The sequence below is a fragment of the Stappia sp. MMSF_3263 genome (assembly GCF_030733745.1).
Taxonomy (GTDB): Bacteria; Pseudomonadota; Alphaproteobacteria; order Rhizobiales; family Stappiaceae; genus Stappia.
On record NZ_JASHIK010000012.1, the window covers coordinates 1 to 57,671 of the forward strand.

Consider the following 57,671-nt stretch of genomic DNA (forward strand, 5'->3'; position numbering starts at 1 on the left):
GCGCGGAGGCGGTGCTGCCGCTGGCGCGCGATGCGGGCGGCCGGCTCGGGGTTGCCGCCGGCGGGGCCTCTGGTGCGCCGCAGATCGTCTTCAACGTGGAAACGCGCGACGCGGAGAGCTTTGCAAGATCGGAGGGGCAGATCGCGACAATGGTAGCCCGCGCCGTCGGACGGGGACGGCGCGGGCTTTGACGTCGGGCCCGAAGAGGAGGGGCTCGGGCACCGGCGTTTCAGGCAGCGGCGAGCATCGCCGCAATCTCATCCTTCAGATGAAGGCGCTTCTTCTTCAGCTCCTCCAGCGCCTCGTCGGAGGCCGGGGCAACCTGCGTCTCGACCCGGTGAATCTCGCGGTTGACCGCGTGATAGTCATCGGCGAGCCGCGTGAAATGGGTGTTTGTCGTCTTCAGCGCATGCAGCGCGTCGGCGGCGTCCGGGAATTCCTCGTGCAACTCGTGGGGAACATGACTCATGTCCGCTAGACCTCCTTTGTTGAGCCGACATTGCGCGGCCCGTGACCAGGCCGCCTTGAGCGAGATCAAACGGCATGCGTTTTACCCGGCGGGTGCTGATCGATGACGCCGGGCTTCATCGAGGAGCGGTTTCCGCTGTCGGTCGCCTTCGGCGCGAGCGGCGGGCCGCAATGGCGCACGGAGGTGGTGACGCTTGCCTCCGGCGCGGAGATGCGCAACGCGCGAAGGGCCGGGTCCTGGCGGCGCTACGATGCCGGCACCGGGGTCGCCTCGCTCGCCGACCTGCAGACGGTGACCGCCTTTTTCGAGCGTGTGCGCGGCCGCCTGACGGGCTTTCGTTTTCGCGATCCCTTCGATCATGCCTCGCCCGCGAGCGGGAACGCGGTCGCGGCCGGCGACTGCCTGCTGGGCGAGGGCGACGGGACGCGGACGCAATTTCTTCTCGCCAAGACCTACGGCACGGGCGCGCTCGTCCATGTGCGGCGCATCGCCAAGCCGGTGGCCGGCACGGTGCGCGTCGCGGTCGATGGCGCGGAACTCACTGAGGGGGACGACTTCACCTGCGACATGGCGAGCGGAACGGTGGTGTTGTCGGTCGCACCCGTGCCGGGCGCGGCGGTGACGTCGGGTTTCCGCTTCGACGTTCCGGTGCGCTTCGACACCGACGCGCTCGACCTCAGCCTCACCCATTTCGAAGCGGGGCGGGCGCCGACGATCCCGCTGGTGGAGATCGACCCCTTGCCGGAGGGCGGCGCATGAAGGAGATCCCGGCAGCTCTTGCCGAGGCGCTTGCCGGCCCCGCGACGACACTTGCCACCTGCTGGCGGCTGACGCGGCGCGAGGGAACGGTGCTCGGTTTCACCGACCATGACCGGGTGCTTGCCTTTGACGGGACGACGTTTCGTCCCGAACTCGGCTTCGAGGCAGGCGCGACGACGCTGGAGCCCGATTTCGCGACGGGCAGTTCCGAGGCGACCGGCATTCTCGCCTCCAAGCGCATCTCGGAGGCCGATCTTTCAGCCGGCCTCTGGGATGGGGCGCGAGTCGAGATTTTCCTGGTCGACTGGACCAACACCGGGGCGCGCATGCTGCTCAGGCGCGCGGTCATCGGCGAGGTGAGCCGCGCCGGCAATGCCTTTCGCGCCGAACTGCGCGGCCTTGCCCATCTCCTCGACCAGCCGCAGGGGCGGGTGTTCTCGCATCTGTGCGACGCCGATCTCGGCGACACGCGCTGCGCGCTCGATCTTGCGGCCGGCGGCTTTCGCCTCAGCGGAACGGTGGCGTTGGCCGACAGCGGCGACCGGCTGCGCGTTGCGGGTGTTGCCGGTCCGGCGGCCGACTGGTTCGCCGGCGGCATACTCGAGATGCTCGACGGGCCGCTTGCCGGCCTGCGCGGGGAGATTGTCTCGGACAGGGTCGAGGACGGCGTCCGCCGCATCGGCCTGATCGCTCCGCTTCCCGGCGTCCCGCAAGCGGGGGCCGGCGTCCGCCTGTCCGCTGGCTGCGACAAGCGCTTCGTCACCTGCCGCGCCAAATTCGCCAATGGCGTGAATTTTCAAGGATTCCCCCACATGCCCGGCACCGACCGGGCGCTCGCCTATCCCGAGCGCGGGGCGGCGGAAAACGACGGCGGCACGCTGGTGCGCTGAGGCGTGGTGCCGGCAGGGAGGCAGCCACATGATCACACGCGACGACATCCTGCGCGAAGCGCGGGAATGGATCGGCACGCCCTATCGCCACCAGGCGAGCTGCAAGGGCGCGGGCGCCGATTGCCTCGGCCTGGTACGCGGCACCTGGCGCGCGCTCTACGGGCGCGAGCCGGAGACCCCGCCGCCCTACAGCCGCGACTGGGCCGAGGCCGATCCACGCGAGAGTTTCCTTTCTGCCGCCCGCCGCCACATGCGCGAATGCGATCCGGCCCGGGCGGGGCCGGGGGACGTGCTTTTGTTCCGCTGGCGCGACGGCGCGCCGGTCAAGCATGCGGGCATCCTCTCTTGCGCATCGCTGACGGGCGATGCCTGCATCATCCATGCCTATGAGGGCGTCGCGGTCAGCGAGAGCCCGCTGGTGCCCGCCTGGCGCGGGCGCATCGCCGCCGCCTTCTCCTTTCCCGGAGTGGACCCATGGCAACCTTGATCCTCGCGGCCGCCGGCAAGGCCATCGGCGCGGCGCTTCTGGGCAGCACCGGCGCGTTGCTCGGTCAGGCGGCCGGCGCCGTTGCCGGTCATGCGCTCGACCAGCAGCTGTTCGGGTCGAGCCGCACCATCGAGGGGCGCAGGCTCGACGAGCTTGCCGTGCAGTCCTCCACCGAAGGCGCGCCGCTGCCGATGGTCCATGGGCGGGTGCGGCTTGCCGGGCAGGTGATCTGGGCAACGCGCTTCGAGGAGGAGGTGCGCGAGGAGAGAAGCGGCGGCAAGGGCGGGGGCGGCAGCGGCACGACGGTGCGCAGCTACCGCTATTTCGCCAGTTTCGCCGTGGCGTTGTGTGCCGGGCCGGTGTCGCATGTCGGCGCGGTCTGGGCCGACGGCAAGCCGATGGACATGACCGGCATCACCTGGCGCGTCCACAGGGGCGGTGCCGACCAGCCGCCCGATCCGTTGATCTCGGCGTTGCAGGGGGAGACGCCGGCCTATCGCCACACGGCCTATGTCGTCTTCGAGCGGCTGCCGCTGGAAGCTTTCGGCGACCGGTTGCCGCAACTGACTTTCGAGGTGATCCGCGCCGCCGGGGAGCTTGAGGATCTGGTGCGCGCGGTGACGATCATCCCCGGCGCGGGCGAGTTCGTCTATGAGCCCGCGCCCGTCACCTGGACGGTGCGGCCGGGCGTTTCGGAAAGCGCCAACCGGCAGGTGATGCATGCGCCGAGCAATTGGGCCGCCTCGATTGACGAGTTGCAGGCGCTGTGCCCGGGGCTCGAACGTGTCGCGCTGGTGGTCGCCTGGTTCGCAGACGACCTGCGCGCCGGCCATTGCACCATTCGTCCGAAAGTCGAGACGCGCGGCCGCCAGACGCAAGGGGCGATCTGGGGCGTTTCCGGGCTGATCGGATCGACAGCGCAGGAGGTGAGCCGTCACGAAGGGGTGCCGGCCTATGGCGGCACGCCTTCGGACGCCAGCGTCATCGCGGCGATCGCCGACCTCAAGGCGCGCGGCCTTGAAGTGGCGCTCTATCCGTTCCTGCTGATGGACGTGCCGCCGGCAAACGGATTGTCCGACCCCTATGGCGGGGCGGAGCAGGCCGCCCACCCCTGGCGCGGGCGGATCACCGGCGAGGTGGCCCCCGGCCTGCCCGGGACGAGTGAGGGAACGGTCGCGGCGGCAACAGAGATCGCCGCCTTCGCCGGCAGCGCCGAGCCCGCGCATTTCCTGCCGCAGTCCTCGGGCGTGCTCTACCTGGGACCGACGGAATGGTCCTACCGGCGTTTTGTCCTGCATCACGCCAACCTTGCGGCGGCGGCCGGCGGCGTCGACGCGTTCCTGGTCGGCTCGGAAATGCGCGGGCTGACGCGCCTGTCGGATGCATCCGGCCACTTTCCCTTCGTCGAGGTGCTGCGCGAACTGGCGGGTGAGGTACGGGCGATCCTGCCGGGCGCGAAGATCACCTATGCGGCCGACTGGAGCGAATACGGCGCCCATCAACCCGCGCCGGGCGAGTTGCGCTTTCCCCTCGACCCTCTCTGGGCCGATCCGGCGATCGACGCGGTCGGGATCGACGCCTATTTCCCGCTCGCCGACCGGCGCGAGGAGAACGACCCGGACGGAGAAGTCGACCCGCATGCGCTGGGTCCGCTCGCGGTGGCGGTTGCCGGCGGCGAGGATTTCGACTGGTATTATGCAAGCGAGGCCGACCGGCGGGCGGGAACGCGCACGCCGATCACCGACGGGGCGTATGGCAAGCCCTGGGTCTACCGCGCCAAGGACATTGCCGGCTGGTGGGAGAACGCCCATGTGGAGCGGATCGGCGGTGTCGAGGCAGGCGTTTCGACGGAGTGGATTCCGCGCTCCAAACCGGTCTGGCTGACCGAGCTTGGCGTGCCGGCGATCGCCTTTGGCGCCAACCAGCCGAACGTTTTCTTCGATGCCAAGTCGTCGGAATCCGCCTGGCCGCGCTTTTCCGATGGCGGTCGCGACGACCTCGTCCAGCGCCGCGCGCTGGAGGCCGTCATCGGTCACTGGTCGGGCATGCATCCGGATGTCGCGCCCGGTCACAACCCGGTGTCGCCGCTCTATGGCGGGCCGATGGTGGATCCGGGCCACATCTGTCTGTGGGCCTGGGATGCCCGCCCCTATCCCGCCTTTCCCGCGCAGACCGATCTTTGGGCCGATGGCGGCAACTGGCGCGCCGGCCACTGGCTGAACGGCCGCCTTGGCGGCCTGTCGCTGGCCGGACTTGTCCGCCGGCTTGCCGCCGATTTCGGCCTGCCCGGCGACCTGCTCGACTGCGCCGGCTTGCCGGGCACGCTCGACGGGATCGCCGTGTCTGGGCCGGTGCGGCTACGCGACGTGCTGGCCCCGCTCGTCGAGGCGCATGGCGCGGTCGCCGTCGACAGGGGGACGGACCTGGCGCTTGTGCCGGCCTGGAGCCCCTCGCTTGCGGATCTGGGGGCAGGGGAGATTGTCGCGGGCGCGGACGGGCGGGCGGCGACCGGGCTGCGCCGCGCGCAGGAGGCGGAGGTGCCGGCCGAGGTCAGGATCGCGGCGCGCGATCCGGTGCGCGAGCACCGGCGCTTCGTCGTTTCCTCGCGCCGCATCACCAGCCAGATCACGGGCCAGATCACGGGCCAGATCGCCGGCAATGGCAGGCGGGTGGAGGAAATCGACCTCGCCGCAAGCCTCGATCCGGCGCTGGCGTCGAGCCTTGCCGAACGACTGCTGGTCCGGCGCTGGGCCGAGCGCGAGGAGGTGCGCTTCGCTCTGCCGCCGGGCAGCATCGCGCTGGAGCCGGGCGACGTGGCGCGGCTGGTGGCGGACCCTTTGACGGGGCAGGCGGAAACGCTGGAGCTGCGCATCGAGGCGGTGGAAGAGGGCGAGACACGCCGCATCGTGGCGCGGTCCGTGCGCCGTCCACCGCCCTTGCGGGCACGGGCCGTTGGCGGCGAGGCGCGGCCGCGCAGCATCACTGCGGTTGCCGGCCGGGCCGATGCGCTGATCCTCGACCTGCCGCCGATGCCGGGCGACGAGGCGCCGCAGCAACCGCGGATCGCAGCCTTCGTCACCCCCTGGCCGGGCGCGATCCATGTCTACCGGGCAAGCGATGGCGTGCCGCAGACGCTGCTAGCACGGGTAGAGAAACCGGCCCTGACCGGCACGCTTGTCGAGGATCTCGCGCCGGGGCCGGTCGCCGTCTGGGACCGGGCGGGGCGGATCGAGATCGAGGTGACCGGCGGCACGCTGTCCTCCGTCACCGAGGATGCGGTCCTGGCGGGCGCCAATCCCCTGGCTGTCCTGGCGCCGGATGGCGGCCTCGAGATCGTCCAGTTCGCGCAGGCGCAGCTTGTCGGCCCGCGCCGCTACGCGCTGACCATGCTGTTGCGCGGCCAGCAGGGGACGGAGACGGCCGCCCTGACACCGACGCCGGCCGGCAGCCGCGCGGTGCTGGTCGACGAGGCGCTGACGCCGCTGTCGCTGACGCTCGACGAGATCGGCCTTGCCTTCACCCACGCGCTGGTGCCGGCGGGCCAGCCGCTCGACAGCCCGGCGCGGACCGACATCGACCACACTGCCGGCGCGCGCGGCCTGATGCCCTTCGCGCCGGTCCATGCGAGGGCGGAACGACTTTCCGGCGGCGAGGCGCGGTTCACCTGGATCCGCCGCACGCGGATCGGCGGCGACGGCTGGCGTGAGGGCGAGGTGCCGCTTGGCGAGGAGCGCGAGGCCTATCTCGCCGAATTGCTCGACGGCGGCGACCTGCCGCTCCTGACCCGCGAGACGGAGGCGTCGGAGCTGGTGGTGACGGCGGGCGAGGAACTTGCCGCCTTCGGCGCGCCGCAGGCCGCGTTCCGGCTGCGCGTGAGGCAGGTCTCCGCCGTCATCGGCCCGGGAACGCCCGGGACCTTCGATCTCACCGTTTGATCCGCAATTTCCAGCCACGAGGAGACGCCCATGCGCATCAGCGACAGGGGACTTGCCCTCATCGCCCGGCACGAGGGTTTCGTCGCCAGGGCCTATCGCGATCCGGTCGGGGTGCTGACCATCGGCTACGGCTTCACCATGGGCAGCCGCGTTTTCGCAGCCTACTGGCGTGACCGGCACGGACGGGCCCTGGCGCCCGGCGACCGGCTGGAACGGGCGGAGGCGGATGCGCTGCTGCGCCGGCTCGTCGACGGGGAATATGGCGCGGCCGTCACGCGGGAGCTTGGAGAACTCCCGCAGCACCAGCACGATGCCGCCTGTTCCGTCGCCTTCAATCTCGGGCCGCGGGCGCTGCGCTGGCGCTGGGCGCGGGCGCTGAAGGCGGGCGACAGGCGCGGCGCGGCGGAGATCCTTGGCGCAAACTACAACACGGCCGGCGGCCGGCGGCTGGCGGGCCTCGTTCGCCGCCGCCGCGAGGAAGCGGCATTGCTGCTTGCAGGCGACTACGGCGATGGCGGCGCTGGAGAGGGCAACCCTGTTGCAGCGCCGGAGGCGGGGAACCGGTCGGCCCGGGCGCGGCGCGGACTGTGGGCCTCGCTTGTCTCCGCGTTCGGTCTTGGCGCGGCGGGAATGGTGGAGAGCGAGGGGCTTTCCCCCTGGTGGATCGCCGGGGCGGCTGTCGCGGCGATCATCGGCGCGGGTGTGCTTCTGCTCGTCCGGCGGCATTGGCGCCGCCGCCGCCCGAGCCGGGCCGGCTGAGCGGCTCCCCTCACATCATTGCAAGGACGTGGAAGGAGTATCTCGCATGCGCGGATGGAGAACACTTGTCGTCAACGGCCTGACGGCCGCCGGGATCGTGTCGCTGGAGGCGCTCAGGTTTCTGGGCGAGGTCGACTGGGCGAGCGCCCTCGGCCCGCACCGGGCGCTGTGGATCGTTGTTCTCGTCAACCTCGCCAACATCGTTCTGCGCCATGTCACCGGCGAACCGGCCGGCTGGCGGCGAGAGGCGCGTCCGGGGCGGCCGCGATGAGCGGGTTGCTGGGGTTCCTCACCGGACCGCTGCTCAGCGCGCTGGTCAGGGCCTTCGAGAACCGCGTCGCGGCCCGTTCCGAGGCGGCGCGGATATCGGCCGATCTCGCGGGTGAGGCAATTCGCGGCGAGATCGAGGCGCGCGCCCATGCCCGCGCCGTGCTGATCGCCGAACAGGGGCATTTTTTCTCCGCCGCCCGGCTTGGGCGGCTGCTCTTCGTCCTGCCGCTTGGCCTGTGGTGGAGCGCGGTGATCGCCGATTCGGTGTTTTCCTTCGACTGGGATGTCGCCGCCCTGCCGCCGCCGCTCGATGAATGGGCCGGCGGCATCCTCCTGTCGCTGTTCCTGGTCGACGGGGTGCAGGGCGCGGTGCGCGCGGCGCGCGCGGGATTGTCCGGCAAGGGGTGAGCCGGCGCGAAACCCCTCAGGTTCCTGCGCGATGTGTTCATGTGCTATTCAGGCGCATCGCGATATGGATCGGGCATGGTCAGGCACACACCCATATTCACCGGCACGGCGTCCGGTTTTCGACGCGCCGCGCGGGTCCTCGCGCTGGCGCTGGCGCTTGTCGTTCCGGCGACTGCGGCCTCGGCCCAGTGCCTGAGCCAGCAGCAGGCGCGGTCTGCGGTGCAAAGCGGCGAGGCCCGCCCGCTCGGCAGCGTCGCGGGCGCCGTCAGTGGCGAGATCGTGCGCGCCGAACTGTGCCGCGAGAGCGGGCGCCTCGTCTATGTCCTGTCCGTGCTCTCGGGCGGACGCGTCGCAAACCATGTCATCGATGCCCGCTCAGGCCAGGTGCTCCGCTGAGGCCCGCCCGGCCTTCCCGCCAATTCCTGCCATCAAAGGACGACCGAACGCATGCGACTGCTCGTGGTGGAAGACGACAAGGACCTCAACCGGCAGCTCTGCGAGGCCCTTGGCGAGGCCGGCTATGTGGTCGACACCGCCCATGACGGCGAGGAAGGCCACTTTCTGGGCGATACCGAACCCTATGACGCGGTGGTGCTCGATCTCGGCCTGCCGGTGCTGGACGGGCTGTCGGTGCTGGAACGCTGGCGCCGCGACGGCCGCGTGATGCCGGTGCTGATCCTCACCGCCCGCGACCGCTGGTCGGACAAGGTCGCCGGCATCGACGCCGGCGCCGACGACTATGTCGCCAAGCCCTTCCACATGGAGGAGGTGGTGGCGCGGCTGCGGGCCCTGCTGCGCCGCGCGGCAGGCCATGCCAGCAACGAGATCGCCGTCGGCCCGTTCCGTCTCGACATTCGCGCCGGCAAGGTGACCAAGGACGGATCGACGATCAAGCTGACCTCGCACGAGTTCCGCCTAATCTCCTACCTGATGCACCACAAGGGCCGGGTGGTCTCGCGCACCGAACTGATCGAGCATCTGTACGATCAGGATTTCGACCGCGATTCCAATACGATCGAGGTTTTTGTCGGGCGCTTGCGGAAGAAGCTCGACAGCGACCTGATCGAGACCGTGCGCGGCCTGGGCTACCGCATCGGCGAGCCCGATGCCTGAAACGGCGGGGCCCGAGACCGAGGCGGTGCAGGAAGCGCCGCCCGCGCCCGCTCCGCGTGGCAGCCAGCGTTCGATCGCGACCCGGCTCATCATGGTCGCGGCGCTGTGGTCGCTGGTGGCGCTCCTCGTCACCGGTTTTGTCCTGGTGACGCTCTACCGGGAGGCGAGCGAGCGCGAGTTCGACGCCCGGCTCGACGTCTATCTCAAGGCGATCATCGGCGAGATGGCTGCCGGCACGCCGAGTTCGCCCGCCGTGCCCGGCAACCTGGGCGACCCGCGCTTCGACCTGCCGGCCTCCGGCTGGTACTGGATGGTGATGCAGGCGGAGACCGGCGAGGTGCTGTTCTCCTCCGAATCGCTGCTTGGCGACCGCCTCGAACTGCCGGAGCCCGAACCCGGCCAGGTGCTGAAATCGGTGATCGGCGGCCCGCGCTCGGCCGAACTGCGCGCCCTGCAGCGGACGATCATCTTCGGCGAGGCGGCGGCCTACCGGATCGCGGTTGCCGGCGACACGGCCGAACTGCGCGAGCGCGAGAGCGATTTCGCCGGCCAGGTGGCGCTGACGCTGCTGGTTCTGGGCCTGGGACTCGTCGGGGCCATTTTCCTGCAGGTGCGGGTCGGCCTCAGGCCGCTGGCGACCTTGAGCGCCTCGCTGGCCGCCGTCCGGCGCGGCGACGCGCAGACCGTCGACGAGAACCTGCCGCCGGAGCTCAGGCCGCTGGCGGTCGAACTCAACGCGCTGGTGCGCTCCAACCGCGAGGTGGTGGAACGCGCCCGCACGCATGTCGGCAACCTGGCGCATGCGCTGAAGACGCCGCTCAGCGTGATCGTCAACGAGGTGCGCGGACAGGACGCTCCCTTCGCCGGCAAGGTCGGCGAGCAGGCCGAACTGATGCGCAGCCAGGTCAATCATCACCTTGAACGCGCCCGCATGGCGGCGCAGCGCCGCGTCATCGGCGTTTCCTGCGAGGTCGAGCCGGTGCTGACCCGCCTGATCCGGGCGATGAGCCGTATCCACCGCGATCGCGGTCTCGACATCTCGCTCGAGATCAGCGCGCCCGTCCGGTTTCGCGGCGAGGAGCAGGACCTTGAGGAAATGGCCGGAAACCTGATCGACAACGCCTGCAAGTGGGCGTCCTCCCGGGTGCGCGTCAGTGTCGCGCCGCAAGGGGAGGGAGCGACGGCGGAGCGGGTCGTGGTGATCATCGAGGACGATGGCCCGGGGCTCGGCGCACAGGAACGGGCGGAGGCGCTGAAGCGCGGCCGGCGGCTCGACGAGACGGTGCCTGGCACCGGCCTTGGCCTGTCGATCGTGGTCGACCTAGCGGGTCTCTATGGAGGCGACCTGTCGCTCTCCAGAGCCCGTGCGGGAGGGCTTGCCGCGCGGCTTGTCCTGCCGGCCCTGTGAGGGGCGCCCGGCTGCAGGTTGCAGTGCGGCGAAAATGCCCTGAACGGCAGGGTTGCGGGACGCAGTTCGGCCACAAAGGCATGTGTAACCTTGTTTCACATTCACTCGGGCCGACCCTTCCTCCCGGTTGGCGTTTCCTGCCCGATTGGCTAGATTCGGTTCCGGCGATCCGTGCGCCGGCAAGGGTGGATTGCGGGTTTCCGGCGATGTGGAGCCGGGTTGGCGGAACTTTTGATGCGGTTGCGGGTTTTGCGTGACGTGATCGATACGCAGGACGCAAACGAAAGAGGCAAGGGCGGGTGCGAGGAATGAAAGCCTTCAGGCTGGCGAGTGTGGTGGCGGCCGCGATGCTGGCAGGTGCCTGCGGCACCAGCAGCAATGTCGACAGCGGCCCGGTCGTCGTTGGCGGCAGCCTGTTCGGCAGCGCCTTCAGCGCCGCCGCCGTGCCGCAATCCGAGGCCGATGTCGTGCTTGCCGACCTGATGCGCTCGGAAGCCGGCAAGGGCCTTTCCGTCGACGACCGGCGCGCCGCCGCGACCGCCTGGCGCGGGGCGCTGCGAACCAACCGCACCGGTGAGACCGTCGAGTGGCAAAATCGCGGCAACGGCACGCGCGGGCGCGTCGTTACCGGCCCGAACTACCAGGTCAACAACATCGTCTGCCGCGACTACACGCATGTCGTCATGGTCGGCGAGACGGAGCGCTCGATGCGCGGATCCGCCTGCCTTGGCGATGACGGCGGGTGGCAGCCGATCACCTGACGGTTCGCGCCCCGGGGGCGTTTGACCTGACGCAGGGTCGTCAAGGCCCGGCTGCCGATCCTCGGTGTTTCTCTCAATCCGTTGCCAAGATTCGATTAATCCTTTTCTGCGATGATTTCGACAGTGTGTTTTCATCCCTTGTCGAGCGCGGACTGATGCCTGATCGGCACCATTTGACTGAAAAAATCCGCTCCTATCTGGATGCGTTGTCTCCGCGCGCGGTACAGACCCTGCTGCGCGGGCTCGAGAGCGCGCGTGCGCGCGGCTCCGACGACCCTCATCTCGACCTGATTCTGGGTGCCTGCGTCAGTGCCGCCCGGCGCAGTTGCGGCGTCGTCCTCGATTCCGAGCCGCGCGAGAACTGGCTGCAAAGGCTGTTCTTCGTGCCGGTCGAGGACCTGCTGCTCAGCGAGATGCTGCCGGCCAAGGAACCCGGTCGCATCACCCGCGCCAGCCTGCCGTTGATCTGGACCTGGATCGCCCGCGACATTGCGCCCGACCGGGTCTCGGTCGCCACGGAGCTCTCGCGCCGCCTCGAGACCGAGCCGGACGAGGTGGTGGAGATGGCCGCAAGCCTGCGCCGCCATGTCCTGCAACCGCTGCAGAAGGCTCTTGCCGAGGCCCATGCGGACGACCGCTCGCACCAGAAGATCTGCATGCTGGTGGGCGGCGAACGGGCGCTGCGCGACCTTGAGGATGTTGCCGCCGCCATCGTCGAGATGGGATGGCTCGACGCCTTGCGCGAAAGCCTGCCCGAACGGCTGACCGAATGGGACTTCAAGGCGGGCAGTCCGTCGCTGGTGCGGATCAAGGCCGTCGCCGACCGCCATCCCGATCACAAGCACCTCGTCGGTGCGATCGTGCTGAACCGGGTGGAAGCGCCTGAATCGATGCTCTCGCTTGCCGCCGCTCTTGCCGGATCCATGTCGATCCGCAAGATCGCCGCGAGCCCCTATGCGGTCTTCGCCGAGATGGCCCTGTCGGAGGTGGAGCGGTTTTCCGGCATCGCCTGCGGCAGCTGCACCAACCGGGAGCTGTCATCGGCGATCAACGCCTATTCGCGGCTGGTCAAGGTGCTCGACCGGCAGTTCGACCTGACCGAGAAGCCGGCCTGGCAAAAACGCGTTGCCGAAACCCGCCGCGCCCTGTCGGGCCTTGTCACCCGCGAGCTCGAGGCGACGATGGGCAATATCCGCCGCGCCCTGACGGTGCCGAAGATCGGTGCCGACGGAGAGCCGGATGTCGACGTGCTGCTGCTCGAGGAAGCGCATCGCGGCGTCATGCTCGTCAATAAGATGCGCGATGTGGCCGAAAGCCTCGCGGTCAACGAGATCACGGCGCGCACGCGCCAGGCGCTCGACCAGTCGCTGGAGATCAAGACGCGGGCGCTGCTCCAGGCCTTGTCCGAATCCAAGGGCGCCGAGCGCAAGGCGCATCTGGTTGCCGTCGATGTCGCCATCGACCTGTGCGAGGACTTCTACGGCAAGGACTACGCCGACCAGCTGCGCCGCAGCCGCAAGGCAGCGCTTACGCCGAAGACCGAGGCCAAGCAGGCCGCCTCCTGACCGGCGCGCCCGGCGCGACCCCCTGTCACAGGCGGCTTCCACTTGCGGAAACCGGCAAGGCGCGGTCTATATCCCCCTTATGACGATGTGGATTGCCTTCTCCCTTCTGACCGTGCTGGCGGCGCTTGCCGTTCTCGTGCCGCTGGCCCGCTCCGGGCGCGCGCAGGCGCGCGCAGGTTCCGCCCATGACGCGGAGGTCTACAAGGCGCAGCTCGACGAAGTCGGGCGCGATCTCGACCGGGGCCTGATCTCCCAGGAGGCGGCCGTGGCCGCGCGCACGGAAATCGCCCGCCGGCTGATCGCCGCCGACCAGGCCGCGACCCGGGACGCGACCGGGGAACCGGGTGACGCCGGCCGGCTTCGGCTGCGCGTCGTCCAGATGCTGGCGGTCGTCGTCGTTCCGCTCGCCGCGATCGGCGCCTATCTCGCCTTCGGCGCTCCCGACATTCCCGACCAGCCGCTCGTCGCGCGCCTGCAGGCCTCCACGCAGGACAGGTCGCTGCCCGAACTCGTCGCCCGGGTCGAGCAGCATCTGGCGAAGGACCCGGAAGACGGCCGCGGCTGGGACGTGCTGGCGCCGGTCTATATGCGACTCGGCCGGCCCGAGGACGCCGCCGCCGCCTATGCGGCCGCGATCCGGCTGCTCGGTCCCGATGTCAACCGTGAGACCGACCGGGGCGAGGCCCTTGTGGTCGCCAATAACGGAATTGTGAGCGCCGAGGCGCATGCCGCGTTCGAACGGGCCGTGAAGCTCGATCCGGAGGCGGTCAAGCCGCGCTTCTTCCTGGCGCTTGCGCTCACCCAGGAGAACCGGCGCGAAGCGGCGATCGCCGCCTGGCAGGACCTCCTGAAGGATGCCCGCGGCGGCGAGGCATGGGCCGAGGCCGTGCGCATCGAACTGGCGAAGCTGGGGGTCGAGACAGCGCCTGCCGGCGAGCCTGTTGCCGGCCCCTCGCGCGAGGACGTAAAGGCCGCCGAGGGAATGGCGGCGGACGAGCGCGGCGCGATGATCCGTTCCATGGTAGATGGCCTCGACGCACGGCTTGCCGCCGATGGCGGCTCGACCGCGGAATGGCTGCAGCTGATGCGGGCGCTGGCCGTGCTTGGCGACACGGACCGTTTGCGCCAGGTCATTGCGCGCGCAGGCGAGGCGCTGAAGGATGATCCGGCCGCGCTCGCGCAGGTGAAGAGCCTTGCCCGCGAGCTGGGAGAGGGGTCGTGACGCCCGCAAGGCCGGCGCCGCGCGGCACCGGATTGCCCGCGGGACGTGGATGAAGCGAGACAGCAAGATGACGCGCAAGCAACGACGCCTGACAATGATCGCCGCCGCCGGCACCGTGCTGGCCGTCGCGGTCGGCCTGATCCTTTTCGCGCTGAACGACCAGATCGTCTTCTTCCAGAGCCCGAGCGACATCGTGGCGAAGACGATCCCCGACGGTCAGCGCATCCGCCTTGGCGGGCTGGTGGCCGAGGACAGCGTCACGCGCGGCGAGAACGCCGAGGTCCGCTTCACGGTGACGGATACGGTGGAGAGCGTCAACGTGGTCTATGTCGGCCTGTTGCCGGACCTTTTCCGCGAGGGGCAGGGCGTGGTCACCGAGGGGGTGATGAAGCCGGACGGGCTGTTTTACGCCGACAACGTGCTTGCCAAGCACGACGAGAACTATATGCCCAAGGAAGTGGCCGACGCGCTCAAGGGCAAGGGCGTATGGCAAGGCAAGGAATAACCGGCCGTCAAGGCGACCCGGGCCGGCAAGGCTGCCGGGCCGGACGGCGCCGCGACGACGAGGGAGAGAACCGGCCATGATCATCGAACTCGGACATTTCGCGCTGATCCTCGCCTTCGTGCTGGCGCTCGTGCAGTGCGTCGTGCCGGTCTGGGGCGCTGTTTCCGGCGACCGGCGCCTGATGGCGGTGGCGCCGCCTGTTGCGGGAATGCAGTTCCTGCTGGTCGGGATCGCCTTCGCGGCCCTCAGCCATGCCTATGTGACGTCGGACTTCTCGGTGCTCAACGTGGTCGAGAATTCCCACTCGGCGAAACCCGACCTCTACAAGATCACCGGCGTGTGGGGGAACCACGAGGGCTCGCTGCTGCTCTGGGTGCTGATCCTGGCGCTTTTCGGCGCGCTGGTCGCCGCCTTCGGCCGCAACATTCCGGCCGACCTGAGGGCGGCGACGCTGGGCGTGCAGGGCTGGGTGACTGCCGCCTTCCTGCTGTTCATGCTGGCGACGTCCAACCCGTTCCTGCGGGTGTCGCCGGCACCGATGGAGGGCAACGACCTCAACCCGATCCTGCAGGATGTCGGCCTCGCCATCCATCCGCCACTGCTTTACATCGGCTATGTCGGCTTCTCCATCGTCTTCTCCTTCGCCATCGCCGCGCTGTTGCTCGGCCGCGTCGATGCGGCCTGGGCGCGCTGGGTGCGGCCCTGGACGCTGCTGGCCTGGATGTTCCTGACGCTCGGCATCGCCATGGGTTCCTACTGGGCCTATTACGAGCTCGGCTGGGGCGGCTACTGGTTCTGGGACCCGGTCGAGAATGCCTCTTTCATGCCCTGGCTTGCCGGCACGGCGCTGCTGCATTCGGCCATCGTCATGGAAAAGCGCGGCGCGCTGAAAGTGTGGACGGTGCTGCTCGCCATCCTGACCTTCTCGCTGTCGCTGCTCGGCACCTTCCTGGTGCGTTCCGGCGTTCTGACCAGCGTCCACGCCTTCGCCACCGACCCGCTGCGCGGCACCTTCATCCTCGGCATTCTCGTCGCCTTCATCGGCGGGTCGCTGGCGCTCTACGCCTGGCGCGCGCCGCTGCTCAAGCAGGGCGGCCTGTTCGCGCCGGTGAGCCGGGAGGGCGCGCTGGTGCTCAACAACCTGCTCCTGACGGTCGCCGCCGTTTCGGTGCTGGTCGGCACGCTCTATCCGCTGGCGCTGGAGGCGTTGACCGACGAGAAGATCTCCGTCGGTCCGCCTTTCTTCAACCTGACATTCGGGCCCCTGATGGTGCCGCTGTTGATCGCGATGCCCTTCGGTCCGCTGCTTGCCTGGAAACGCGGTGACCTTGCCGCCGTGAGCCAGCGGCTCTACGCGGTGCTCGGCCTCGCGCTTGCCGCGACGCTGGTGACCGCCTGGGCGCAGGGCACGGAAAAGATCCTTGCCGCGCTCGGCGTCGGCCTTGCCGCCTGGGTGATCTGCGGTGCGGTGGCGGAAATCCTGTCGCGGGCCCGCTTCCGCGATGTGGGGCTGTCGACCGGCCTGTCGCGACTCTACGGCCTGCCGGGCTCGGCCTGGGGAACGGCGCTCGGCCATGCCGGCATCGGCATCACGCTGCTCGGCATCGTCGCCGTCTCCGCCTTCGAGGAGGAGAAGGTGCTGACCATCCGCCCGGGCGAGAGCGTCGAGATCGGCGATTACCGGCTCGCCTTCGGCGGGCTGGCGCGGCGCACGGGCCCGAATTACATCGACGATGTCGGTCATTTCGACATCTATCGGGGCGGTGCCAAGGTCGCCGAGGCCGATCCGGCCAAGCGTCTCTACACCGCGCGCCGCATGCCGACGACGGAAGCCGGGATCGTCACCTTCGGCCTGTCGCAGATCTATGTCTCGATCGGCGAGGTGCATGCCGACGGCGGCGCCGATATCCGCCTCTACCACAAGCCGCTGGTGACGCTGATCTGGCTCGGCTGCCTGGTCATGGGAGGCGGGGCCGTGGTCTCGCTGTTCGACCGGCGGCTGCGGGTCGGCGCGCCCAAGCCCGCTCGCCGGCAGCTGGCGGCGGCGGAGTAGGGCGATGCGCAAGCCTTCTCTCCTTGCTGGGTTGCGCACCCTTGTTGCCGCGCTGGCCGTGGTGCTGACGACGCTTGCCGCCGCGCCGGCACTCGCCGTCGCGCCCGATGAGGTGCTCGGCGATCCGGTCCTGGAGCAGCGCGCCCGCGATCTGTCCGCCGAGCTGCGCTGCATGGTCTGCCAGAACCAGTCGATCGACGACAGCGACGCGCCGCTGGCCAAGGACCTGCGCGTGCTGGTCCGCGAGCGGCTCGTGGCCGGGGACAGTGATGCGCAGGTGATCGACTTCCTGGTCGAGCGTTATGGCGAGTTCGTGTTGCTGAAGCCGCGCTTTTCCTGGAACACGGTGATCCTCTGGTCGCTGGCGCCGCTGGTGCTGCTTGGCGGCGGCATCGTGCTGGCCCTTGCCGCCCGGCGACGGGCGAGAGACACGGCGCTCAGGGCCGAGGAAGCCGGCACGGCCCCCGGCACGCGCCTCGACCCCGGTGAGCAGGCCGAGCTCGACCGCATCCTGGGCGCCGACGCGGAGCGTTGACGCTGCCACGACGAGGGCGTGGCGCCCCTGGCTTTTCCCTCCTCTTCACGTTGTCGTCCCGGTGTTGTGAACCGCCAGCATCTGGCGCCGCACGCCGGGCGTTCCCAACTCGTGCTGTGTCCGCCCTCGCGCCATCCGCCTGAAATGCTTTAGGCTGACCGCGCGCGCCAAGGGTTCACCAGCAGAATTTGGGAGAAGGCCGATGCCAGCCAAACCGATCCGTTTGACGTTCGAGGGACATGAGGGCGCCGAGCTTGCAGCGCGGCTCGATCTTCCCGCGGGCGCGGTCCGGGCCTATGCGCTCTTCGCCCACTGCTTCACCTGTTCCAAGGACGTGACGGCGGCGCGCCGCATCGCCGAGGCGCTGACCAGTGACGGCATTGCGGTGTTGCGCTTCGACTTCACCGGGCTTGGCGGTTCGGGTGGCGACTTCGCCTCGACCAATTTCTCCTCCAACGTTTCCGACCTGATCAAGGCCGCCGCCTTCCTGCGGGAGAAATACGAGGCGCCGAAGCTTCTGATCGGCCATTCCCTGGGCGGCGCGGCGGTGATCGCGGCCGCCGCCGACATCCCCGAGGCGGTCGCGGTGGCGACCATCGGCGCGCCGGCCGATGCCGATCACGTCGCCCATAATTTCGGCGCCGATCTCGACACGATCCGGGAGAAGGGACGGGCCGAGGTGACGCTTGCCGGACGCAGCTTCACCATCGAGAAACAGTTCCTCGACGACATCTCCGCCCAAAACGTGCGTGAGCGCGTTGCGCACCTGAAAAAGGCGCTGCTTGTCATGCACGCGCCGCTCGACGAGACGGTCGGCATCGACAATGCCACGGGCCTCTTCGTTGCTGCGAAACACCCCAAGAGCTTCGTCTCGCTCGACAGCGCCGATCACCTCCTGAGCGACCCGCGCGATGCCGCCTATGCGGCAAGGGTGATTGCCGGCTGGGTCTCGCGCTATCTCGAGACGGCCCGGGAAACGGCGGCGGTCGATACGCGCGAGGGGGTGCACGTCTCCGAAACGGGGCTCGGCAAGTTCCAGTCGACCGTCGTTTCCGGCCGGCACCGGCTGATCGCCGACGAGCCGGAGGATGTCGGCGGGCTCGACAGCGGGCCCTCGCCCTACGACTACCTCGCGGCCGCGCTCGGCGCCTGCACGGTGATGACGTTGCGTCTTTATGCCGAACGCAAGGGGATCGCGGCCGGGCGCATCGCGGCGACCGTCCTGCATGCCAAGGTGCACGCGGCGGACTGCGAGGACTGCGCCGGGGAGATCCGCGAACGGGACGGGCGCATCGACCGCTTCGAGCGGCGCATTGCCATCGAGGGCGAGATCGACGCGGACACCCGGGCGCGGATGCTGGAAATCGCCGACCGTTGCCCCGTCCACCGGACGCTGGAGGCGGGGGCTGCGATCGTCACCCGTCAGGCGTGAGCGGCCCCGACCCGCGGGGCTCCACATTACAAAAGCTTAATGCCCCCGACAGGCGGCCGTAAGGCGGCCTCCTCCATATAGGTCAGGACAGCATCGGCACGCGCTTCCCCGCGATACATGCCGGGCTCGAAGCTTCCTGACCCTCCCGGCGCTTCCGCCGGGCCTGACGTGGAGAGAGAAACATGTCGACCAAACGTATTTCCGCAACCTTTCGCCGTCTGCCGCGTGGCCGCAAGGGCGGCCTCGTCGCCGGCGCCCTGGCACTGGGCCTTGCCGGTGCGCTGAGCGCGCAGACCGTCGTGCCGGGCCAGTTCGCCTTTGCCGATCCGGTGCGCGTCGAAAGCGCCGCCCCGCAGAGCTTCGCCGCCGTCGTTGCCGGGGTGAAGCCGGCCGTTGTCAGCGTGCGGGTTCGCTCCGAGACCACGCCGCGCATGATGTCGTCGCGCGGCGGCGGCCTGCCGGGCTTCGAGGACCTGCCCCAGGACCATCCCTTGCAGCGCTTTTTCCGCCGCTTCGGCGGTGAGCCCTTTGGCGGCGAGCACGGCGAAGGGCGTGGTCAGCAGCGCGAGCAGCCGCGCCGTTACGGCACCAGCCAGGGCTCGGGCTTCTTCATCACCGGGGACGGCTACCTCGTCACCAATGAACATGTCGTCTCCGGCGGCAGCGAGTTCACCGTGATCACCGACACGGGCGAGGAATACGAGGCAAAGCTGATCGGCGCAGACAAGCGCACCGACCTTGCCCTGCTCAAGGTCGAGGGCGAGAGCGACTTCACCTATGTCGAGTTTGCCCCCGACGCTCCGCAGGTCGGCGAATGGGTGGTCGCCGTCGGCAATCCGTTCGGCCTTGGCGGCTCGGTGACGGCCGGCATCGTCTCGGCACGCGGCCGCGACATCGGCGCGGGTCCCTATGACGACTTCATCCAGATCGACGCGCCGGTGAACCGGGGCAACTCGGGCGGCCCGGCCTTCAACGTCAAGGGTCAGGTGATCGGCGTCAACGCCGCCATCTTCTCGCCCTCGGGCGGCAATGTCGGCATTGCCTTCGCCATTCCCGCCTCGACCGCGCAGAACATCGTCGCCGACCTGAAGAACGATGGCACGGTGGTGCGCGGCTGGCTTGGCGTCCAGATCCAGCCGGTGTCGAAGGACATTGCCGAGAGCATCGGCCTCGACAAGGCGAAGGGCGCGATCGTCGCCGAGGCGCAGGGCGACAGCCCGGCGCTCAAGGCGGGCATCCGCTCCGGCGACACGATCCTCAAGGTCGACGGCGAGACCATCGACAGCCCGCGCGACCTGGCCCGCAAGATCGCGAGCTATCCGCCGGAAACCACTGTGACGCTGGATGTCTGGCGGGACGGCCGCGAGCAGGCGATCGAGGTGAAACTCGGCCGGCTCCAGGAAGAGGCGCGCGCTGCGGCTGTCGAGCCGACGGGCGAGAACACGGCCTTCGTCGACAGTCTCGGCGTCGAGCTGGCCTCCGCCAAGAGCGTCGGCGCGGGCGACAAGGGCGTCGTGGTGACCGATATCTCCGCCGACAGCGCGGCGGCCGAGAAGGGTCTCAAGCGCGGCGACGTGATCCTCGAGGTGGCTGGCCAGCAGGTCAACGAGCCGGGCGATGTCGCCGGCGCGGTTCTCGGTGCCAGCGAAAGCGGCCGCAAGGCGGTCCTGATGCGCGTCCAGAACGAGAACGCCACCCGCTTCGTCGCGGTGCCCGTCGCCAAGGGCTGACGCCAGAGGCAGAACCGCGCCCGGACATATCCGGCCGGGCGCGGACCGTCCCGGAGCCCTGTGTCCTTTGCCCGGTCAAGCCCCGGGAACCAGGGGATGCCGGGCTTCCGGCCGGCGGACCGGCGCGCCCGACAGGCGAGGTCCGCAATCGCCAAGGCAGCGCGCCGGAAAACCGGGCCCCGGATCGCGGTGACGCGGTTCGGGGTTTTTTGACGACCGCGCATCAGTCCTGGTGCCATGCCCCGACATGATGGCGTTGAAGTCCGTTCGGTGCCCGCCAGGACGTCCGGCGAACTTCAGATTCGGGTGCCCAGGTGCTAAACGGTTCGAACGGCTTCGGCGCGGGGCCCAGACACGGAAGAGGTCATGCGGATACTTATTGTCGAGGACGACCGGGAAGCGGCCAACTATCTGGTCAAGGCACTGCGCGAGGCGGGCCATGTGGTCGATCACGCCGCCGACGGCGAGACCGGCCACGAGCTTGCCTCCAGCGCGCCGTTCGACGTGCTGGTCGTCGACCGGATGCTGCCCAGGCGCGACGGCTTGTCGGTGATCTCGGCCTTGCGCGCGGAAGGCAACCACACACCGGTGCTGGTTCTCTCCGCCCTCGGCCAGGTCGACGACCGGGTGACGGGCCTGCGCGCCGGCGGGGACGACTACCTGCCCAAGCCCTACGCCTTTTCGGAACTGCTGGCCCGTGTCGAGGCGCTCGGCCGCAGGCCCAGGCAGCAGGATGTCGAGACCCGCTACAGCGTCGGCGACCTGACGCTGGACCGGCTCAGTCACACCGTGACCCGGGCCGGGCAGGACATTCCTCTGCAGCCGCGCGAGTTCCGCCTGCTCGAATATCTCATGCAGAATGCCGGACAGGTGGTCACCCGCACCATGCTGCTGGAGCATGTGTGGGAGTATCATTTCGACCCGCAGACCAACGTCATCGACGTTCATGTCTCGCGGCTTCGGGCGAAGATCGACAAGGATTTCGACCGGCCGCTGCTGCACACCATTCGTGGCGCCGGCTACACGATACGCGACACTGGCCGCGATGCCGGCGGCGATGCCGGGCGTCCCGCTTCATGACGGTGCTGACAACGACCGCCCGGGTCTTCCGGACCACCGCGATCAAGCTGGCGCTGATCTATCTGGCGGCACTGACGCTGGCCTCCGGCGCGGTCCTCGTCTATCTCTCCCAGAACACGGCAACGGTGCTGCGCGACCAGATCGTCGAGACGGTCGACGCGGAGATCTCGGGTCTCGCCGACCGTTACCAGGTGGCCGGCATTCGCGGCCTCGTTGCCACCGTCGACGCGCGCTCGCGCCGGCCGGGCGCCAGTCTCTACCTGGTCACGGATTTTGCCGCCAACCAGCTTGTCGGCAATATCGAGGAACTGGACGACCGGGTGCTGGCCGGCGAGAGCGGCGAGTTGCAGCGCGTCGTCTACACGCCGATCGGCGGCGGCGCGCAGCGCGCGGCGCTGGTGCGGGTCTTCCAGCTGTCCGGCGGGTTTCGCCTGCTTGTCGGCCGCGACCTGCAGGAGCAGCAGTATTTCCGCTCGCTTCTGGCCGAGGCGATGCGTTTCTGGTTGTTCGTGCTGGCCGCGCTCGGCCTCGTCACCTGGGTCTTCGTCAGCCGCCGCGTGCTGAAACGCATCGACGCGATGACGGCAACCAGCCGGCGGATCATGTCGGGCGATCTTGCCGAACGCCTGCCGGTGGAAGGCAGCGGCGACGAATTCGACCGCCTCGCCATCGGCCTCAACACCATGCTGACCCGCATCGAAAGCCTGATGCAGGGGCTGAAGGAGGTCTCGGACAACATCGCCCATGACCTGAAGACGCCACTGACCAGGATGCGCAACCGGCTGGAGGAGGCGCTGCGCCAGGACGCGGCAGGAGCCGGCGGCGGGGGACCCGCGCGGATGGTCCTGGAGCAGGCCATCGAGGATTGCGACGGCCTGATCCGCACCTTCGACGCGCTGCTGCGGATCGCCCGGGTCGAGGCCGGTTCCTCCGGCGCGAGCTTTGCCGAATTCGATGCCGGGGTCCTTGTTCAGGAGGTCGCGGAACTCTACGCGCCGGTCGTCGAGGATGCCGGCGGCGTGCTCGAGAGCGTCGCCGGGGAGGGGCTGGTTCTTTCCGCGAACCGGGAGCTGATCGTCCAGGCATTGATCAACCTTGTCGAAAACGCGCTCAAATACGCTCGGCAGGACGAGGGCGATGCCGTAAGGGTGGAGCTGCGCGCGCTGCGCGAGGGACTTGATATCGTGCTTGCCGTCAGCGATGACGGACCCGGCATCGCCGACGCGGACAAGGAGCGCGTGCAGCAGCGTTTCGTGCGGCTGGAAGAAAGCCGCAGCGCTCCCGGCTCAGGCCTGGGGCTCAGTCTCGTTGCCGCCGTGGCGCGATTGCATGGCGGGCGGCTGGAGCTGGCCGACGGATCGCCGGGGCTGGTCGCGCGGCTGCGCCTGCCGGCGAACCGGGAGGCGGGGGAGGCCGCCGGGCGCGGCTGAAACGGACAACGCGCCTGAAACGAAAACGCGGTGGGCAACGCCGGATATGAAGGACTGGGGGGTGAACGTGGCAGAAGGCAGCAAGACGACCGGCGGGGCCTTGCGCCTGTGCGAGGCAATCCGCATCGTGCCGCGGGCAGCCGACGGGGAGGCCGCGGCTGCGCTTCTGTCCGACCTGGCACCCGCCCTCGATACGCTGTCCGGCGACGTGGAAACACGCGAAAGGGCATCGGTCTTTCTGGCCGGGGCCCTGACCAATGCCCCCTTCCTGCGCGATCTCGCCTGTGCCGATCCCGAACGGCTTGCCGGCATCCTGACAAGCGCGCCGCAGGAGCGGGTGGACCGGCTGGTTGCCGAAGCGCGCGAGGTTGCCGGTGACGACGAGACCTCGGTGATGGCCTCCCTGCGCCGGCTGAAAAAGGACCTCGCCCTGACGCTGGCGTTGGCCGACATTGCCGGGGCGCTGGATCTCGACGCGGTGACGGGCAGCCTCAGCCGTTTCGCGGACGCGACGCTGACGGCGGCGATCCGCTTCTGTCTGCGCGACCTGGCGCGGCGCGGGAAGTTCGCCATCACGGACGAGGCGGCGCCGGAGCGTGATTGCGGCTTCGTCATCCTCGCCATGGGCAAATACGGCGCCTTCGAGCTGAACTACTCCTCCGACATCGACCTGATCGTGCTGTATGAGCCGGAACACGCGCCGGTGACGGGGGGCGCCGAGGCGCCGGTGGAATTCGTCCGCCTGACCAAGCGGCTGGTCAAGATCATGGGCGACCGGACGGCGGACGGCTATGTGTTCCGCACCGACCTGCGCCTGCGCCCCGATCCCGGCGCGACGCCGCTTGCCATGTCGATCCCGGCGGCGCTCGTCTACTATGAAAGCCTGGGCCAGAACTGGGAGCGCGCCGCCCTGATCAAGGCGCGGGCCTGCGCCGGCGACATTCCCTGCGGCGAGCGTTTCCTGAAGGAGATCGTGCCCTTCATCTGGCGCAAGTATCTCGACTATGCCTCGATCGCCGACGTGCATTCGATCAAGCGCCAGATCCACGTTCACAAGGGGCACGGCGAGATCGCGGTCGCCGGCCACAACGTCAAGCTCGGGCGTGGCGGCATCCGCGAGGTGGAGTTCTTCGCCCAGACCCAGCAGCTGATCGCCGGAGGGCGCATCACCGAGTTGCGCGGGCGCCGGACGCTGGAAACGCTGGCAACGCTCGCAGAGCTGAACTGGATCGCCGCCGACGCGCGCGACGAACTCACCGAGGCCTATCGCTTCCTGCGCTGCGTCGAGCACCGCATCCAGATGGTCAATGACGAGCAGACCCACATCCTGCCGGCCGAGGAGGAGGCGCGCGCGCGCGTCTCGCGGCTGATGGGTTATGACGAGATGGACCCGTTCGAGAGCGATCTGCGGACCCGCTTCCGCACCGTGCAGAAGCACTATTCGGCCCTGTTCGAGAACGAGCCGGAGCTTGCCTCCGATCTCGGTAATCTGGTTTTCACCGGCGATGACGACGACCCCGAGACGCTGGAAACCCTGTCAGGGCTCGGTTACCAGCGGCCGAAGGAAGCCTGCAAGATCATCCGTGCCTGGCATTTCGGCCGTTATCCGGCGGTGCGCTCCTCCAAGGCGCGCGAGAGGCTGACGGAGCTGCATCCGGTGCTCGTCGCGGCCCTTGCCAGCACCGACAATGCCGACCAGGCGCTGCTCGCCTTCGACGGCTTCCTGTCGAAACTGCCTGCCGGCGTGCAGCTGTTCTCGCTGCTGCGCTCCAACCCGCAATTGCTGCGCCTGCTGGCGACGGTGATGGGCGCCGCGCCACGCATGGGCGAGGTGGTGTCGAAGCGGGTGCATGTGCTCGACGCGGTGATGGACCCGGCCTTTTTCGGCGCGATGCCGACCTCCGCGGAATTCCGCGCCGGGCTTGCCCGCACCCTCGATCTCGCCCGCTTCTACGAGGACGCGCTCGACCGGGCGCGCATCTTCGCGCAGGAACAGCAATTCCTGATCGGCATGCGGCTGCTCTCCGACACGCTGACGGCGCATCAGGTCGGCGAGGCGCTGGCGCGGCTCGCCGAGAGCATCATCGCCGGGCTGATGCCCTTCGTCATGAACCACGTGGCGGAGAACCACGGTCGGCTCAACGGGGCCGACTGGGCGGTGCTGGCGATGGGCAAGCTTGGCGGACGCGAGATGACCGCGTCCTCCGATCTCGACCTCATCCTGCTCTACGAGCACGACGAGGACGTGGAGGAGACCGACGGCAAGCGACCGCTGGCGCCGAGCCAGTATTTCATCCGCCTGACCCAGCGCCTCGTTTCAGCGCTCTCCGCGCCGACGGCGGAAGGCCGGCTCTACGAGGTCGATTTCCGGCTGCGCCCCTCCGGCAATGCCGGTCCGCTGGCGACGCGGCTGTCTTCCTTCGAGGCCTATCAGGTGAGCGAGGCCTGGACCTGGGAGCATATGGCCCTGACCCGGGCGCGGGTGATCGCCAGTTCGGGCGCCGCCTTCAAGGAACGCATCGAGACGCATATCGGCGAGACGCTGGCGCGGCCCCGCGAGGCGGGAAAAATCGCCGCCGAGGTCGCAACGATGCGCGCGCGGATCGAGGCGGAGAAGGGCACCAAGGATATCTGGGACCTGAAACAGGTGGCCGGCGGACTGGTCGATATCGAGTTCATCGCCCAGTTCCTGCAACTGGCGCATGCGGCGGAGCGGCCGGAGATCCTGTCGCAGACGACGGAGACGGCGCTCGAGCGTTGCCGCGATGCGGGATACCTTGCCGCCGGCGATGCCGAGGTGCTGATCCCCGCCATCCGCCTTTATCATGCGCTCACCCAGGTGCAGCGACTGACCCTTGAAGGAGCCTTCAAGGTCGACACGGTGCCACGGGGCGTGAAGGAGCTTCTGGTGCATGCCGGAGAGGCGCCGGACTTCGCCTATCTGGAACACTCGATGGCCGAGTGCCAGCAGCGGGTCCGCGCCATCTTCGAGCGCCTGGTGGGCAAGGTCGAGATTCCGGCGGGCTAGGGCGGGCTCCCATGAACGAGGAGCGTCCTGCGTCCGCCGGAACGCCTCACAGGGCGCCGCTTCAGGACCTGTTCAGGCCGAGCGCATAGGCATCGAGCTGATCGACCACCGTGCCCCAGCCGTCGTAAAAGCCCATGTCCTCATGCGTCTTGCGCGAATCCGTCGAGCGGTGGCGGGCGATCGCGGTGTACTTGGTGCCGCCGCCTGGTGCGTCCTCCAGCAGCAGGATCGCCGTCATGAACGGGTCCGGCGCCGGCTTCCAGCCCTCGCTATAGGTGTCGGTGAAGACCAGCTTCTTCTCGGGCACGATTTCGAGAAAGACGCCGTTGTTGGCCATCTCGTTGCCTTCGACCTCGAAGGTCGAGTTGAAGCGGCCACCGACCTTCAAGTCGATTTCGCAGGCCGTCACCTTGTGCGGCTTCGGCACGAAGAAGTGCTTGATATGCTCGGGCGTGGTCCAGCATTCCCAGACGAGCGCACGCGGCGCCTTCAGGACGCGCTCGAGAACGAGGTCTGTTTCCGGATCAAGGTCAGGTTTCATCGGATCTCTCTTTTGCAAGGTTCTCGACATAGTCGTCGAACCGGTCCAGTCGTGATTCCCAGACAGCATGCTGCTCTGCCAGCCAGTGCTCGAGCGGCTTGATGCCGCCCGCCGCGAGCCGGCAATACCGCACCCGCCCCTTCTTCGCCGTTTCGATCAGGCCGGCCTTTTCCAGCCTGGCGATGTGACCCATGAAGGATGGCAGGGCCATGGCATGGGATGCGGCCAGCTCACCCACCGACGCCGGCCCGCGCGCCAGCCGGGCAACGATCGCCCGGCGGGTCTCGTCGCTCAGTGCCGCGAAAAGCAGGTTCAGGTCCGGATCATGCTTAGCCATGCGCCTAACTATTATGAGGCGATGACGGTGTCAATAAAAACTTAGGAGATGAGCTAAGTGACGTGAGGAGGGGGCCGGGTGATGTTTGTGAGAGGCGGGATCTGGACGCCGTCACGGGATCCGCCGGGCGCGGGCGATGCCTCATACGCAGGCTGTCACCCCGGCCGGAGCGCAGCGCAGAGCGGGGGCTATTCGTTTCCAGAGCGGTGGCGATGAGGTCGGGGCGGTTGCGCTGCGGTCCCGCCGCGACCTCCGGCGCTTGTCACGGCCGCCGGGGTTGCCAATGGATCCCGGGTCGCGGCTGCGCCTTGCCCGGGATGGCGCACAAGAGGGGGCAAGGATCTGCGTATCAACTCCAACGCGCAGGAGGGCGCACTCGGGCCGCAATACCGCGTTTGCGGGGCACGGGATGACGAGCCGGGGACGGAGGCCATTGGCCCCAGGTCGCTGTGAGACCGCCATCGGCCTCAGGCGGCGGTGACGCTCCTGGCGTCGTCCGATGCGACGGCGACCGGCATGGCCACGGTGACCGTGGTGCCCTTGCCGACGGCCGAGCGGATCTCCATCGTGCCGCCATGCAGCTTGACCAGCGACTGGGCAATGGCAAGGCCGAGACCGGAGCCCTTGTGCGTCTTGGTGAACTGGTTCTCCACCTGGACGAAAGGCTTGGCGAGGCGGGCGATGTCGCTGTCCTTGATGCCGATGCCGGTGTCCGAGATGGCGATGGTCACGCCGTCCTGGCCCCCGGGGCCGGCCCGCGTCGCGGCCAGCGTCACCGATCCCCCGTCCGGCGTGAACTTGACGGCGTTGGCGAGCAGGTTGAGCAGCACCTGCTTCATGGCACGGCGGTCGGCCGACAGCGTCAGCGCCTCTTCCGTTTCGCAGGTGACGGAGATCGCCTTCTCCGCGGCGGCGGCGGAGATGATGCGGGTCACGTCGGTGACGATGGCGCACAGGTCGACGGTCTCGCGCTTCAGCTCCATGCGCCCGGCCTCGATCTTCGACATGTCGAGAATGTCGTTGATGACGTTGAGCAGGTAGCGGCCGCTGTCGTGAATGTCGGTGCAGTATTCCTGGTACTTGTCCGAGCCGAGCGGGCCGAACATGCCCTGGTCCATGATCTCCGAGAAGCCGATGATGGCGTTGAGCGGCGTGCGCAACTCGTGCGAGATGTTGGCGAGGAACTCGGATTTCGCCTGGTTGGCTTCCTCGGCCTTGGTCTTTTCCTGCGAGTACTTCTCGGCGAGCTCGACAAGCTGCTGCGCCTGCACTTCGAGCTTCTGGCGCGACTGGCGCAGGTCGGCGACGGTGGCCATCAGCCGTCGCTCGCTCTCCATCAGCTTTTCCTCGTGGCGCTTCAGCGCCGTGATGTCGGTGCCGACCGAGACGAAGCCGCCATCCTTGGTGCGTCGCTCGGAAATCTGCAGCCAGCGGCCGTCGGCAAGCTGCGCCTCGTAGGATGACGAGGGGTCGGACGCATCGCTGCCGATGGTCGGGCTTGCCGAGACGACCGTCTGGCGCGCCGCCGACATCACCTGGGCATAGGGCGTGCCGGCCTTGATCGCCGAATTCGGCAGGCTGTGCAGCGTCTGGTAGTTGGAGTTGCACATGACGAGGCGGTTTTCCGTGTCCCACAGGACGAAGGCCTCGGAAATCGTCTCGATGGCATCTCGCAGGCGCAGGTCCGCGGTGCGGCTCTGTTCGGCCAGCTGCTTCTGCTCGGTAACGTCCATGCAGATGCCGATCAGGTGCGGCTCGGCGATGCCCGGCTCGCTCTGCACCTCGGCGCGGGCGCGCAGCCACACCCAGTCGCCATTGGCGTGGCGCATGCGGAACATGCGGTCGACGGTGGTCTCGCCGGTCTCCAGCAGGCTCTCGGCCAGCTCGTAGAGGTCGATGTCGTCGGGATGGGTCAGGGCGGAGATCTCGGCAAAGCCGAGAATGTCGTCGCGCGGCTGCAGGCCGAGCATCTCGTAGAGAGAGGCGGACCAGAAGATCCGGCCGCGCGACAGGTCCCAGTCGAACAGGCCGCAGCGGCCGCGGTCGAGCGCAAGGTCGATGCGCGCCCGTGTTGCGGCGTAGATCTGGTCGGCCTGCTCGGCGCGGGTCGCCTGGGCGAAGAAGGCGTAGATCAGCACCAGGAGCACCGAGGCGGTGCCGACGAAAAGCGTCACGTTGGCCGAAACGCTGGCGCGCCATTCGGCGAAGATCATGTCCTTCGACTGGACGAGCGCGACCATTCCGAGCCGGCCGTCGAGGTGATGGACGGTCGCATAGGCCTCGTCGTCGCCATTGGCGCCGACGGTCAGCACCCCGGCGCGGGCGCCGAAGACGGTCAGAGGCTGGCCGGCGCCAAGCAGGTCGGTGAGCGGCTGCCCCTCGAGATCGGACCGGATCGGCGCGGTGGCGACGATGTTGCCGTCAGCGTCCGCGACATAGATGCGGCGCGCGTCGCCGGTTGCCCGCGGCGGCAGGCTGTCGGCAAGGGCGGCCTGGAGCGCCGTGCGGAAGCCTTGGTCGGGCAGGCCTTCCTCGGCGCCGGAAAGACGGGCGGCGAGGGTGGTGGCGATCATCGTCAGGTCGTCGCGGGCACGCTGGTCGGTCTCGTCGTGCTCGTAGGACATGGTCAGTCCGCGATACGTGGCGAGCGTGGCGATGAAGACGATGCAAAGGATCGGGATGGCGCGACGGAAGAAGGGTTCCGCGGTGAGCAGGCGCTGGTAGGCGGGCTGCGCCAGCAGGCGGATGTGGCCCGTCAGTGACTGTGAGTCACGTTGTTTTCTGAGTAAGTCCGCGAATCGACGCGCGGACGCTGCCCCTGCAAAGGAACGCGCCATCATGATGGCTCCCGATGTGTCGATTTTGCCGCAAACTGAACGCAACCGGCGCTCGAATCAACTTCATTTGAATCGCATTCGCGAGATTTGTCCAGAGTCCGCCAAGAAAAATATAGTTAATGAAAGCTTAATGAAAGTGGCGCTACGCACAACTCTTGCGAGTCCTCTGCCGCCGGCATGAGCGTGCCACCCGCAACAAGGGTGCAAGCCTCGTGCGGATGGCGGAAGGGTCTTCAGAAAACGGGAGTTTTGCGCGCTATTGCAGGCAGCGGTCGACGATATCGCGCATGTCGGCCGAGAGCCCGTCGTCGGAGGCGAGGCGGCGCAGGGCCGCCTCGGCATGCCCGCGACGCTCCGGTTCGAGCGCCCGCCAGGAGCGGAAAGCCGACAGGAGGCGGGCGGCGGCCTGCGGATTTCGCCGGTCGAGCTCGCGTGCAAAGTCGGCAACATAGTCGAGCCCGGCGCCGTCGGCGCGGTTGAACTGGCTCTGGTTGCCGGTCGCGAATGCGCCGATCAGGGCCCGCACGCGGTTCGGATTGCCGGCGGAGAAGGCCGGATGGCGGGTGAGCGCGCGCACCTTGTCGAGCGTTTCGTCCCGCGCCGCGGTGGCCTGCACCATGAACCACTTGTCCATCGCAAGCGGGTTTGCCTTGTGGCGCGCCGCGAAGGAGACGAGCGCGTCCTCGTGGCCGGGCAGGGCGGCGTGGACAAGCACGTTGAGCGCTGCGAGGCGGTCGGTCATGTTGTCCGCCTGCTCGAAATGCGCCCGCACCAGCGCACCGTCGGCACCGGCCGCGCCATGGCCGATATAGTCGAGCAGGACATTGCGCAGCGAACGGCGCCCGGCAGCTGCGGCTTCGGGCGAGAACGCTCCGTCGCCGGCAAGGCGCGCGTACTCGGCGGTGATTGTCGGCGCCATCCTGTCGGAGATGGCACTGCGCACGGCGGCGCGCGCGGCGCGGATCGCCTCCGGATCGATGTCGTGCCCGATCTCGCGGGCGATGTCGGCTTCGCCCGGCAACTGCAGGCACAGTGCCCGGAAGGCGTGTTCCAGCGTGGTATCGACGGTGTTTGCCTCGATCGCCGCGACAAGCGCGTCGGGAACGTTCACCGGTTGCTGGCGCGCGACGCAGGCACTCGCCGCGATCAGCGTATTCATCAGCACGCCCTGCAATGACGCCCAGCGGTTGAACGGGTCGCTGTCGTTCGCCGCCAGGAACAGAAGGTCGTCGTCGGCAAGGTCGCTCTTCAGCGAGACTGGTGCGGAGAAACCGCGCAGGATCGAGGGTACGGGGCGTTCGGCGATGCCGGTGAAGGTGATCGTCTGCGAGGCCTCGCGCAGATGGATGATGTCGCCGGTGGTCTCGGCGCCCGTGACGGAGGCCGGGTGAAGCTCGCGTCCGTCCCGCCCCATCAGCGCGACGCGCACGGGAATGTGCATCGGCTGCTTGTCGGCCTGTTTGGGTGTTGGCGGCACCTGCTGGCGCAGCGTCAGGGTGAAGCGGCCGGCTTCCTTCTCGTAGCGGCTCTCGGCGCGTATCACGGGCGTGCCGGCCTGCTCGTACCACAGCGCGAATTGCGCAAGGTCGACGCCGCCGGCCTCCTGGAAGCAGGCCAGGAAGGCCTCGATGGTGGTCGCCTCGCCGTCATGGCGGTCGAAATAAAGGTCCATGCCGGCCCGGAAGGCAGTCTCGCCGAGCAGGCATTTCAGCATCCGCACGACTTCCGAGCCCTTCTCGTAGACGGTGGCCGTGTAGAAGTTGTTGATCTCGTGATAGAGGCGCGGGCGCACCGGATGGGCGAGCGGGCCGGCGTCCTCCGGGAACTGGTGCGACTTGAGCAGGCGCACGTCGGCGATGCGCTTGACCGCGCGCGAGCGCTGGTCGGCGGAAAACTCCTGGTCGCGGAAGACCGTGAGGCCCTCCTTCAGGCAGAGCTGGAACCAGTCCCGGCAGGTGATGCGGTTTCCGGTCCAGTTGTGGAAATATTCATGCGCGATCACCGTCTCGATGCCGGCATAGTCCTGGTCGGTGGCGGTGTCCGGTTCGGCCAGGACGTATTTGTCGTTGAAGATGTTGAGGCCCTTGTTCTCCATCGCGCCCATGTTGAAGTCGGAGACGGCGACGATGTTGAACACGTCAAGGTCATAGGCCCGCCCGAACACCTCCTCGTCCCAGCGCATGGAGCGCTTCAGGCTGTCCATCGCCCAGTCGCAGGCGCCCTCGTTGCCATGCTCGACATAGATGTTGAGGGCGACGTCCCGGCCTTCGCTGGTGGTGAAGGTGTCGCTCACCCGGGCAAGATCCCCGGCGACCATCGCGAACAGGTAGCTCGGCTTGGGATGCGGATCGTGCCAGATCGCATAGTGGCGGTCGGTGCCGGGCACATCGCCCTGTGCGACCGGATTGCCGTTGCCGAGCAGCACGGGGGCATCGTTTTTGCGCGCCTCGATGCGGGTTGTGTAGACCGACAGGCAGTCGGGCCGGTCGAGGAAATAGGTGATCCGGCGAAAGCCCTCCGCCTCGCACTGGGTGCAGTAGGTGCCGTTGGAGCGATAAAGGCCCATCAGCTTGGTATTGGCGTCGGGATCGAGCTCGGTCTCCATCTCCAGCGTGAAGGGGCCGGCCGGCGGCGACGGGATTTCCAGCCGGTCCGGCGATACCCGGATCGCGTCTTCCGCCAGTACCCGGCCATCGAGCGACAGTGCCAAGAGCTTCAGCTCGTCCCCGTCGAGCACCAGGGGCGTGCCCGCCGCCGTTCCTTCCGCCGGGGTGACGGCCAGCTTCGCCCGCACCCTGGTTGCCTGCGGCGCGAGGCGAATGTCGAGATGCACGCTGGCGATCTCGTAGGCGGGCGGCCGGTAGTCCTCGAGGCGGACGGGGGCGGGTGTCTCTGGGCGCATGGATGCTCCTTCCTGCGGCGGATATGTGCTTGCGGACGTTGCCGAGTGCCGACAATTCGACAGGGAAACCGGCGCAGCCGCATTGATACGGGTCATGTCCGCCCGGCGGGGCGGCTGGCGATCAGCAGACCGTGCGGGCCATCGAGACGAAAGCCGCGGTCAGGTCGCTGGCCGGATCGGCGAGGGGCGCGACCACGGTGAAATGGTTGTCCTTGCCGCGAATGTCGAGTTCCGTGGCAACGCCGCCACGTCCCCAGGCATCGGCGATGACCCTGGACTGGCGGATGTATTCGGAGGATTCGCCCCCGCCGACCGCGGCGATGAGACGGGTTCCCATGGGTGCGGCCAGCGCCACCGGCGAAACCTCGATGGCATCCTTGCGGTCGAGGCGGAGGTTCACGTTGACCGAGGTGTCGATCAGTGGCTGCAGGTCGAAGATGCCCGAGATGGCAAGCCCGGCGGGCACGAGGCGGGGCGGCAGGCCGCGGCTGCCCCAGTCGGTGGCGAGCAGGGCGGCGGTCAGCTGGCCGCCGGCTGAGTGACCGTAGGCGACGACCGGCTTGCGGTAGCGTTCCCACAGATGCCCCGCCAGCCGGCGGATTTCCTCGACGATGTCGGCCACCCGTACCTGCGGGCAGAGCGAATAGTTGGCCACCGCCACCGGCAGGCCATGCGCGTTCGGACCGCGCGCCATGTGGGAAAAGAACGAGCGGTCCAGCGCCTGCCAGTAGCCGCCATGCAGGAACAGCGCGATCGGACCCGTCGCCGGCATTCCGCCGGCCGGCAGAAACAGGTCGTATTGCGTCCGTTCGCCAAGCTCGTAGGCAATGCCGGTCTGGCAAGCGGCGGTGTCGCGATAGGCGGCCGCATCGCGCGCCCAGCCTTCGATGATCGCCGGGTGCTCGGGCACCCGCGCCCGGTTGTTGTATTCGGCCTCGTAGTCGATCACCCGTCTGTGCTCCCCTCGGCGCCCCGTTCCGGCGGGTCCGGACCCTAGCCGCTACGCGGGTTCGAGTACAGTGAGAGCAGCCCGAACGGCGCAGGTTGTGCACCGGAGCGATGCTGCCCGTCATTCCCCCGGATTTGCCGTCCCGGGGTCGCCATGGCGCCGCAATCCGGCGTATGGTGTCGCCGAGGATTGCTTCGCCGGCCGGATACCCGGCGGCAAGGGCCAAGATACGTGGCCAAGATACGTGGCCAAGATGCAGGGCCAAGATACAGGGCCGGCCGGGAAAGCCGGCATGCAGGGACGAAGGGCGACAGCCACGCATGATACGCCGGCTGAGGAAATACGGACGCGGGCGAATGCGCGGCATCTCGATGACCTGGCTGGTCGGCATCGCCTTCGGCTCGCTGGTCGGCGTGTCGATGCTGCTCGTGCTCGGCCTTGCCGTCACGGCCAACATGCGCAACACCTTTTCGCTGCTCAACGACAAGGCGGTGCTGACCACCAACGCGCTGGAGCGGCGGCTGCGCGACCATCTCGACCTGGCCTCTGGCGCCGTCGTGCAGTTGAAGGCGGTGTTCGACAACCGGTCGCTCGACCGGGCCGCCCTCGAGACGTTCCGGCCGGAGATCCTGGCCGCCGTGCACGCCAATCCGGCGCTCGATGTCCTCGTTGTAACCAGTGTCCAGGGCGACGAATACGGCGTCTACCGCTCCGCCACCGGCAAGCTCTGGCCCTTCCAGCGCCAGCAGGTGCCGGAGGAGGCGAAACGCTACATTCTTCCCAAGATCACCGCCGGCTCGCCGGCGACCTGGGGCCCGCTGGTGAAATCCGGCGAGGTGCTCTACGCCAATGTCACGGTTCCGCTGGCAACCGACGGCATCCTGAAGGGATATCTCACCGCCGCCGTCTCGATCGACGAGCTTGGCCGGACAGCGCGCCAGCTCGACGACGGTCCCTTCGCCACCGTCTTCATCATCGCCAACGGCAACGAGGTGATCGCCCATTCGGACCTCGAGGATTTCGTGAGGCCGGATGGCGAGGTTCCGAAACTGCCGCTGACGGTCGACGAACTGGGCGACAAGGCCCTGATGAGGTTGGCGACCGCACCCACGCTGGAGAATTTCGAACGTGCCAGCGCCGCGGGCGTCGAGGTGCGCGATCTGGAGAGCGACGATGGCGGCCCGGACTTCCTGTCGATGACCAAGATCATCGCCGGCTACGGGCCGGGCGTTTGGACTGTGGGACAATACTATGTCGCCTCGACCATTTCACGCGAGGTGCAGCGCCTGTTCGGTTCGGCCGTCGTCGGTCTCGTCTCCATTCTCGTCGCGCTCGGCCTGTCGGTGCTGCTGGTGCGGCGCACGGCGCGGCCGCTTTCGGAAATCTCCAGGCGGGCGCAGTTTGTCGGCGATCTCGATTTCGACCGGGTCGAGCCGTTGCCGCGCAGCCGGGTGCGCGAGCTCGACCAGGTCTACCAGGCCTTCAACGCCATGGTGATCGGGCTCAAGGCGATGAACACCTATGTGCCCCGCTCGCTGTTCCGCAAGCTGATGCGGCTCGGCGTCGACCAGGCGGCGGTGGCGAGCGAGCGTGACCTGACATTCATCTTCACCGACATTGTCGGCTTCACCTCCCTGTCGGAAAACCTGACTGCGGCCCGAACGGCGGAAGTTCTCAACGAGCATTTCGCCGTGCTCGTGGGAGCGGTCGAGGCGGAGGGCGGCACGGTCGACAAGTTCATCGGTGACGGCATGCTGGCCTTCTGGGGCGCGCCGGACGAGCGGCCCGACCATGCGATCGCGGCCGCCCGGGCCTGCCTTGCCATCGCCGCGGCCTTGCGTGAGGCGAACCGGGCCGCGCGCGCGGACGGGCGGGAGCCGATCCGCATGCGCATCGGCCTGCATTCGGGGCGCGTGGTGGTCGGCAATGTCGGGGCGCTCGACCGCTGGAACTACACGGTCGTCGGCGATGCGGTGAATGTGTGCGAGCGCCTGCAGTCCTTCGGCCGGGATGTCGCGCCGGAGGATGAGATGGTGATCCTGGCGAGCGACACGGCGATGGCCCGGATCCAGGCGCAGGCTGGCGGGCTGCTTGCTGGCTGCGCCACCCGCGTCGGTACCCACAGGCTGCGCGGGCGCAGCGAGGCGATCGCCGTCTGGCGGTTCGACGACACGGTGGCGCCCGACGAGATGGCGCCTGCGCAGGACGGCATCGAACTGGCCGGCTGAGCCGGTATCCGCAATGCTCCCGGTTTTTTTCCAGGCGCCGTCATGCTTTTGTGATGCCGGTCACATGCGCCTGCTGTAGCAGTGATATGTGCGTGTGGGGGCGTACGTCGGGGAAGGCACTTTCACGACAGGGCATGCCTCCTATAATGGCTCGAACAATCGCCGGAACGGAAAGGGCGAAAGACGAGGGCGCCAGGAGGAGGGCGAACCACGTGGATGTGTTGACGGTCGACGGCCTGAGCGTCGATTTCACGACCCAGGAGGGGCGCGCGCGGGCGGTGGACAATGTGTCCTTTTCGGTGCCGCGCAACCGCACCGTGGCCCTGGTCGGAGAATCCGGTTCGGGCAAGACGGTGATCTCGCAGACGATCATGGGCCTGCTGCCGGAAAAGGCGCAGGTGAGCGGCGGACGCGTCCTTTTCCGTGACAGCGACGAGGCCGAGCCGGTCGACATCGCCGCGCTGGACCGCAAGGGCCCGGCGCTGCGCGCCATTCGCGGCAACCGCATCGCCATCATTTTCCAGGAGCCGATGACCTCGCTCTCGCCGCTGCACACGATCGGCGACCAGATCGGCGAGGCGGCGGAACTGCATCGCGGCTGCTCGCCGGCCGAGGCGCGCGAACTGACCCGCGAGATGCTGCGCCTGGTGCGTTTTCCCGATCCGGCGCGCGCCCTGGACGCCTATGCGTTCGAACTGTCCGGCGGCCTGCGCCAGCGCGCGATGATCGCCATGGCGATGATCTGCCGCCCCTCGCTGCTCATCGCCGACGAGCCGACCACCGCGCTCGATGTCACGATCCAGGCGGAAATTCTCAAGCTGATCAAGGATGTGCAGACCGAGCTGCACATGTCCGTTCTCCTGATCACCCATGATTTCGGCGTCGTTGCCAACATGGCCGACGACGTGGTGGTGATCTATCACGGCCGTATCATGGAGCGCGGCAGCGCCGCCGACCTCTTCGCCAATCCGCAGCACGCCTATCTCAAGGCGCTGCTCAACGCGGTGCCGCGCTTCGGCATGGAGGCGGGCGAGCGCCTGGTGCCGATCCGTCCGATCGAGCCGCATGCGGAAGGCTTCCTGAAGAAGGCGAGCGGACGGCCCGCATGCGCGCCCGGCACGCCGCTGGTGACGCTGAGCGGCGTGACCAAGCGCTTCACCACCCGCAAGGGCGGAATGCTCGGCGGCAGCGCGCACACTGTGCTGGCGCTCGACGACATCAACCTGACCGTCAGGCGCGGCGAATGCCTCGGCCTGGTCGGCGAAAGCGGGTCCGGCAAGACGACGACCGCCAAGGCGGTGCTGCGCGCCATCGAGATCGACGAGGGCGGGATCCGCTACGATTGCGGCAAGGGTCCGGTCGATGTCGCGAAAATGAGCGGAGCGGACCTGCTCGACTATCGCAAGCGCGTGCAGCTGATCTTCCAGGATCCGTTTTCCTCGCTCAATCCGCGCATGACCGTGAACGAGTTGCTGTCCGAACCGCTGGTCATCCACAAGATCGGCACGCCGGAGGAGCGGGCGGAGCGGGTGCGCGAACTGATGCGCCTGGTCGGCCTCGATCCGCGCTTCCTGCGCCGCTATCCGCATTCCTTCTCCGGCGGCCAGCGCCAGCGTATCGGCATCGCCCGCGCGCTCGCGCTCAATCCCGAATTCATCCTTTGCGACGAGCCGACCTCGGCGCTCGACGTCTCGGTCCAGGCGCAGGTTCTCAACCTGCTCAAGGACCTGAAGGCGGAACTGGGACTGACCTATCTGTTCGTCAGTCACAACCTGGCCGTCGTCGATTACATCGCCGACCGGGTCGCGGTGATGTGCCGGGGGCGCGTCGTCGAAGTGGGCGCCACCCGCGACGTGGTGCAAAACCCGCTGCATCCCTATACGCAGGCCCTGCTTGCCTCCGTTCCCGAGCCCGATCTCGGCGCGCCGCTGGATTTTGCCGCACTCGATGCCGGCCGGGCATCCGAGCCCGCCGAATGGCCGGATCCCTACCGGGTGGTCGACGGTGTCCGGCCGGTGCTGGTGGAGATGGCGCCGGGTCATTTCGTCTGCGCGCCGGGACTGGCGCCGAGCCGCCCGGCCGCATCGATGGAGGCCGCGCAGTGACGGTCCTGCCCCCGAAAAGCTCTTTGCGTGCCGCCGTCCTTGTCGCGCTGGTGGCGCTGGCGGCGGTTCCGGCGGCGGCGATGACGCTCAAGGAAACGCCCTCGCTCGCCGACCGCGTCGGCGTCGACCTGCCGCCGGTGGCCGAGCGCGTGCCGCACGAGCCGCTGGTCGTCGACCTTGCCGCGCGCGGTCGCCAGATCGGCAAGCCCGGCGGCCAGATCGACACCCTGATCGGCCGCTCGCGCGATGTCCGCCTGATCAATGTCTGGGGCTATGCCCGGCTGGTCGGCTACGACGAGGAGCTCGAGCTGAGGCCCGACATCCTCAAGGACTTCATCGAGGAGGACGGCCGGGTCTTCACGCTGGTCCTGCGCAAGGGGCACAAGTGGTCCGATGGCCACCCGTTCACCTCCGAGGACATCCGCTTCTGGTACGAGGACGTCGCGCTGAATGACGAGCTGCAGCCCTCCGGCCTGCCGCAATTCATGCTGGCCGGCGGCCAGCCGCCGCTCTTCGAGGTCATCGACGAGACCACGGTCCGCTTCAGCTGGGACGAGCCCAACCCGCTGTTCAAGCCGGAACTGGCCAAGTCCCGCCCGCCCTTCATCTACCGGCCGGCGCATTACCTGAAGCAGTACCATGCCCGCTACGGCGACATGGAGAAGATCGGCAAGCTGGCGGAGGCCAAGAAGCTGAGGAGCTGGGCGGCGCTCTTCAACAAGATGGACGACATGTACGACGCCCGCAATCCGGACCTGCCGAGCCTGCAGCCCTGGGTGCGGCTCGCCGATGACAGCGAGCGTCGCTTCGTCCTGCACCGCAATCCCTACTATCACCGCGTCGACAAGGCGGGCCAGCAACTCCCCTATGTCGACAGCGTCGTGATGACGGTTGCCGACGGCAAGATCATTCCGGCCAAGACCCAGGCGGGCGAGGCGGACCTGCAGGCGCGCAACATCGGCTTTTCCGACATCACAATCCTCAAGCAGGGCGAGAAGGCGGGCCGCTTCGACACCTATCTGTGGCCGATCAGCAAGGGCTCGCAGATCTCGCTGCTGCCCAACCTGACCGTTGCCGATCCGGTCTGGCGCAAGGTGATGCAGGACACGCGCTTCCGCCATGCCCTGTCTCTGGGCATCGACCGGGTGATGATCAACAAGGTGCTTTATCTGGGCTTCGGCACCGCCGGCAACGACACGGTGCTCTCGCGCAGCCCTCTCTTCCGTCCCGAGTATCGCGACATGTATGCGGGCTTCGACCCGGACAGGGCGAACGAACTGCTCGACGAGATGGGCCTGACCGAGCGGCGCGGCGACGGCGTGCGTCTTTTGCCCGACGGGCGGCCGCTTGAGATCATCGTCGAGGCCACCGGCGAGAGCCAGGAGGAGCTCGATGCGCTCGAACTGGTCGGCGAGACCTGGCGGGAGATCGGCGTCAAGCTGTTTCCCAAGCCGAGCCAGCGCGACATCATGCGCGAGCGCGCCTTGTCCGGCCTGATGGTGATGGCCGTGTGGTCGGGGTTCGAGAACGGCATCCCGACCTCGGAAATGACGCCGGAGGACTTCGTGCCGGTGCGCGGCGACTTCCTGTCCTGGGCGCGCTGGGGCAACTGGTACGAGACCGACGGGCAGACCGGCGAGAAGCCCGAATGGGCGCCGGCGGTGCGCCTGATCGAGCTTTACGAGGCCTGGCTTGCCTCGACCTCGCACGAGGAGCGCACCGAGATCTGGCACGAGATCCTGCGCATTCATGCGCAGGAGACGATCCATATCGGGCTGGTGTCGGAGGTTCGCCAGCCGGTGGTGGTGAAGAACCTGGGCAACGTGCCGGAAGAGGGGATCTACGGCTGGGATCCCGGGGCACATTTCGGCATTCACCGGATGGATGAATTCTACAGGAAATGAGTGCGCGGCGCGGCGCGTGGGCGCTGCGCGGTGCTGGGGGACCGCTTGATGCTCTACTACATTGCGCGCCGGGTGCTGACGATGATCCCGACGCTGTTCGTGATCAGCCTGCTTATCTTCGTCATCATCGAACTGCCGGCCGGCGACTACATCTCCAACCAGATCGCCGCGCTGCGCGCCGCCGGCGAGAGTGCGTCCATCGCCAAGCTGGAGTTCCTGCGCGCCGAGTTCGCGCTCGACCGCCCCTTCCTGGAGCGTTACCTGATCTGGATCGGCCTGTGGCCCGGCGTTCACGGGCTGGACGGATTGCTGCAGGGCAACTGGGGCTGGTCGTTCGAATACGAGAAGCCGGTCTCCGAGGTGGTCGGCCCGACCCTTCCGCTGACCATCGTGCTCAACACGGCGACCATCCTCTTCGTCTATATCGTCTCCTTCCCGATCGGCATCTATTCGGCCACGAGGCAATATTCCTGGGGCGACTACGGCTTCACCTTCATCGGTTATATCGGGCTCGCGACGCCGAACTTCCTGCTCGGCCTGATCATGCTCTATTTCGCCAATCTCTGGTTTGGCCTGTCGGTTGGCGGGCTGATGGCGCCGGAATATATCGGCCAGCCCTGGAGCGTGGCGAAGGCGCTGTCGATCCTGGCGCACCTGATCGTGCCCACCGTCGTCATCGGTACGGCGGGCACCGCGGCGATGATCCGGCGGTTGCGGGCCAATCTGCTCGATGAGCTGCACAAGCAATATGTGACGACGGCGCGGGCCAAGGGCCTGCGCGAGGCGCGCCTGCTGGTCAAGTATCCGCTGCGCATGGCGCTCAACCCGTTCATCGCCGATATCGGCAACCTGATCCCCTCGCTCGTCTCCGGCTCGGTCATCGTTTCGGTGGTGCTCAACCTGCCCACCGTCGGGCCAGTTCTGCTCAACGCCCTGCAGTCGCAGGACCAGTTCCTCGCCGGCTTCATCCTCCTCTTCGTCGCGATCCTGACGCTGATCGGCATGCTGGTCTCCGACCTGTTGCTGGCGGTGCTCGACCCGCGCATTCGCCTCGGCGGAAAGGCCGTGTCATGAGCATGCGCGAGGAAACCGCTCACTACGTCAATCCGGAAGCCTTCAACCCGGCCCAGGCGGAAACGCTGTCGCCGGAGCAGGAGCGCTACTACCAGGCCTCCCAGTGGCAGATCATGTGGTGGAAGTTCCGCCGCCACCGGGTCGCCGTGTGGTCCGGCGTCATTCTCATCCTGTTCTATCTCTGCGTGCCGTTCGCCGAGCTGATCGCGCCCTATTCGCCCAACGAACGCTCCAACGACCACCTCTACGCCCCGCCGCAGACGCTGCGCCTGTTCCATGAGGGCTCCTTCGTCGGGCCGTTCGTCTACGGTTCGAAGGCCAGCATCGACCTGGAGACGGTTCGCTGGGTCTATGCCGAGGACCGGCAGGACGTGCAGCCGCTGCGCTTCTTCTGTTCGGGCTCGAAATACCGGTTCTGGGGGCTGTTCGACGCGCGCTTCCATCTCGTCTGCCCGGCCGAGGGCGGCACGCTCTATCTGCTTGGAACGGACCGGCTGGGGCGCGACGTTCTCTCCGGACTGATCTACGGCGCGCGCCTGTCGCTGACCGTGGGCCTCGTCGGCGTGACCATCTCCATCGTGCTCGGCCTTTTTTTCGGCGGGATCGCGGGCTTCTTCGGCGGGTTCATCGACAGCGCCATCCAGCGGGTGATCGAGATCCTTCGTTCGCTGCCCGAACTGCCTCTGTGGATGGCGCTTTCGGCCGCCCTTCCGGTTACCTGGTCGCCGGTGTGGATCTATCTCGGCATCACCGTCATCCTCGGCCTGCTCGATTGGCCCGGGCTGGCCCGTGCGGTGCGCTCCAAGCTGATGGCGCTGCGCGAGGAGGAATATGCCAAGGCGGCGCTGCTGATGGGCGCAAGCCCCTCGCGGGTGATCCGCAAGCATCTTCTGCCCGGCTTCACCAGCCACATCATCGCCTCGGCCTCGCTGTCCATCCCGGCGATGATCCTTGGCGAGACGGCGCTCTCCTATCTCAATCTCGGCCTGCGCCGGCCGGCCGTTTCCTGGGGCGTTTTGCTCAACGAGGCGCAGGATATCTCCGTCGTCGTCGTTTATCCTTGGCTGATGGCACCGGTCGTCCCCATTATCGTCGTTGTTCTGGCCTTCAACTTCCTGGGAGACGGTTTGCGTGACGCTGCCGACCCGTATAAGTGATGGCGCACTGCAGCACGAGCTGCGGCGACTGAAGCCCAACAGGAAGACGAGCATGTCCAAGAACGCATCGACCGCCGACGGATGGGACGAGGAATACCGGCGCGGGCGCTGGTCGTTCCTGCGCGACCTGCCCGAGAGCGGACGGTATGGCATCATCGGCATGTGGCTGGCGCTGAACGGCTCGCTGGACAATGTGCTCGACATCGGCTGCGGCGAAGGATTGCTCTACGAGCGCCTGCAGCCGATGGGCATCCAGCGCTATGTGGGCGTCGATCTCGCCCCGGCCGCGCTCGGCATTGCCGATGTCGATCCGCAAATCGCATCGCTGCGCGCCGGCGACCTGCACACATTCGCACCCGAGAAGGGCGAGACCTTCTCCGCCATCGTCTTCAACGAGGTGCTGCATTTCTCCGACGATCCGGCCGCAGCGGTCGCCCGCTACGTGCCCTTCCTGGCGCCTGGCGGCGTCATCGCCGTGTCGATGTATTCGCCCAAGCGGCTTGAGTCCGGCGCCAACCGGCTGATCGCGCGGTTGTGGGAAGCAACCGACGGTCCCGACTGGGACGTGCTCGACGACTACCGCCTGACTTCCGACAAGAAGAACGTCACCTGGCGGCTGCGGTTGTTGAAGCCCGCGGCCTGACGGCTCAACCCGCCTGTACCGGCCGGGATGGCGGCAGCAGATCGGCGATCCGCGCGAAGCGGGCGCCGGGATGCGCGGCGAGAAGCCCGAAGGTCCTGTCCAGGAAATCGAACGAGGCCTCGTCCTGCGCCAGGTGATGCGAGAGGATGCCGAGCGGTTCGTCCGGGTTGTTACGCCGCCGTGCCAGATGGAAATCGAAGCGCAGGCGTGCCGACTGCCAGCCGATGAAACGCCGCTCCTTCTTCCACTTGATCATGTCGATATGGGTCTGCACGTGGGGGAGCGCGCGCGGATGGAACTGGGTGAAGGTCGAAAGCCCGACAAGGCCGGCCTCGCCGAGCCGCGACGAGATGCGCGGCGCGATGCGGTTCCAGGGCGGCACCATGACAGGCACGAAACGCGTCCCGAAAAGCCCCGCCAGCCGCTCGCGCCCGTTTGCGACCAAGGCCAGCGCTTCGTCCGGGTCGCGCCGCCGGCCTAGCTCCGCCGCCTTCTCGCCGCGCGCCTTGTCCTGGAAGTTGCGGTGCTCGTAGCCGTGCTGCAGGACGCAGGCGAAGCGCTCGCCGGCGAGCCTGTCCGCCAACGCCGGCGTCGCGTCCTTCGGGATGACGGCAAGCGCCACCTCGACCCCGTGCGCATTGGCGATGGCAAGCAACCGCTCGAGTGCCGGACTCGGCTCCACGGCGTCGTCGTCGCGCCACCAGACGGGAACGAAAAGACCGCGTTCGGCGAACCAGTCGAGATGGCGGGTCAGGTCGTCGCGCCAGGTGCTGAATTCGGCGTGGGTGTCGGCGGTGCTGCTCATCCGCGCGCCTCCAGCGCTTCGGCGAGGAGCCCGGCTGCCCGCTCCGCACCGCCGAACCTCACCTCGATCTGCCGGCGCGGCAGGGCGAGCGCCTCGTCGGCCGCCGCCGCCAGTCCTTCCGGCGTCAGCGTTTTCTCCGGGATCGAGACGGCGCGGCCGTGGCGGGCGAGCGCGTCGGCGCGCTGCTGCTGTTCCGTTTCCTTTATCTGGGCGAAGGGAACCAGGACGGACGGCACCCCGGCGCGCAGGATGTCGAGCACCGTGTTGTAGCCGGCCTGGCTGACGGAAAGCCGGGCACGCGACAGGAGCGCGGTGAAATCGCGCCGGGCGCGCTCGACGACGACGCCGTCGCCTGCCTCGGCCGCGAGCCGGTTGAAGGTTTCCTGGTCGATGTCGTGGCCGGCGAGCAGTCGCCAGGTGCAGTCGCCGGCACGCCGCGACAGGGCACGCGCCGGGATCGCGGCGGCCAGGAGATCCGCCCCGACGGCGCCGCCGCCGCAGGAGACGATCACCTCGTCCTGGCCGTCGCGGCCTTCGGACGCGGCAACGCTGGCGCCGGTCTCGGCAAAGCCCGTGTAGCGCAGCAGGTGGGCGATGCGGTCCGCGAAGGGGAAGCTGTCCTCCAGTTTCACGAATTCCGGATCGGAATGGACGAGGACGATGTCATAGGCGGCCAACGCCCGGGTCGCCATCTCCTCCTCCTTCCAGGTCTCCTGCTTGCGCACCAGGATGTCGCGGATCGAGGCGGCAACGAGAGGCGGGCGAGGGCGTGCCCGCGCCGCCGCGACAAGCGGCTCCATCTCGAAGGCGAACGGCCGGCGGCCGAAGGGCCAGGTCTCCGTCAGAAGCAGGTCGAAATCGCGCGCCGCGAAGGCCTTGAGCGTCGCCTCGCGCCGCGATGTCTTCCAGGCGTCGTCGATCTCCGTTCCTTGCGGTGTGAGGAAGGTCTTGAAGCGGGCATCAAGCGCCCTGACGGGCGGCAGTTCGACAATGTTCAGGCCCTGCGTATCGAGCAGAGGCGGCAGCGTGTTGCCGGTGGCGAGCGTCACCTCGGTCCCGCGCGCGGCGAGCGCCCGGCCGATCGCGGCGGCGCGAAACACATGGCCGGTGCCGAGCAGGTGCTGGACATGGATGAAGGCGGATCGGGTCATTGCGGCGAAGCGGTAGCGCGGGCCGCGAAGTTGCGCAAGGCATGCGAGAGAAAGGCGTCGAGCCGCCTCGCGCCGGCCGCCAGCCCGTGACGGGAGAGGACATGGGCGCGCGCGGCGGCACCCATGCGGGCCGAAAGGCCGGGTGTGTCCAGCAGGCGGGCAAGGGCCGCGGCGAAGGCTTCGACATCGCCTTCGGGCGCAAGTAACCCGCTCACCCCCTCGGCGACGACATCGGGAACGCCGAACGTGTCGCCGCCGACAATCGCAAGTCCCGCCGCCTGCGCCTCCAGGAAGACGAAGCCGAAGGCCTCGCGGATCGCCGGCCAGACGAGAATGTCATGGGCAGCGTAGAGCGCCGGCATTTCCTCCGGTGTCAGCGCACCGGTGAAGCGGGCGCCGTGGCGGGCAAACAGTGCCTCGACCTCGGCCCGGCCAGGTCCGTCACCGGCAATGGTCAGGACGAAGGGGCGGCCGTCCAGTTTGCCGAGCGCCTCGGCAAGCAGCCGGTAGGAGGCCATCTTGGCGCCCTCTCGCATCATTCCGGCGGCCAGCAGCCGGGGAGACGCGTCGGCATGCGGCGGGATGCGCGGTGCGTCGATGAAGGGCCGTTCGTCGAGGAAGGGCGCAAGCACGGTCAGCCGCGCATCCGGCACGACCTCGGCGAGGCATTCCCGGTCGGCCCGGTGCAGGGCGGCGACCATGTCGGCGCGGTGAAGGGCGGCATCGGCGGCGGCGAAACCATGCTCCCACGCGCCAGCCTGCCGCTTCGGCGCGCGGCTCGCCTCGATCACCGCATAGGGCAGGGCGAGGCGGTCGGCAAGCGCCGGTCCGATCCAGTCCGGTGCCTTGTGATAGAGGTGATAGGTGAGGAAGAGGTCCGGCCGGTAGCCTTCCGCCTCCCATTGGCGGGCGACAGCCTCGGCCTCCCGGAGGGCTTCGCGTTCGACGGCGCGCTGCGCGTCGATACCGCCTTCCGCCCGCCAGGCACGGAACCGGCTTGCGACCCGCACCTCGTGGCCGGCCTGCTCAAGTCCCCTGACGATCAGGCGTCCCATGGTCCGGTCGCCGGAGGGGACCGGGTCGTCGAGCGGTTTCATCGGCGCGGTGAAGGCGATGCGCATGGGCCGAACCTTCCCGTCAAAGCACCTTGGCGAAGCGCTGTGCCAGAAGATCGATGCCGGGGTCGGCGGAAAACCGCGCCCGCACATCCAGGCTTGCGGCAGCGCCAAGACGCGCCCGCCGTGCCGGGTCGCCAATCAGCGCGGCCAACGCCCTGGCCAGCGCGTGCGGATCGCCGGGCGGCACCAGCACGCCGGTCTCCCCGTCCCGGACCAGCTCGGGGATCGCCGAGACATTGGTGGCCAGGCAGCAAAGGCCCATGGCCTGCGCCTCCATCAGCACGTTGGGCAGGCCGTCGCGGTCGCCGGATTTCGCCACCTTGGAGGCGAGCACGAAGAGGTCGGCGCGCGCAGCGGCCGCGATCACGTCCCCGCGCGGTTTCGCCCCGTGCCAGGTGATGCGGCCGGAAAGGCCGAGGCCTTCGGCCAGGTCCTTCAGCCGGCTGCCCTGTTCGCCGCCGCCGATATGCTCGAAATGCCAGTCGAGCCCTTCCGGCAGGCGGGCAAGCGCGGCCAGGAGATCGTCATAGCCCTTCTTCTCCACCGCCCTGCCGACGGAGAGGAGCCGAACCTGCCCATTGGCGCCGCCGTCACCCTGTCCGTGTGCCTTGCGCTGCGGGAAGGGGGAGAAGTCGAGGCCGTGATAGACGAGTTCGATCTTCGTTGGATCGGCTGCCAGCGACTTCAGGTGCTCGGCATTGACGCGGGTGCAGGTGACACCCCAGGTGGCGTCGTCGAGCTTGGTGCGCAGGTCCCAGTCCGGGCTCGTCCAGATGTCCTTGGCATGGGCCGAGAAGGACCACTTGCGCCCGGACAGATGGGCGGCGTAGCGCGCCACCGAGCAGGGCGTGTGCAGGTAGTGGGTATGGATCCAGGTGACGTCTTGGGGAAGTTCATGCGCCAGCACGCAGGCCTGTCCCCAGCGCCGTTGCCGGTTGGCATTGTGTTCGCGGGCGAAATCGGCCTCGTACAATGCGCGCGCGGCAGCGAAAGTCGGTTGTTTTTCGGCCCATCGCCGGGCCTGGGCGACGCGCGCCGGATCATCCTTGATGTATTCGGGCAGGTAGAGCACGTCGGCGGAAATCTGCCGGTGCACCTCGTGGATGAACGGATCGTAGGGACGGCGCAGCGCGACGATCAGCTGGGCGATGCCGCGCCGCTCCAGCCCCAGCATCTCCTGCGCGATGAAGGTCTCGGAAAGGCGCGGATAGCCTTTGACGACGACGGCGATGCGAGACATTCACGGATACCGGTTGAACGAGGAAGGACGTGCCTCAGACGGCGCTGGCGGCGGTCAGTGGACGGGAAACCGCTGGGCGGTCGGCAAGGATGCGCTCGACCCTGTCGCCGATCACGTCGAGGCCGCCGAGCAGGTTGTCGATGCCGGCGGTGGAGGGGGGCTCCAGCCAGGGCAGTTCGGCCAGCGCGTCGATCATCTTGTCGACATCGGGATAATCATCGATCGGCAGGACCTTGAGAAGACCGATGGTTTCCGCCCGCTCCGCGCGGATCGACTGCTCGCGTCGCGGCACGACGCGCGGCACCAGCAGCGTCGGCTTGTCGAAGGACAGGATCTCGCAGAAGGTGTTGTAGCCGCCCATGCCGACGATCGCCTTGGCTCCGGCCATGTAGGGCTCGATGGTCGGCAGGAAGCGCAATATGTGAACATCGCGCAGATGCTCGGCGCGGGCCTGGAAGTCCGCCGTTGCCTGGGCCGGCATGAACGGGCCGAGCACGATCAGGGCCGGGAACAGGGGCTGGGCCCGCGACTCGTAGGCCCGCATCACCCAGTCGACCATCTCCACGCCGTCGCCGCCGCCGCCCGGCGTCACCAGGATATAGGGCTCGTCGTCGAAGGGCAGGGGCTCGGTGATGCGCGCGTCTTCCGGAACGTCGCGGCGCAGATAGCCCGTGTTCACGGACTTCGCATGCACCGAGGCCGGCAGCCCCATGCCTTCCAGCGGATCATGCAGGTCCGGAGGACCGTAGACCCAGATCTCGTCGTAAAGGGCATCCAGCGCCGGGTCGACATTCTTGCGGGTCCACTCCTCGCGCAGCACCGCCGGATCGTCCATCACGTCGCGCAGGCCGAGGATGAGCCGCGTGTTGCCCCGTTGCTTGAGCATCTCCAGCGTGCCCAGGATTTCGCCGCGAAGGCCGAGCGGCTCCTTGTCGACGATCAGGATGTCCGGGTCGAACACCTTGGCCGTGTGCTCGATGATCGAGGAGCGGATCGCCAGGATGTGCTCGATATTGAGCGACAGCGACAATGGCGTGTACTCGCCGTTGCGAAGCTTGATCACGCCGGGAATGCGCACGAAGTCGACGCGCGAGCGGAATTCGAAGCTGCCGATGATCGGCGAGCCCGACAGGATCAGCACCGACATGTCGGAGAATCGGCGGGTCAGCGCGTGCGCAATCGTGCGGCACCTGCGCAGGTGGCCGAGGCCAAAGGAATCGTGGCTGTAGATCAGCACTTTCGGGGAGCTATTGATCATGCCTACCCATTCGGTCAGCGTACCCGCCCTGACGCACGACCACGCATCCCCAGTAATTACCATTCTCTAGCCGCCGTGCCGGCCGGGCGCAAGAGGCGGGTGGGTCGCACATGCGCATGTGGATCCTCGGGGGAGAGATGATATCGGCCTTCAAGCGGATGTGCGTTCCGGCTGGCGGTTTGCCGTCTCTGCGCTATGATGCCGCGAACCTAGACGCCGGATGGTGAAACAGGCCCGCGACCTCATAACGCGACCGACGATGGAAAAAAGCCTTTTCAGTTTCATCTGGCGCTACAGCGCAAGACAGCAACTCGTGATCCTCTTGATCACGGTGATTGCCTATCCGGTGACCTATGCGCTGCTGGAATTGCCCAAGCTGATCGTCAATGACGCGATCCAGGGCGAGAACTTTCCGCGCGAGGTCGCCTCGGTCGAATTCGACCAGATCTCCTATCTTGTGCTGCTGTGCCTGACCTTCCTCGGCCTCGTCGTAGCCTCGAACGGCATCAAGCTGGCGCTGAATGTCTACAAGGGCCGGCTTGGCGAGCGCATGCTGCGGCGCCTGCGCTTCGAGCTCTTCCAGCGGGTGCTGCGGTTCCGCCTGCCGCATTTCAAGAAGGTGAGTTCCGGCGAGATCATTCCGATGATTACCTCGGAAGTGGAGGATGTCGGCGGTTTCATCGGCGAGGCGGTGGCCCTTCCGGCCTATCAGGGCGGCATGCTGGTCGTGCAGATCGGCTTCATCTTCATGCAGGACCCGCTGCTGGGGCTTGCCGCGATCTCCTCCTATCCGATGCAGGCCTACATCATCCCGAAGCTGCAGCGGAAGGTGGTGGTGCTGTCGCGCAAGCGCGTGCGCAATGTCCGCGTCATCGCCGACAAGATCGGCGAGAGCATCGGCGGGGTTGCCGAGATCCACGCCAATGACGCCTCCGCGTGGCATTCCGCGGATCTCTCCGAGCGGCTTTACACCAATTACAAGATCCGCTTCAAGATCTTCAACTGGAAGTATTTCATAAAGTTTCTCAACAACTTCATGAACCAGTTGACGCCCTTCCTGTTCTACCTGATCGGCGGCTGGCTGGTCATCGAGGGGAATCTGTCGCTCGGCGCGCTGCTGGCGGTGATCGCCGCCTACAAGGACCTTGCCGGCCCCTGGAAGGAACTGCTCGCCTACTACCAGATGGTCGCCGACGTCGACGTCAAGTACCAGACCGTGGTCGAGAATTTCGATCCGGCCGACATCTATCCCGTGGCGCGCCTGACCGACGACGGCGACGGCGATCCGCTTGCCGGCGATCTTGTCATGCGCAATGCGAGTTTCTCCGGCGGCGCCGCGGGGCAGGAGGTCTTCGAGGTGTCCCTGAAGGTGGAGGAGGGCACGCATGTGGCGGTGATCGGGGTCGACGGCTCCGGTCGCTCCGAGGTGTTGCAACTGGCCGCCGGTCTTATCGGTGCGACCAGCGGCCGTGTCGAGATCGGCGGGCGCAATCTCGACACGCTGAGCGAGGCGGTGCTTGGACGCCAGATCGCCTATGTCGGTTCGTCCGTGCATGTGTGGACCGGCACCGTGCGCGACAACGTGCTCTACGGCCTGCGCCATCGCCCCTTGCGCGCCCCCGAGCGGGAGGGCGAGGCGAAGAACGAGCACGCCCGACGGCTCGCCGAGGCCCGCGCCACACAGAACCCCGACTACGACATCGAGGCGGAATGGGAGGACCTGGACGCGGCCGGCTGCGAGGGCGCGGACGGTCTCGACGCCCGTGCGCTGGAGCTGATCGAGGCGATGGGACTTGCCGCCGACGTTTTCCGCATGGGGCTGCAATCGCCGATCGATCCCGGCCGGCATCCGGAATTCGCCGAGCGCGTGCTTGCCGTGCGCCGGGCCCTTGCCGACCGGGTGGAAGGGGACGGCCGACTGGCGGCGATGGTCGAGCTGTGGCACATCGACCGTTTCAACAATTCCGCCAGCGTCGCGGAAAACCTGCTGTTCGCGGCCCCTTCAGACCCGGCCGTCGGCATCGACACGCTGGCCGGAGATGCCGACGTTCTGGCGGCGCTGAAGGAGACCAGGCTCTACGACAGGCTGGTCGGGATCGGCCAGAAGATCGCCGCGACGATGGTCGAGCTGTTTGCCAATGTCAGCGGCGATTCGGGGCTGCTTGGCGACTATTCCTTCATTACCCAGGACGAGTTGCCGGAGTTCGAGCGGATCACGCGTCTCGCCCGCTCCGAGGCCGGCAAGGGCAGCCTGACACCGGCCGACCGGGAGCGGCTCATCGGACTTGCGTTCAAGCTGATCCCCGCCCGTCACCGCCTCGGCGTGCTCGACGACGAGATGCGCGGCGAGATCGTTGCCGCGCGGTCGGTTTTCCACAAGCACCTGGCCGGCGCGCAGCAGCGTTTCGTCGTCTTCGACCGGGAGCGCTTCGTGGCGCCGATGAGCATCGAGGACAACCTGTTGTTCGGCCGTCCGCGCGTCGACCGCCGCGACGCGCGCGAGCAGATCGACCGCCTGATCCGCGCTCTTGTCGACGAAATGGACCTGCGCCGCCCGATCGTGCGCGCCGGGCTCGATTTCCATGTCGGGGTTGCCGGCTCGCGCCTGTCCGCCGGCCAGCGCCGCCGGGTTGCCCTGGTGCGCGCGCTGATGAAGCGTGCGCCGGTCACCGTTCTCGACGAGACGGCGGCCGGCACCAGCGATGACGACAAGGCCTTGCGCGCCGCGGTTCGCGGCGAGCTGGAAGGCCGCATGCTGTTGTTCGGGGCATCGAATTTGATCGTGGCGAAGGAATTCGACCATAGTATCGTGATGGAGCAGGGACGCCTGGCGGCGGACGGGGAGAGCGAGCAATGACCCGGACGATGGCACCGGACACCCTGCAGTCGAACGAGGAACCGCACGCGCCCCTACCGGCCGCACGCTTCCCGAAGGAGGACATGTGACCCTTGACGCGGAAGTCGATGCATTGCGGCGCGTGCCGCTGTTTCGCGGCATCGACGCAACGAAGCTGAGGCTCCTGGCCTTCATTTCCGACCGAAGTCATTTCGCGCCGGAGGAACACCTTTGCAACCAGGGGGACGAGGGCGATTCCGCCTTCATCATCCTGGGCGGGGAGGCGGAAGTCCGGGTGCGCACCGGCGACAGTGAACGCACTGTCGCACGTGTCGGGGAGCATTCGATTGTTGGCGAGATCGCGATCCTGTGCGACGTTCCACGCACGGCCACTGTGGTGGCGGCGACGGAGATGGACGTCCTGACGATCTCCAAGGATGGTTTCCTGAGCCTTCTGAAGGAGTTTCCGGACATGTCGCTTGAGGTCATGCGCACGCTCGCGCAGCGCCTGGATCGCACCACGCAGGCCCTTGTGGCCCTGCAGTCATCCGACGGATCGGCATGAACGGGATGGCGGATCGGTGACTTTCTCCCTGAAGCTTTGGGGCGTGCGTGGATCGACCCCGACACCGGGCCCCTCGACATTGCGCTACGGCGGCGAAACCACGTCCTTCGAGCTACGCGCCGGCGACGACATCGTGCTGATCGATTGCGGGTCGGGAGCCCGCAGCCTCGGCAGCGAATTGCATGGCCGCCCGCCGCGCGCCGTCGACATGTTCTTCACCCACACCCATCTCGACCACATCTGCGGCCTACCCTTCTTCACCCCGGCCTATGACGACCGCTTCGCCATCAAGGCCTGGGCCGGGCACCTCACCGACAGCTACGGCCTGATGGACATCATCTGCCGGATCATGTCGCCGCCGATCTTTCCGGTCGCCGCCAACAACCTGCGCGCCGTCTCCTTCGCCAACTTCCGCCCCGGCGGCCCACTTCAGCGCGACGGCGAGATCGCGATCAGCACGGTCGCCCTCAATCATCCGGGCGGCGCCACCGGCTATCGGCTGGAGCATGGGGGCAAGTCGATCTGCATCATCACCGACCACGAGCATGGCGATCCGGAAATCGACCGGGCGGTGCGCCGCTTCGTCGAGGGCGCCGACGTGATGATCTACGATGCGATGTTCACCGACGAGGAATATCCGCGTTTCACGGGCTGGGGCCATTCCACGTGGCAAAAGGGCGTGGAACTGGCGCTTGAGGCCGGGGTCGCCCGTCCGGTGCTGTTCCACCACGATCCGCGTCGCGACGACGACGCGCTCGACGCGATCGCCGAGCAGGCCGCCGCCCGACATCCCGGCGCACTGGTCGGCCGCGAGGGGATGGTGCTGACGCCCTGAGGAGAGGCTTCCCTGTCACGGCGCGGTGAGATGAAGGTCCGCTGCCCTCGCCAAGTCGTGACTTGCCGCTCCGCCGGACCTGCCGTGTGTTGATGACCTGCCGGCCGGACGGCGGAGGGAGATGCGGGCGATGACAGTGGAACGCGAACCTGCGGGCGATCCGGGGCTGCCTGCTGGCGCCGCCGCAGGCGTTCCCTTGCGGGTACGCGCCGAGATCGCCGCGCGCGAGACGCAGGCCGAACGGCTGATCGGCTGGGTGCAGCTCGCCATGGTGCTGTTCTTCGCCGCCCTCTACTTGCTGGCCCCGCGTGCCGAGGGGGCGGACGGGTTCAACTTCGTGCCGCTGGCGCTGGCCGCATATTTCCTCTTCACCGTGCTGCGTGTCGCGCTGTCCTACCGGTTCGAATTGCCGGTCTGGTACCTCGTCGTCTCCATCGTCGTCGACGTGACGCTGCTGTGCGGGCTGATCTTCTCCTTCCACATCCAGTACGCGCAGCCCGCGACCTTCTACCTGAAGGCGCCGACGCTGATGTACCTGTTCCTGTTCATCGCGCTTCGGGCTCTGCGCTTCGATCCGCGCTTCGTCCTGATCACGGGTACCCTCGGCGCGCTCGGCTGGATCGCGCTGGTCGCCTATGCGGTGACGCGCGACATGGGCGAGATGTACATCACCCGGAACTATGTCGAGTATCTCACCTCCAACGCGATCCTGATCGGCGCGGAGCTCGACAAGATCATCGTCATCATCGGTGTGACGCTCTGTCTTTCGGCGGCGCTGTACAGGGGGCGGCGGATGCTCCTCGATTCCGTGCGCGACCACGCCGCGGCCGAGGACCTGCGCCGCTTCTTCGCACCGGAAGTCGCCCATTCCATCACCGATGCCGACGAGACACTGGTCGCCGGTCGCGGCAGCCTGCGCGAGGCGGCCGTGATGGTGGTCGACATTCGCGGCTTCACCCGCATCGCGGAAACGCTGCCGCCGGCAACGGTGTTGGCCGTGCTCGCCCGTTACCAGGAAGCGGTGCTGGGCGTGATCGCCCGCCATGGCGGGCAGGTCGACAAGTTCCTCGGCGACGGGGTGCTTGCGACATTCGGCGCGGTCTCGTCAAGCGACACGGCGGCGGCCGACGCGTTGCGGGCGGGTCTGGAGTTTCCAGGGGTTTTCGCAGCTCTTGGCCCCGACCTTGCCGCACTCGGCTGGCCGGAGGACCTGCGTGCGGGCGCGGCCGTCTCGTTCGGGCCGGTAACCGCCGGCGTTGTCGGGGCGGCCGGGCGGCTGGAATTCACCGTGATCGGCGATGCGGTCAACCGCGCGGCGAAGCTGGAAGACGCCAACAAGACGCAAGGGTCCACCGTCCTGACCGATGCCGCGACCCTTGCGGCCGCAACCCTGCAGGGTTTTGACGGCGGCGCGCCGTTGCTGCGTCCCGGGCAGGCGGTTGCCGGCCTTGCCGCGCCGGTCGATCTCGTCGTGCTTGCGTGATCGGGCACGCCGGGCGCGCGGTCATGCATGCTTGACCAAATCCGTCCTTCCTGCCACCTCTTGCCACCATCCAATTCTGCCAGGCGGTGCAATGTCGCCGGCGACACAACCGGGGAGTGAACATGAAGCTTGGGGAAGGTCTTTCCGCCGTCGTTACCGGCGGGGCATCCGGACTTGGCGCTGCAACGGCGCGCCGTCTTGCATCGGCCGGGGTCAAGGTCACGCTGTTCGACATGAACGTGGAGCAGGGCGAGGCGGTCGCCGCGGAGATCGGCGGAGCTTTCGTTGCCGTCGACGTGACCAGCAATGACAGTGTCGAAAAGGGCTTTGCCGCGGCACGCGCGCATTTCGGCGTGGAGCGCATCCTTGTCAATTGCGCCGGCATCGCGCCGGTCGCCAAGACCACCTCGCGCGGCGAGCCGCACCCGATGGACATGTTCGAGAAGGTGATCGCGGTCAATCTCGTCGGCACCTTCCGTTGCATCGCGCATGCCTCGACCGCCATGTCGGCGCTGGAGCCGGTCACGGCGGACGGCGAGCGCGGCGTGATCGTGTCCACAGCCTCGGTCGCCGCCTTTGACGGCCAGATCGGCCAGGTCGCCTATGCCGCCTCCAAGGGGGGCGTTGCCGCCTCGACCCTGCCGATCGCCCGCGACCTGTCGAAATCCGGCATTCGCGTGATGACGATCGCGCCGGGCCTGTTCGAGACGCCGATGCTGCTCGGCCTGTCGCAGGAGGTGCAGGATTCGCTCGGCCAGCAGGTGCCGTTCCCCTCGCGCCTCGGCAAGCCGGAAGAATATGCCAGCCTCGTCGCCTCGATCTGCGAGAATCCGATGCTCAATGGCGAGACGATCCGCCTCGACGGTTCGATCCGCATGGCACCGCGCTGATGCGCGGGTGCCCGGACAAGATGCCGCGCTGATGCGCGGGTGCCCGACAGGTCCCGATTTGGCTGAAGGTGGCCGGGCCGCGCGCGCCCCGGCCACTGTCATTCGTGACGCTTGTGCGACTCGATGTTCGGTCGTAAAGGTGAGTCCGATACTCCCTTTCCGGAAAACCAAAGTGGACCAAACTATCCGTCCGGCCAGTGCCGACAGGGTTGCCAGCGCGCCCGGGTCGGACCGTCTGGTCGTGCTCGATGCGCTTCGCGGTTTCGCGGCGCTCGGCATTCTCTGGCGCAACATCTTCGTCTTCGGCCTGCCGACGGTGGCGTTCTCGCTGCCGGAGGAATGGGGCGAGAACGTCGTGTCCAATGTTGCCACCTGGCTCTACGTCGTCATTTTCGTCGATGGCACGATGCGCGGCATGTTCTCGCTGATCTTCGGCGCGACGGCGTTGCTGCTGCTTGATCGCTACGCACGCCGACCTGGCGGGCTGCTTGCCGCGGACCTTTATTTCCGCCGCCTGATGTGGCTGGTCGTCTTTGGTCTCGTGCATGGCTACGTGCTGCTCTGGCCGCATGACGTCCTTTATGTCTACGGCATACTGGGCATGTTTCTCTTCGCCTTCCGCAACATGTCGGGACGGCGGCTGCTCCTGATCGGCCTTGCCATCTTCGCCGTGTCCTCGCTCAAGGACGGCACGGGCTGGTCGCTCGACCAGATCTCCAACGATGCCTTCGATGCCAGCCAGACGGAAAGCCTTGAAGGTAGCGGCGGCGCGCAACCCGGTGGCGATGCGTTGCCCGCGGATCCCGCGCCGATCGCTGCAGGGCCCGCCGAGGTTGAGACGAGCGAGACCGAAGACGAGGTCGCGATGTTCGAGGAGCTGGAGCGGCTGGCTCTTGCCGAAATGGACGAACGGCTTGCGGGTTATACCGACCTGGTGCGCACGCTGGCGCTGGAGACTTTCCAGGAACAGACGACCCTGTTCTTCACCGATCATGTGCTCGACGTCGGCGCGATGATGTTCTTCGGCATGGCGCTGTTTCGCCTCGGTGCCTTTTCCGGGCGCTGGACGAGCGGGCAATACGCGGTGATGGCCGTCATCGGTCTTGCGGGCGGACTGGTTCTCGGCTTTCTCATCCACGGGGCAACCGCCGTGCCGGGCTATTCCGAATGGTCGATCGGCTCGGCCGATGCCTATCTCTACAATCTGCGGCGGCTGCTCCTGTGCCTGGGCCTGATCGGGCTCGCCAACCTGCTGGCGCGCGGCCGGGTCTCACGGACGCTGTTGATGCCGTTCACGGCGGTGGGGCGGATACCGCTCACCACCTATGTCGGTCAGACGGTGATCTGTGTTGCCCTGTTCTACGGGGTGGGCCTTGGTCTGTTCGGCACGCTGGAGCACCACCAGTTGCTGGGCATCGCCTTCGCCATCAACCTCGCCCAGGTGGTGTTCGCCTTCATCTGGCTGAAGCTGGTCGGACAGGGCCCGCTCGAGGCGCTGCTGCGCAGGCTTGTCGGCATCGGGATCGAGACCGGCAGGCATTGACGGGCGGGTTTCAGGCCGCGCGTTCTCGATGCACTGACCGGCCACCATTGTCCTGCGCGCTGGATGCCATACACTCCCAAGGATGGACACAAGGGCCACGACCTCCTCGCGCTCCGTCGCCGCGGCAATTGCGGCACTGTCGCTCGCGCCGCTCGCGGCACCTGCGGCAAATGCCTGCCCGCTGGCGCTGGTGCTTGCCATCGACGTCTCCTCCAGCGTCGACGACAGCGAATACGAACTGCAGCGTCGCGGCCTTGCGGAGGCCTTTCGCGATCCGCAGGTTGCCGCCGCGATCCGGGCCACCGGCGGCCTGCTGGCCAGCGCCTTCGAGTGGAGCGGACGCGAGCAGCAGGTCGTGCAGGCGGACTGGACCTGGCTTGAAACGCCCGAGGAAATCACCCGTTTCGCCGACAGGCTCGAGGGCACCCCGCGCAGTCATCATCGCTACCCGACGGCGCTCGGCTATGCGCTGGGCTATGCCGCGATCCATCACGGCCGCGCTCCGCGCGATTGTGCCCGCCGCGTTGTCGACATGGCGGGCGATGGCATCAACAACGAGGGGTTTCCGCCCGAGAGCGCCTACCGCGCCTTCGACTATTCGGCGATCACCGTCAACGGGCTTGCCATTGCCGGCGACGATCCCGATCCGGTGCGCTACTACGGCGACCGCGTCATTCGCGGGCCAGGCGCCTTTGTCGAGGTGGCGCGCGGTTTCGGGGACTATGCAAGGGCGATGAAGCGCAAGCTGCTGCGGGAAATCGACGGTCCCCCGCTTGCCTTCGCGCCGGGTGAAGGACCGGCGCCGGAGTTTCAGCGGCAGTCGCGCCTCGATGAGGCGCCGTAACGCCCGCCATGGCCCGATCCGGTGACCGCACCGCCGGAACGGCAGCGCTCTCGCAATGTCGATGGCAACGGGGCTCCGGCCATGCAGGCGGCAAAGCCCCTGTCGAAGGCGGCCTGCCAGCGGGCTGGGTCGACCCGGTCTATGCCGTCAAGAGCCGCAAGTCCGCCGCCAAGGCGCGCACCGCGTTCGGCTCCGCCCGCACTCCAGCCGGTGCCGCGCCGGTCGCGGCCGCCCAGCCCGCCGATCACGGCGCCCTCGATCGCCGCCGCAGCGACTTCGTCGCCGTCGGGTCCGCGCGGCGTGACTTCGTCCGCATGCCGCGCCGCCACCCGGGCGCAGGCCTCCTCGGCAGGCGCCGGCTCGGGGCCCGAATCCGCACCGGCGGGGCCGGCCGCCGGAGTCGCGAAGGCGAGGGCCGCGAGGACAAGGGTCGCGGCTCTCAGGCCGCGGGGGAAAGCCTTTCGCATCCTGCCAGTCTCCCGTTTCCGCGCGCTCCTCGCCCGGCACCGCACCGTCGATGCGAGCGCGTGCCAGAAAACGCCATTGAACCTATTCGGTTTCCGCTTTCCGCATGCTTAACTTGGGCG

The 57,671-nt window shown here is 67.9% G+C and carries 47 protein-coding genes and 1 pseudogene; 36 read left to right on the plus strand and 12 right to left on the minus strand.

Annotation, left to right across the window (positions count from 1 at the left end):
- Nucleotides 1-191: pseudogene (locus RBB46_RS13950) on the plus strand (phage tail tape measure protein); the annotation flags it as partial.
- A 38-nt stretch (nucleotides 192-229) separates the two neighbouring features.
- Here RBB46_RS13950 and RBB46_RS13955 read toward each other — a convergent pair.
- Nucleotides 230-469 (minus strand): YdcH family protein, encoded by a 240-nt coding sequence (locus RBB46_RS13955; protein WP_306029617.1) that lies wholly within the window; start codon nucleotides 467-469, stop codon nucleotides 230-232.
- Between the two features lie 102 nt (nucleotides 470-571).
- On the opposite strand from RBB46_RS13955, the gene RBB46_RS13960 reads away from it, so the two are divergent.
- From RBB46_RS13960 to RBB46_RS14060, 21 genes are all read left to right on the plus strand, one after another.
- The gene (locus RBB46_RS13960; protein WP_306029618.1) at nucleotides 572-1,228 is read left to right on the plus strand and encodes a DUF2460 domain-containing protein; all 657 of its coding nucleotides are present in this window, start codon (nucleotides 572-574) and stop codon (nucleotides 1,226-1,228) included.
- A complete protein-coding gene (locus RBB46_RS13965) occupies nucleotides 1,225-2,118 on the plus strand; it encodes a DUF2163 domain-containing protein (RefSeq protein WP_306029619.1) in 894 nt (297 codons plus the stop codon). Before RBB46_RS13960 ends, RBB46_RS13965 begins: the two co-directional genes overlap by 4 nt.
- A 28-nt stretch (nucleotides 2,119-2,146) precedes the next feature.
- Complete coding sequence (locus RBB46_RS13970) at nucleotides 2,147-2,605, plus strand: NlpC/P60 family protein (RefSeq protein WP_306029620.1); 459 nt, start codon at nucleotides 2,147-2,149, stop codon at nucleotides 2,603-2,605.
- Nucleotides 2,593-6,540 carry a glycoside hydrolase/phage tail family protein gene (locus RBB46_RS13975; RefSeq protein ID WP_306029621.1) on the plus strand — a complete coding sequence of 1,316 codons (3,948 nt, stop codon included), beginning with the start codon at nucleotides 2,593-2,595 and terminating at the stop codon, nucleotides 6,538-6,540. Before RBB46_RS13970 ends, RBB46_RS13975 begins: the two co-directional genes overlap by 13 nt.
- 30 nt (nucleotides 6,541-6,570) lie before the next feature.
- Nucleotides 6,571-7,299, plus strand: a complete 729-nt coding sequence (locus RBB46_RS13980; protein WP_306029622.1) for a lysozyme — start codon at nucleotides 6,571-6,573, stop codon at nucleotides 7,297-7,299.
- Between the two features lie 46 nt (nucleotides 7,300-7,345).
- Nucleotides 7,346-7,570, plus strand: coding sequence for a hypothetical protein (locus tag RBB46_RS13985; protein ID WP_306029623.1), 225 nt, complete (start codon nucleotides 7,346-7,348; stop codon nucleotides 7,568-7,570).
- Nucleotides 7,567-7,977, plus strand: coding sequence for a hypothetical protein (locus RBB46_RS13990; protein ID WP_306029624.1), 411 nt, complete (start codon nucleotides 7,567-7,569; stop codon nucleotides 7,975-7,977). The genes RBB46_RS13985 and RBB46_RS13990 overlap by 4 nt, the downstream gene beginning before the upstream one ends.
- A gap of 75 nt (nucleotides 7,978-8,052) precedes the next feature.
- Nucleotides 8,053-8,373, plus strand: coding sequence for a PepSY domain-containing protein (locus tag RBB46_RS13995; RefSeq protein ID WP_306029625.1), 321 nt, complete (start codon nucleotides 8,053-8,055; stop codon nucleotides 8,371-8,373).
- 51 nt (nucleotides 8,374-8,424) lie between these two features.
- Entirely contained in the window at nucleotides 8,425-9,090 is a 666-nt protein-coding gene (locus RBB46_RS14000; RefSeq protein WP_306029626.1) for a response regulator transcription factor, read from the plus strand.
- The gene (locus tag RBB46_RS14005; protein WP_306029627.1) at nucleotides 9,083-10,498 is read left to right on the plus strand and encodes an ATP-binding protein; all 1,416 of its coding nucleotides are present in this window, start codon (nucleotides 9,083-9,085) and stop codon (nucleotides 10,496-10,498) included. Before RBB46_RS14000 ends, RBB46_RS14005 begins: the two co-directional genes overlap by 8 nt.
- Nucleotides 10,499-10,806: 308 nt before the next feature.
- Nucleotides 10,807-11,259, plus strand: coding sequence for an RT0821/Lpp0805 family surface protein (locus RBB46_RS14010; protein WP_306029628.1), 453 nt, complete (start codon nucleotides 10,807-10,809; stop codon nucleotides 11,257-11,259).
- Nucleotides 11,260-11,432: 173 nt separating this feature from the next.
- The gene (locus RBB46_RS14015; RefSeq protein WP_306029629.1) at nucleotides 11,433-12,824 is read left to right on the plus strand and encodes a hypothetical protein; all 1,392 of its coding nucleotides are present in this window, start codon (nucleotides 11,433-11,435) and stop codon (nucleotides 12,822-12,824) included.
- 79 nt (nucleotides 12,825-12,903) lie between these two features.
- Nucleotides 12,904-14,046, plus strand: a complete 1,143-nt coding sequence (gene ccmI / locus RBB46_RS14020) for a c-type cytochrome biogenesis protein CcmI (RefSeq protein WP_306029630.1) — start codon at nucleotides 12,904-12,906, stop codon at nucleotides 14,044-14,046.
- A 67-nt stretch (nucleotides 14,047-14,113) separates the two neighbouring features.
- Entirely contained in the window at nucleotides 14,114-14,551 is a 438-nt protein-coding gene (gene ccmE / locus RBB46_RS14025) for a cytochrome c maturation protein CcmE (RefSeq protein ID WP_306029631.1), read from the plus strand.
- A 76-nt stretch (nucleotides 14,552-14,627) separates the two neighbouring features.
- Entirely contained in the window at nucleotides 14,628-16,604 is a 1,977-nt protein-coding gene (locus RBB46_RS14030; protein WP_306029632.1) for a heme lyase CcmF/NrfE family subunit, read from the plus strand.
- A gap of 4 nt (nucleotides 16,605-16,608) precedes the next feature.
- Nucleotides 16,609-17,139 (plus strand): cytochrome c-type biogenesis protein, encoded by a 531-nt coding sequence (locus tag RBB46_RS14035; RefSeq protein ID WP_306029633.1) that lies wholly within the window; start codon nucleotides 16,609-16,611, stop codon nucleotides 17,137-17,139.
- Nucleotides 17,140-17,341: 202 nt separating this feature from the next.
- On the plus strand, nucleotides 17,342-18,571 hold the full coding sequence (locus RBB46_RS14040) for a bifunctional alpha/beta hydrolase/OsmC family protein (RefSeq protein WP_306029634.1): 1,230 nt from the start codon (nucleotides 17,342-17,344) through the stop codon (nucleotides 18,569-18,571).
- Between the two features lie 182 nt (nucleotides 18,572-18,753).
- Nucleotides 18,754-20,301: a Do family serine endopeptidase gene (locus tag RBB46_RS14045; RefSeq protein ID WP_306029635.1), complete on the plus strand. Its 1,548-nt coding sequence runs from the start codon at nucleotides 18,754-18,756 to the stop codon at nucleotides 20,299-20,301.
- Between the two features lie 366 nt (nucleotides 20,302-20,667).
- Nucleotides 20,668-21,381 (plus strand): response regulator transcription factor, encoded by a 714-nt coding sequence (locus RBB46_RS14050; RefSeq protein ID WP_306029636.1) that lies wholly within the window; start codon nucleotides 20,668-20,670, stop codon nucleotides 21,379-21,381.
- On the plus strand, nucleotides 21,378-22,811 hold the full coding sequence (locus tag RBB46_RS14055) for a HAMP domain-containing sensor histidine kinase (RefSeq protein ID WP_306029637.1): 1,434 nt from the start codon (nucleotides 21,378-21,380) through the stop codon (nucleotides 22,809-22,811). Before RBB46_RS14050 ends, RBB46_RS14055 begins: the two co-directional genes overlap by 4 nt.
- A gap of 61 nt (nucleotides 22,812-22,872) precedes the next feature.
- A complete protein-coding gene (locus tag RBB46_RS14060) occupies nucleotides 22,873-25,839 on the plus strand; it encodes a bifunctional [glutamine synthetase] adenylyltransferase/[glutamine synthetase]-adenylyl-L-tyrosine phosphorylase (RefSeq protein WP_306029638.1) in 2,967 nt (988 codons plus the stop codon).
- 61 nt (nucleotides 25,840-25,900) lie between these two features.
- On the opposite strand, the gene RBB46_RS14065 is transcribed toward RBB46_RS14060, so the two are convergent.
- The 3 genes from RBB46_RS14065 to RBB46_RS14075 all read right to left on the minus strand — a co-directional run bounded on the left by RBB46_RS14065 (nucleotide 25,901) and on the right by RBB46_RS14075 (nucleotide 29,554).
- A complete protein-coding gene (locus tag RBB46_RS14065; RefSeq protein ID WP_306029639.1) occupies nucleotides 25,901-26,380 on the minus strand; it encodes an SRPBCC family protein in 480 nt (159 codons plus the stop codon).
- On the minus strand, nucleotides 26,370-26,717 hold the full coding sequence (locus tag RBB46_RS14070) for a helix-turn-helix transcriptional regulator (RefSeq protein ID WP_306029640.1): 348 nt from the start codon (nucleotides 26,715-26,717) through the stop codon (nucleotides 26,370-26,372). The genes RBB46_RS14065 and RBB46_RS14070 overlap by 11 nt, the downstream gene beginning before the upstream one ends.
- A gap of 467 nt (nucleotides 26,718-27,184) precedes the next feature.
- Complete coding sequence (locus RBB46_RS14075; RefSeq protein WP_306029757.1) at nucleotides 27,185-29,554, minus strand: PAS domain-containing sensor histidine kinase; 2,370 nt, start codon at nucleotides 29,552-29,554, stop codon at nucleotides 27,185-27,187.
- Between the two features lies 1 nt (nucleotide 29,555).
- On the opposite strand from RBB46_RS14075, the gene RBB46_RS14080 reads away from it, so the two are divergent.
- Entirely contained in the window at nucleotides 29,556-29,735 is a 180-nt protein-coding gene (locus RBB46_RS14080) for a hypothetical protein (RefSeq protein ID WP_306029641.1), read from the plus strand.
- Nucleotides 29,736-29,810: 75 nt separating this feature from the next.
- On the opposite strand, the gene pepN is transcribed toward RBB46_RS14080, so the two are convergent.
- Nucleotides 29,811-32,456, minus strand: a complete 2,646-nt coding sequence (gene pepN, locus RBB46_RS14085; protein ID WP_306029642.1) for an aminopeptidase N — start codon at nucleotides 32,454-32,456, stop codon at nucleotides 29,811-29,813.
- A 121-nt stretch (nucleotides 32,457-32,577) separates the two neighbouring features.
- Nucleotides 32,578-33,405, minus strand: a complete 828-nt coding sequence (locus tag RBB46_RS14090; RefSeq protein WP_306029643.1) for an alpha/beta hydrolase — start codon at nucleotides 33,403-33,405, stop codon at nucleotides 32,578-32,580.
- A 356-nt stretch (nucleotides 33,406-33,761) separates the two neighbouring features.
- On the opposite strand from RBB46_RS14090, the gene RBB46_RS14095 reads away from it, so the two are divergent.
- The 6 genes from RBB46_RS14095 (at nucleotide 33,762) to RBB46_RS14120 (ending at nucleotide 42,516) form a co-directional block, all read left to right on the plus strand.
- Nucleotides 33,762-35,633 carry an adenylate/guanylate cyclase domain-containing protein gene (locus tag RBB46_RS14095; RefSeq protein WP_306029644.1) on the plus strand — a complete coding sequence of 624 codons (1,872 nt, stop codon included), beginning with the start codon at nucleotides 33,762-33,764 and terminating at the stop codon, nucleotides 35,631-35,633.
- Between the two features lie 212 nt (nucleotides 35,634-35,845).
- Nucleotides 35,846-37,738 carry an ABC transporter ATP-binding protein gene (locus RBB46_RS14100; RefSeq protein WP_306029645.1) on the plus strand — a complete coding sequence of 631 codons (1,893 nt, stop codon included), beginning with the start codon at nucleotides 35,846-35,848 and terminating at the stop codon, nucleotides 37,736-37,738.
- Nucleotides 37,739-37,818: 80 nt separating this feature from the next.
- Nucleotides 37,819-39,642: an ABC transporter substrate-binding protein gene (locus tag RBB46_RS14105; protein WP_306029758.1), complete on the plus strand. Its 1,824-nt coding sequence runs from the start codon at nucleotides 37,819-37,821 to the stop codon at nucleotides 39,640-39,642.
- A 48-nt stretch (nucleotides 39,643-39,690) separates the two neighbouring features.
- Nucleotides 39,691-40,716, plus strand: coding sequence for an ABC transporter permease (locus RBB46_RS14110; RefSeq protein WP_306029646.1), 1,026 nt, complete (start codon nucleotides 39,691-39,693; stop codon nucleotides 40,714-40,716).
- A complete protein-coding gene (locus RBB46_RS14115) occupies nucleotides 40,713-41,873 on the plus strand; it encodes an ABC transporter permease (RefSeq protein WP_306029647.1) in 1,161 nt (386 codons plus the stop codon). Before RBB46_RS14110 ends, RBB46_RS14115 begins: the two co-directional genes overlap by 4 nt.
- A gap of 52 nt (nucleotides 41,874-41,925) precedes the next feature.
- Nucleotides 41,926-42,516 (plus strand): trans-aconitate 2-methyltransferase, encoded by a 591-nt coding sequence (locus RBB46_RS14120; protein ID WP_306029648.1) that lies wholly within the window; start codon nucleotides 41,926-41,928, stop codon nucleotides 42,514-42,516.
- A gap of 4 nt (nucleotides 42,517-42,520) precedes the next feature.
- On the opposite strand, the gene RBB46_RS14125 is transcribed toward RBB46_RS14120, so the two are convergent.
- Genes RBB46_RS14125 through RBB46_RS14145 form a run of 5 tightly spaced genes read right to left on the minus strand, consistent with a single transcriptional unit; the run spans nucleotide 42,521 to nucleotide 48,088 of the window.
- Entirely contained in the window at nucleotides 42,521-43,321 is an 801-nt protein-coding gene (locus RBB46_RS14125) for a polysaccharide deacetylase family protein (RefSeq protein ID WP_306029649.1), read from the minus strand.
- Nucleotides 43,318-44,472: a glycosyltransferase family protein gene (locus RBB46_RS14130; protein ID WP_306029651.1), complete on the minus strand. Its 1,155-nt coding sequence runs from the start codon at nucleotides 44,470-44,472 to the stop codon at nucleotides 43,318-43,320. Before RBB46_RS14130 ends, RBB46_RS14125 begins: the two co-directional genes overlap by 4 nt.
- Nucleotides 44,469-45,593 (minus strand): glycosyltransferase family 4 protein, encoded by a 1,125-nt coding sequence (locus RBB46_RS14135; RefSeq protein ID WP_306029652.1) that lies wholly within the window; start codon nucleotides 45,591-45,593, stop codon nucleotides 44,469-44,471. Before RBB46_RS14135 ends, RBB46_RS14130 begins: the two co-directional genes overlap by 4 nt.
- A 16-nt stretch (nucleotides 45,594-45,609) precedes the next feature.
- A complete protein-coding gene (locus RBB46_RS14140) occupies nucleotides 45,610-46,830 on the minus strand; it encodes a glycosyltransferase family 4 protein (RefSeq protein WP_306029653.1) in 1,221 nt (406 codons plus the stop codon).
- Between the two features lie 34 nt (nucleotides 46,831-46,864).
- Nucleotides 46,865-48,088 carry a glycosyltransferase family protein gene (locus RBB46_RS14145; protein WP_306029654.1) on the minus strand — a complete coding sequence of 408 codons (1,224 nt, stop codon included), beginning with the start codon at nucleotides 48,086-48,088 and terminating at the stop codon, nucleotides 46,865-46,867.
- Nucleotides 48,089-48,347: 259 nt separating this feature from the next.
- Between RBB46_RS14145 and RBB46_RS14150 the strand changes: the two genes are divergently transcribed.
- The 7 genes from RBB46_RS14150 (at nucleotide 48,348) to RBB46_RS14180 (ending at nucleotide 57,084) form a co-directional block, all read left to right on the plus strand.
- Nucleotides 48,348-50,945 (plus strand): ATP-binding cassette domain-containing protein, encoded by a 2,598-nt coding sequence (locus RBB46_RS14150; protein ID WP_306029655.1) that lies wholly within the window; start codon nucleotides 48,348-48,350, stop codon nucleotides 50,943-50,945.
- Between the two features lie 85 nt (nucleotides 50,946-51,030).
- Nucleotides 51,031-51,489, plus strand: a complete 459-nt coding sequence (locus RBB46_RS14155; RefSeq protein ID WP_306029656.1) for a cyclic nucleotide-binding domain-containing protein — start codon at nucleotides 51,031-51,033, stop codon at nucleotides 51,487-51,489.
- 16 nt (nucleotides 51,490-51,505) lie between these two features.
- Nucleotides 51,506-52,324, plus strand: a complete 819-nt coding sequence (locus RBB46_RS14160) for an MBL fold metallo-hydrolase (protein WP_306029657.1) — start codon at nucleotides 51,506-51,508, stop codon at nucleotides 52,322-52,324.
- A 130-nt stretch (nucleotides 52,325-52,454) separates the two neighbouring features.
- Nucleotides 52,455-53,807: an adenylate/guanylate cyclase domain-containing protein gene (locus RBB46_RS14165; RefSeq protein ID WP_306029658.1), complete on the plus strand. Its 1,353-nt coding sequence runs from the start codon at nucleotides 52,455-52,457 to the stop codon at nucleotides 53,805-53,807.
- Between the two features lie 122 nt (nucleotides 53,808-53,929).
- Nucleotides 53,930-54,697 (plus strand): SDR family NAD(P)-dependent oxidoreductase, encoded by a 768-nt coding sequence (locus RBB46_RS14170; protein WP_306029659.1) that lies wholly within the window; start codon nucleotides 53,930-53,932, stop codon nucleotides 54,695-54,697.
- A gap of 172 nt (nucleotides 54,698-54,869) precedes the next feature.
- Complete coding sequence (locus tag RBB46_RS14175; protein WP_306029660.1) at nucleotides 54,870-56,240, plus strand: DUF418 domain-containing protein; 1,371 nt, start codon at nucleotides 54,870-54,872, stop codon at nucleotides 56,238-56,240.
- 82 nt (nucleotides 56,241-56,322) lie between these two features.
- Nucleotides 56,323-57,084, plus strand: coding sequence for a DUF1194 domain-containing protein (locus RBB46_RS14180; RefSeq protein ID WP_306029661.1), 762 nt, complete (start codon nucleotides 56,323-56,325; stop codon nucleotides 57,082-57,084).
- Here the strand turns inward: RBB46_RS14180 and RBB46_RS14185 are convergent.
- Nucleotides 57,051-57,551, minus strand: coding sequence for a hypothetical protein (locus tag RBB46_RS14185; protein ID WP_306029662.1), 501 nt, complete (start codon nucleotides 57,549-57,551; stop codon nucleotides 57,051-57,053). The genes RBB46_RS14180 and RBB46_RS14185 overlap by 34 nt on opposite strands.
- Between the last annotated feature and the right edge of the window lie 120 nt (nucleotides 57,552-57,671).

Coding starts and splice junctions, on each gene's coding strand:
- RBB46_RS14170 (WP_306029659.1), top strand. CDS start 53,930: ATGAAGCTTGGGGAAGGTCTTTCCGCCGTCGTTACCGGCGGGGCATCC.
- RBB46_RS14000 (WP_306029626.1), top strand. CDS start 8,425: ATGCGACTGCTCGTGGTGGAAGACGACAAGGACCTCAACCGGCAGCTC.
- RBB46_RS14075 (WP_306029757.1), bottom strand. CDS start 29,554: ATGGCGCGTTCCTTTGCAGGGGCAGCGTCCGCGCGTCGATTCGCGGAC.
- RBB46_RS13990 (WP_306029624.1), top strand. CDS start 7,567: ATGAGCGGGTTGCTGGGGTTCCTCACCGGACCGCTGCTCAGCGCGCTG.
- RBB46_RS14010 (WP_306029628.1), top strand. CDS start 10,807: ATGAAAGCCTTCAGGCTGGCGAGTGTGGTGGCGGCCGCGATGCTGGCA.
- RBB46_RS13980 (WP_306029622.1), top strand. CDS start 6,571: ATGCGCATCAGCGACAGGGGACTTGCCCTCATCGCCCGGCACGAGGGT.
- RBB46_RS14115 (WP_306029647.1), top strand. CDS start 40,713: ATGAGCATGCGCGAGGAAACCGCTCACTACGTCAATCCGGAAGCCTTC.
- RBB46_RS14080 (WP_306029641.1), top strand. CDS start 29,556: ATGATGGCTCCCGATGTGTCGATTTTGCCGCAAACTGAACGCAACCGG.
- RBB46_RS14050 (WP_306029636.1), top strand. CDS start 20,668: ATGCGGATACTTATTGTCGAGGACGACCGGGAAGCGGCCAACTATCTG.
- RBB46_RS14185 (WP_306029662.1), bottom strand. CDS start 57,551: ATGCGAAAGGCTTTCCCCCGCGGCCTGAGAGCCGCGACCCTTGTCCTC.
- RBB46_RS13985 (WP_306029623.1), top strand. CDS start 7,346: ATGCGCGGATGGAGAACACTTGTCGTCAACGGCCTGACGGCCGCCGGG.
- RBB46_RS14140 (WP_306029653.1), bottom strand. CDS start 46,830: ATGTCTCGCATCGCCGTCGTCGTCAAAGGCTATCCGCGCCTTTCCGAG.
- RBB46_RS14135 (WP_306029652.1), bottom strand. CDS start 45,593: ATGCGCATCGCCTTCACCGCGCCGATGAAACCGCTCGACGACCCGGTC.
- RBB46_RS13975 (WP_306029621.1), top strand. CDS start 2,593: ATGGCAACCTTGATCCTCGCGGCCGCCGGCAAGGCCATCGGCGCGGCG.
- RBB46_RS14180 (WP_306029661.1), top strand. CDS start 56,323: ATGGACACAAGGGCCACGACCTCCTCGCGCTCCGTCGCCGCGGCAATT.
- RBB46_RS13960 (WP_306029618.1), top strand. CDS start 572: ATGACGCCGGGCTTCATCGAGGAGCGGTTTCCGCTGTCGGTCGCCTTC.
- RBB46_RS13965 (WP_306029619.1), top strand. CDS start 1,225: ATGAAGGAGATCCCGGCAGCTCTTGCCGAGGCGCTTGCCGGCCCCGCG.
- RBB46_RS14130 (WP_306029651.1), bottom strand. CDS start 44,472: ATGACCCGATCCGCCTTCATCCATGTCCAGCACCTGCTCGGCACCGGC.
- RBB46_RS14150 (WP_306029655.1), top strand. CDS start 48,348: ATGGAAAAAAGCCTTTTCAGTTTCATCTGGCGCTACAGCGCAAGACAG.
- ccmI (WP_306029630.1), top strand. CDS start 12,904: ATGACGATGTGGATTGCCTTCTCCCTTCTGACCGTGCTGGCGGCGCTT.
- RBB46_RS14040 (WP_306029634.1), top strand. CDS start 17,342: ATGCCAGCCAAACCGATCCGTTTGACGTTCGAGGGACATGAGGGCGCC.
- RBB46_RS14145 (WP_306029654.1), bottom strand. CDS start 48,088: ATGATCAATAGCTCCCCGAAAGTGCTGATCTACAGCCACGATTCCTTT.
- RBB46_RS14070 (WP_306029640.1), bottom strand. CDS start 26,717: ATGGCTAAGCATGATCCGGACCTGAACCTGCTTTTCGCGGCACTGAGC.
- RBB46_RS14095 (WP_306029644.1), top strand. CDS start 33,762: ATGCGCGGCATCTCGATGACCTGGCTGGTCGGCATCGCCTTCGGCTCG.
- RBB46_RS14005 (WP_306029627.1), top strand. CDS start 9,083: ATGCCTGAAACGGCGGGGCCCGAGACCGAGGCGGTGCAGGAAGCGCCG.
- RBB46_RS14035 (WP_306029633.1), top strand. CDS start 16,609: ATGCGCAAGCCTTCTCTCCTTGCTGGGTTGCGCACCCTTGTTGCCGCG.
- RBB46_RS13995 (WP_306029625.1), top strand. CDS start 8,053: ATGGTCAGGCACACACCCATATTCACCGGCACGGCGTCCGGTTTTCGA.
- RBB46_RS14105 (WP_306029758.1), top strand. CDS start 37,819: ATGACGCTCAAGGAAACGCCCTCGCTCGCCGACCGCGTCGGCGTCGAC.
- RBB46_RS14120 (WP_306029648.1), top strand. CDS start 41,926: ATGTCCAAGAACGCATCGACCGCCGACGGATGGGACGAGGAATACCGG.
- ccmE (WP_306029631.1), top strand. CDS start 14,114: ATGACGCGCAAGCAACGACGCCTGACAATGATCGCCGCCGCCGGCACC.
- RBB46_RS13970 (WP_306029620.1), top strand. CDS start 2,147: ATGATCACACGCGACGACATCCTGCGCGAAGCGCGGGAATGGATCGGC.
- RBB46_RS14030 (WP_306029632.1), top strand. CDS start 14,628: ATGATCATCGAACTCGGACATTTCGCGCTGATCCTCGCCTTCGTGCTG.
- RBB46_RS14125 (WP_306029649.1), bottom strand. CDS start 43,321: ATGAGCAGCACCGCCGACACCCACGCCGAATTCAGCACCTGGCGCGAC.
- RBB46_RS14065 (WP_306029639.1), bottom strand. CDS start 26,380: ATGAAACCTGACCTTGATCCGGAAACAGACCTCGTTCTCGAGCGCGTC.
- RBB46_RS14165 (WP_306029658.1), top strand. CDS start 52,455: ATGACAGTGGAACGCGAACCTGCGGGCGATCCGGGGCTGCCTGCTGGC.
- RBB46_RS14110 (WP_306029646.1), top strand. CDS start 39,691: ATGCTCTACTACATTGCGCGCCGGGTGCTGACGATGATCCCGACGCTG.
- RBB46_RS14045 (WP_306029635.1), top strand. CDS start 18,754: ATGTCGACCAAACGTATTTCCGCAACCTTTCGCCGTCTGCCGCGTGGC.
- RBB46_RS14055 (WP_306029637.1), top strand. CDS start 21,378: ATGACGGTGCTGACAACGACCGCCCGGGTCTTCCGGACCACCGCGATC.
- pepN (WP_306029642.1), bottom strand. CDS start 32,456: ATGCGCCCAGAGACACCCGCCCCCGTCCGCCTCGAGGACTACCGGCCG.
- RBB46_RS13955 (WP_306029617.1), bottom strand. CDS start 469: ATGAGTCATGTTCCCCACGAGTTGCACGAGGAATTCCCGGACGCCGCC.